Origin of the sequence: Streptomyces sp. NPDC048825, assembly GCF_043198355.1 — a bacterium.
GTDB classification, from domain to species: Bacteria; Actinomycetota; Actinomycetes; order Streptomycetales; family Streptomycetaceae; genus Streptomyces; species Streptomyces xiangluensis.
Genome location: NZ_JBICUR010000016.1, coordinates 1 through 57671, shown reverse-complemented (window position 1 = coordinate 57671; position 57671 = coordinate 1). Strand labels below are relative to the sequence as shown.

The following is a 57671-nucleotide window of genomic DNA, read 5'->3' as shown; positions in this document are numbered from 1 at the left end:
GCGCGCTGGCGGCCCTCGTACGGCGCCGGCTGCTGGGCCCGGCGCTGCGGGACGCGGGGCTGACGCTGCCCGCGGCCCGCCCGGTCCGCGCGCACCCGGCCGTTCCGGTGGCGCTCGCAGCCGTACTGCTGACCTGTATCGGCTGGGGGCTGGCGCGCGATCCGTACGCTGTGGACACGACCGTCCGCCTCCAGGCGCCGTCCTGGGCGTACCCGCTCGGCACGGACGGTCTCGGCCGTGACGTGCTGGCCCGGCTCGGGCACGGCGCGGCGTCGACGGTCGGCACCGCGGCAGCGGTCTGCCTGGCCGGCCTGGTCCTCGCGCTCGCCCTGGGCTTCGTGCCGTCCGTGGCGTCCGGTGCCGCGGACATCGCCAACGCCCTGCCGCCGGTCATCGTCGGCATCCTGGTCGCCGCGGTCTCGGGACCCGGCACAGGGGGCGCGGCGCTCGCGGTGGCCATGATCTCTTGGCCGGCGCTCTCGGCCCACGCGGCGGCACTGGTCCAGGAGGTGCGCGCCTCGACGTTCCTGCACGCCCAACGGGCCATCGGCGCAACGCCGTGGTGGATTCTCACGCGTCACGTGCTGCCCTCCGTGACGGCCCCGGTCGCCCGCCACGCCCTCCTGCGCCTGCCGGGCATCGCCTTGGCCCTGGCCTCCCTCGGCTTCCTCGGCCTCGGCGCCCAGCCGCCCGCTCCGGAGTGGGGGCTGCTGCTGGACGAGTCCCGCGCGTATGTGGAACGGGCGCCGTGGGCGGCGCTGGCTCCGGCGGTCGCACTGGCGGTGATGGCGGGGCTGGCGGTGTCTTTGGCGGCATACGCCGAGAGGGGTGCGAGGGGAGCGGGGGCCGCGGCTCGGGTCCGTTCGGCTTCGGGGCGGGGCCGGTTCGCTGTCGCCTTCGCTTCGCTCCGTTCGCCCAAGGCGCCGCCCGATTCGCCCAAGCTGTCTCTCGAGGAGTCCGCCCGATGAGCACACTGACTACCGAAGTCCTCGCATCCGTACAGGACTTGCGCATCTCCTTCGGTGCCGTCGAAGCGGTACGGGGCCTCTCCTTCGACGTACACGAGGGCGAAGTCCTTGCCGTGGTGGGCGAGTCGGGCGCGGGCAAGTCGCTGACGGCACGGGCGCTGCTGGGCATGCCGCCGCGTGGGGCGACGGTGACGGGGAGCGTACGACTGGGCGCGGACGAACTCGTCGACGCGCCTCGCTCCGTACGCTCCGGCCTCTGGGGCCGCCGCATCGCCCTCGTCCCCCAGGACGCGCTCTCGGCCCTCTCCCCCGTACACCAGGTGGCCGACCAACTCGCCGCCGCCGTACGGTCCGTGGACGGTGTCTCCCGCAAGGAGGCGCGGGCCCGTGCGGTGGCCGCGCTGGAGGAGGTGGGCATCGCACCGGACAAGGCACGGGCGTACCCGCACGAGTTCTCCGGCGGCATGCGCCAACGGGCGGTCATCGCCATGGCGATGCTCCACCAGCCGGACCTGGTCATCGCCGACGAACCGACAACGGCACAGGACCCGGAGACGCAGAAACAGGTGCTCGACCTGCTGGCTCGCCGCACAGGGGCCGCGGGCGCCGCGCTGGTCCTGGTCACGCATGACCTCGCGGCTGTACGGGAGCACGCCGATCGGATGTTGGTGATGTACGCGGGGCGGTTGGTGGAAGCGGGGCCGGTGGACGAGGTGTTCGGGCAGCCTCGGGCTCCTTATACGGCGGGCTTGCTGGCGTCGGTGCCGGTGCCGGTGCCGGTGGACGATGGGATGCTGGAGACGTCGGCTCAGGGGGCGCCCCGTCAGGGGCGCGGGGCTCTGACATCTGCGGCTACGCCGCGTGGGCGCGACGAGCCGAAGACGACCCGCAGCTTGTCGACTGCCATACCCGCGGAGCGAAAGCGGCGGCTCCCAGCCATCGTCGGAGCACCACCCAACCCCACCGACCTCCCCCCCGGCTGCGCCTTCCAACCTCGCTGCCCCTTGGCGGACGCCACCCGCTGCCGTACGGAGCAACCCGAACCCGAAACCCGGGACGCCCGCACCGTCGCCTGCCATCGCTGGCGCGAACTGCCCGACAACCCCGCCGAGTTGTTCCTGGAGTCGGTGTGAGCGATGTGAGACACGTCAGCCCCCTCCTGGACGTACGCGACCTCGTAGTCCGCCACGGCACCCGCACCACCGTGGACCATGTCTCCTTCGACATCGCCCACGGCGAAACGCTGGGCCTCATCGGCCCCTCGGGCTGCGGCAAGTCGTCCACCGCCATGGCCGTACTGCAACTGCGCCGCCCCGACAGCGGCGAAGTCTGGTTCGACGGACAGGAGTTGACCGCACTGGACGAGCGGCGGCTGCGGCCGCTCAGGCAGGCGATGCAACCCGTGTTCCAGGACCCGTACGGATCGCTCAGCCCTCGCCACCGGATCCGCGACGCCGTCGCGGAACCCCTGCGCGTACAAGGGAGTTGGGACCGCACCACAGGCCCCGCCCGCGTCACCGAGCTGCTGGAGCAGGTCGGCCTGGACCCGGCGCACGGCGACCGCCGCCCGCACGAGCTGTCCGGCGGACAGTGCCAACGCGCCGGTATCGCCCGCGCGTTGGCCTGTGAGCCCAAGCTCCTGATCCTCGACGAACCGGTCTCCGCCCTCGACCCGTCACTGCGCGCCGGAATCCTGAACCTCCTGGCCGAGCTGCAGGAACGCCTGGGCCTGGGCTACCTGTTCATCTGCCACGACATGGCGCTCGTACGCCACTTCTGCGACCGCGTCGCGGAGATGCGGGACGGCCGCATCAGCCCTTCGTAGCCCTGGCCGCCCCGGCGATGACCTGGCGCAGCCCCTCGGCGAGCTGCTCCGCGCCGGGCGCGGTCTTCGGGTCGAACGTCCACTGCGCGATCAGACCCGTCATCAGGGTCACGTAGAACATGCCGAGGGTGTCCGCGGTCTCGTCGGTGACGTCCTCCTCGCGCCCGCCCATCAGCATCGGAACGAGCCCGCGCGCGGCCTCCCGCTGCGCCAGTGCCAGATGATCGCGCACCTCGGGCATCTGGTCGCCCATGGCCAGGGCCTCCATGCTGAGGTGCCAGATCGAACCCGGATCCCGCATGGTGCCGATGATGTTCGACCACACCCCCTGGAAGCGTTCGAGGGAGCCGGGCTCGGTGTCGCTCAGGGCCCTCCCGTCCCCCTCGAAGGCGTCGCCCATCCCCTCGACCAGCGACACGTACGCCTGCGCCAGCAGCGCGTCCTTCGAGCCGTAGTGATAGCCGATCGAGGCCAGGTTGGTCCCCGACTCCTTGACGATGTCGCGCGCGGTCGTACGCGCGAACCCCTTCGCCAGCAGGCAGCGCTTGGCGCCTTCGAGCAGATCCTCACGGTGTCCCATGCGGCCACTCTACTCCGATTCATACGTCCGTCCTATACGATCGACTTACACAAACGTTCTAGACACGCGTTTAAGACGGTCGTACATTGCTCGGCATGACGAATCCGACGAGCACGACCACCGATCCCGCGCCCCTTGCCGGCCGCCGTGAATGGTTCGCGACCGGTGTCCTGATGCTGCCGCTGCTCCTGGTCTCGATGGACGTCTCCGTCCTCTACTTCGCGATCCCGGACATCAGCGCCGACCTGGAGCCGTCCGGCACGCAGCAACTGTGGATCTTCGACATGTACGCCTTCGTGCTCGCCGGACTGCTGATGACGATGGGCTCGCTGGGCGACCACATCGGCCGCCGCAGGCTGCTCCTGTTCGGCGCGGCGGCCTTCGGTGCGGCCTCGCTGGTGGCGGCGTACGCGAACAGCGCCGAGATGCTGATCGCGGCCCGCGCGGTGCTCGGCATCGGCGGGGCGACGCTGATGCCCTCGACGCTGGCGCTCATCCGCACGATGTTCACGGACCAGGCCCAGCGCGCCAAGGCGATCGGCCTGTGGTCGGGCGTCATGACGGCCGGCGTCGCGCTCGGCTCGGTGATGAGCGGTTTCCTTGTCCAGCACTTCTGGTGGGGCTCTGTCTTCCTGGTGAACCTGCCCGCGATGGTCCTGCTGCTGATCCTCGGCCCGATCCTGCTCCCCGAGTCGAAGAACCCGGCGCCGGGCGGATTCGACCTGCTGAGCGTGCCGCTGTCCATGGCCGCTGTCCTGCCGGTGATCTACGGCCTCAAGGAGATCTCCTCCGAGGGCTGGAACGTCCGCTACGCCATGTCGGTGACCGTCGGCCTGCTCTTCGCCGCGCTCTTCGTCCATCGCCAGCGCACCACTGCCTCGCCGATGATCTCGCCCGAGCTGTTCCGCGGCCGTGGCTTCGCCCCCGCCGTCTCGCTGAACCTGCTCTCCATGTTCGCGATGATGGGCTCGGCGTACTTCACCACGCAGTACCTCCAGTCGGTCCTCGGCAAGAGCTCCATGGAGGCCGCGCTGTGGGGGCTGCTGCCCAGCACGCTGGTGGGGATCGCCGCGCCGGTGGCCGCGCAGCGGGGTGCAAACCGGGCGCACGTCGTCGCCGGGGGCTTCGTGGTCGCCGCCTGCGGTTACGGGATGCTCACCGTCGCCGGCACGGACTCGTTGTGGCTGGTGCTGGGCGGTGCCGCGGTCATCGCCTCCGGGATCGTCGTCGTGATGTCCCAGATGATGGACCTGGCGCTGGGCACCGTACCGGTCGAGAAGGCCGGCACGGCCTCCTCGGTCCTGGAGACCGGCGCGGAGTTCGGCGGCGCACTGGGCATGGCGGTCCTCGGCTCCATAGGCACCGCGGTGTACCGCGACGGGATCCCGGCCTCGGCTCCGGGCCCGGCCCACGAGACGCTCGGCGGCGCCCTGGCCGTGGCCGGTCAGATGCCCGGCCGGGCGGGCGAAGCCCTGGCGACGGCGGCCCGCGAGGCCTTCACCAACGGCATGCAGGCGGCGGCGATCGCCGCGACGGTGCTTCTGCTGGGGGCGGCGGTCCTGGCGTCGGCGACACTGCGGCGGGTGCGGGTACGCGAGGTGAAGGCCACGGAGTGCGCGTGCGAGTCCGACTCCGAGAAGGCCCTCGCCTGAGCGCGGCCTTCCCCCATATGGAAAGGGTCCGAGCCACCTGCGCGGTGGCTCGGACCCTTACGTGAACGAAGCGTCAGACCAGGTTGACCGACCGAGCCGACGTCGCGCCGATTTCCTCGGCCAGCTCATTGAGCACGTTCTGCGGAACCGTGTCGTCCACCGTCAGGATCGCCAGTGCCTCGCCACCCAGGTCCGTACGAGCGACCTGCATGCCCGCGATGTTGATGCCGGCCTCGCCGAGGATGCGGCCGAGGGTGCCGACGACGCCCGGGCGGTCGACGTACTTGAAGACGACCATGTGGTCGGCGAGGGCGAGATCCACGTCGTACTCACCCACGGCGACGATCTTCTGGTGGTGCTTCGGTCCGGCCAGCGTGCCGGAGACCGACACCTCCTCGCCGTTGCCGAGCGTGCCGCGCACGGTCACCACATTGCGGTGGTCCGGCGACTCCGAGCTGGTGGTCAGCCGCACCTCGACGCCCCGCTCCTGCGCGAACAGCGGAGCGTTGACATACGACACGGTCTCGTCGACGACATCCTCGAACACGCCCTTCAGAGCGGAGAGTTCGAGCACCTTGACGTCGTGCTGGGTGATCTCGCCGTACACCTCGACGTCGAGGCGGGCCGCTACCTCGCCCGCGAGCGCGGTGAAGATGCGGCCGAGGTTCTCGGCGAGCGGCAGACCCGGCTTGACGTCCTCGGCGATGACGCCGCCCTGGACGTTCACAGCGTCCGGGACGAGCTCGCCGGCGAGGGCGAGGCGCACCGACCTGGCGACGGCGATACCGGCCTTCTCCTGCGCCTCGTCCGTGGAGGCACCGAGGTGCGGGGTGCAGACGACCTGGTCCAGCTCGAAGAGCGGGGAGTCCGTGCAGGGCTCCTTCGCGTACACATCGAGGCCCGCGCCCGCGACGCGGCCCTCCTTGAGCGCCGAGTACAGCGCCTCCTCGTCGACGATCCCGCCACGCGCGGCGTTCACGATCCGCACCGACGGCTTGACCTTGTGCAGCGCGTCGTGGCCGATGAGGCCGAGGGTCTCGGGGGTCTTCGGCAGGTGCACGGTGATGAAGTCCGAGACCTCGAGCAGCTCGTCGAGGGACAGGACCTTCACGCCCATCTGCGCGGCCCGCGCGGGCTGCACATACGGGTCGTACGCCACGACCTTCATGCCGAAGGCCGACATGCGCTGTGCGACGAGCGCGCCGATGCGGCCGAGGCCGACGACACCGAGGGTCTTCTCGGCGAGCTCGACGCCCGTGTACTTGGAGCGCTTCCACTCGCCGTTCTTGAGCGCCGTGTTGGCCTGCGGAATGTGGCGCGCGGTGGCCAGGAGCAGGCCGCAGGCGAGCTCGGCGGCGGTGACGATGTTGGAGGTCGGTGCGTTGACGACCATCACGCCGGCCTTGGTGGCGGACGAGACGTCGACGTTGTCCAGGCCGACGCCGGCTCGTGCGACGACCTTGAGCTTGCCGGCGGCCGCGATGGCCTCGGCGTCGACCTTGGTGGCGGAGCGGATCAGGATCGCGTCGACCTCGGCGATGGCCGGGAGCAGTTCGGCTCGGTCCGCTCCGTTGCAGTGCCGGATCTCGAAGTCCGGGCCCAGGGCGTCGACAGTCGCGGGCGACAGCTCTTCAGCGATGAGTACGACCGGTTTGCCGTTGGCAGCAGTGCTCACGTGAGTCCTCACAAGTCCAATGCGGACGGCCGTCCCGACGGCCGCAAGCGGTGGAGGGGGTTGCCGCGTGGAAGACGCACGACGCTGTGGCCCGACGCGTATGTAATGCAGCAGTCTAGTGCCGCGTGGGAGGTCATCCTGCGCCTCCGCGGAAGGATCACTCATCCGTGGCTGCAGGCCGTGGACGAGTGGTTACCGGGGGTTCGGCAAAGGGGCCGCAGCGGATCGCTGCGGCCCCGTGCCTACGGCTTACGCCTCTTCGTCATTGACCCAGCTCATGAGCTTACGCAGCTCCTTGCCCGTGGTCTCCAGCAGCGACTCGGCGTCCTGCTTCTTGTACTCGTTGTACTTCTTCAGACCGCCGTGGTATTCGGCCATCCACTCGCGGGCGAACGAACCGTCCTGGATCTCGGCGAGGACCTTCTTCATCTCGGCCTTGGTGGCGTCCGTGATGATCCGCGGGCCGGTGACGTAGTCGCCCCACTCGGCGGTCTCGGAGATCGACCAGCGCATCTTGTCCAGGCCGCCCTCGTACATGAGGTCCACGATCAGCTTCAGCTCGTGCAGGCACTCGAAGTACGCGATCTCCGGCTGGTAGCCGGCCTCGGTCAGCGTCTCGAAACCGGCCTTGACCAGCGCGGCCGTACCACCGCACAGGACGACCTGCTCACCGAACAGGTCGGTCTCGGTCTCCTCGGTGAACGTCGTCTTGATGACACCGGCGCGGGTGCCGCCGATGCCCTTGGCGTACGAGAGAGCCAGCGCGAAGGCGTTGCCCGTCGCGTCCTGCTCGACGGCCGCGATACACGGAACTCCGCGGCCCTCCTCGTACTGACGGCGCACGAGGTGGCCCGGCCCCTTGGGGGCGACCATGCACACGTCGACGTTCGCCGGGGGCTTGATGAAGTCGAAGCGGATGTTCAGGCCGTGACCGAAGAACAGCGCGTCGCCGTCCTTGAGGTTGTCCTTGATGGACTCCTCGTAGACCTGCGCCTGGATCGGGTCCGGCACCAGGATCATGATGACGTCGGCTTCGGCGGCGGCCTCCGACGGCGTCACCACGCGCAGCCCCTGCTCCTCGGCCTTCGCCTTGGACTTGGAGCCCTCGTGCAGACCGACGCGGACGTCGACACCCGAGTCGCGCAGCGACAGCGCGTGGGCGTGGCCCTGGCTGCCGTAGCCGATGACCGCGACCTTGCGGCCCTGGATGATGGACAGGTCGGCGTCAGCGTCGTAGAACAGCTCGGCCACTTTGGGTTCTCTCCTCGGGAGTGCAGGTGTTGCGTCCCACCGTATGACGGTGAGGGGAAGGGAAGTTTCGCGGTCTCGGAATACGGGCGGCCCGCTCCCCTTTTCGGAGCTCGACCGCCCGTATCAGGACTTACGCAGAACGGTCCAGCGCGCGCAGCGACCGGTCCGTGATCGAACGTGCGCCGCGGCCGATCGCGATCGTGCCGGACTGGACGAGTTCCTTGATACCGAAGGGTTCCAGCATCTTGAGCATGGCGGACAGCTTGTCGCTGGAGCCGGTGGCCTCGATGGTGACGGCCTCCGGGGAGACGTCGACCGTCTTGGCGCGGAACAGCTGGACGATCTCGACGATCTGTGAGCGGGTCTCGTTGTCGGCGCGGACCTTCACCAGAACGAGTTCCCGCTGAACGGCCGAGCCCGCCTCGAGTTCGACGATCTTCAGGACGTTGACGAGCTTGTTGAGCTGCTTGGTGACCTGTTCGAGCGGAAGGTCCTCGACATTCACCACGATGGTGATGCGGGAGATGTCGGGGTGCTCGGTGACACCGACGGCGAGCGAGTCGATGTTGAAGCCGCGGCGGGAGAACAGGGCGGTGATCCGGGCGAGGACACCGGGCTTGTTCTCGACCAGGACGGAGAGCGTGTGCTTGGACATTTCTCGGTGGTCTCTCTCGCTCAGTCGTCTTCGTTGTCGCCGAAGTCGGGGCGGACGTCCCGGGCGGCCATGATCGTGTCGTTCGAGGTGCCGGCGGCGACCATCGGCCAGACCATCGCGTCCTCGTGGACGATGAAGTCGACGACGACGGGGCGGTCGTTGATGGAGTTCGCCTCTTCGATGACCTTGTCCAGGTCGTCCGGGGACTCGCAGCGGATGGCGTGGCAGCCCATGGCCTCCGACAGCTTCACGAAGTCGGGGACCCGGGTGCCGGCGCTCGGCTGCCTGCCGTCCGCCTCCGGGCCGCTGTGCAGCACGGTGTTGGAGTAGCGCTGGTTGTAGAAGAGGGTCTGCCACTGGCGGACCATCCCGAGGGCGCCGTTGTTGATGATGGCGACCTTGATCGGGATGTTGTTCAGGGCGCAGGTGGTGAGCTCCTGATTTGTCATCTGGAAGCAGCCGTCGCCGTCGACCGCCCAGACCGTACGGTCCGGCTGCCCCGCCTTGGCTCCCATGGCGGCCGGGACCGCGTAGCCCATGGTTCCGGCGCCGCCGGAATTGAGCCAGGTCGCGGGCTTCTCGTACTGGATGAAGTGCGCGGCCCACATCTGGTGCTGGCCGACACCCGCCGTGAAGATCGTGCCGTCCGGGGCGAGCTGCCCGATGCGCTCGATGACGTGTTGCGGCGAGAGCGAGCCGTCGTCGGGCTGGTCGTAGCCGAGCGGGTAGTTGTCGCGCCAGCGGCTGAGGTCCTTCCACCAGGCGCTGTAGTCGCCGGTGTTGCCCTCGCTGTGCTCCTTCTGCACAGCCTGGACCAGGTCGGCGATGACCTCGCGGGCATCCCCGACGATCGGCACGTCGGCGGCGCGGTTCTTGCCGATCTCGGCCGGGTCGATATCGGCGTGGACGATCTTGGCGTACGGGGCGAAGCTGTCCAGCTTGCCGGTGACGCGGTCGTCGAAGCGGGCTCCGAGGGCGACGATCAGGTCGGCCTTCTGCAGCGCGGTGACGGCGGTGACCGAACCGTGCATGCCCGGCATTCCCACGTGCAGCGGGTGGCTGTCGGGGAATGCGCCGAGCGCCATCAGGGTGGTGGTGACGGGCGCTTCGGTGAGTTCTGCGAGGACCTTCAGCTCGGCGGTCGCGCCGGCCTTGATGACGCCGCCGCCGACGTACAGGACGGGCCGCTTGGCGGCGGTGATCAGCTTGGCTGCCTCGCGGATCTGCTTGGCGTGCGGCTTGGTCACCGGGCGGTAGCCGGGCAGGTCCATGGTCGGCGGCCATGTGAAGGTGGTCTTCGCCTGGAGGATGTCCTTGGGGATGTCGACCAGGACCGGTCCCGGGCGGCCGGTGGAAGCGATGTGGAACGCCTGCGCGATCGCCTGGGGGATGTCCTCCGCCTTGGTGACAAGGAAGCTGTGCTTGGTGATCGGCATGGTGATGCCGACGATGTCCGCCTCCTGGAAGGCGTCCGTACCGATCGCCTTGGACACGACCTGCCCGGTGATCGCGACCAGCGGCACGGAGTCCATGTGCGCGTCCGCGATCGGGGTGACCAGGTTGGTGGCGCCCGGCCCGGACGTTGCCATGCACACCCCGACCTTGCCGGTGGCCTGCGCGTAACCGGTGGCCGCGTGGCCGGCGCCCTGCTCGTGGCGGACCAGCACGTGACGCACCAGTTTGGAGTCCATCATCGGGTCGTACGCCGGCAGGATGGTGCCGCCGGGGATGCCGAATACCGTGTCGGCCCCAACCTCCTCGAGAGAACGGATGAGGGACTGCGCACCCGTGACGTGCTCGGGCGCGGACGGCTGCCCTGAGGAACGGGGCCGCGGCTGCGGATGGTGGGCCCCGGTGGCCTGCTCGGTCATCGGCATTCTCTTCTCGATGCTGAGGGTTTTTGCGAGGTTTGTGCGAAGTTCGACTGGTGCTGGTGCAACAAAAAACCCCTCGTGCCGTGAGGCAAGCGAGGGGAGCGCGTCGGGTGCGGTCGCTGGGAGTTCCGGTTCATCGATCCGGTCGTTCCCAGCTCAGCCGACGCGCTTTCCAAGTACGAGAATTCGGGTGCGCATGGCACAGACCCTCTCCCCAGCACACTGTGCCTGTCAAGTGGGTGGGACGGGAGTCTCATTATGTGAGCGCAGAGCCGTCCCTGTGGCGTACACCCCCGAAGGGCCGCCCACCGCATACGCACCGGAGCCTCCACCTGCGTAAACACCGCCCACCGAGCCGCTGACGAGGACCGGCTCGGCCGGGCGGCCGGGCAGGGGGTAGCGGCCGGAGGCCAGCGCGCGGCGCAGCCGGACCTCGTCGAGCGGTTCGGAGAACGCCATGCCCTGGCCGTGGGTGCAGCCCATGTCGCGCAGGGCGGCGACCTGCTCGGGCCGGTCCACACCGTCGGCCACCGATTGCAGCCCGAGATCACCGGCGATACGGATCAGCCCACTGGTGATCTTGTGCAGCCGGGCCGACTCGACGACGCCCTCGACCAGAGAGCGGTCGAGCTTCAGTACGTCGACCGGGAGGCGCCGTAGCGCGGTGATCGTCGCGTAGCCGCTGCCGAAGCCGTCCAGGGCGATCCGGACGCCGAGACGCCTGAGCGCGCTCAGGCGGCGCTCCAACTCGTCCAGGGAGTCCTGGGGATCCGTTTCGGCCAGTTCGATGACCAAGGCACCGGAGGCCACGCCGTGCCGGGTCAGCAGGGCCTCGATGGAACTGAGGGGCATCGAACGGTCGAGGAGCCGGCGGGCGCCCATCCGGACGGCGACGGGCACGGCGAGCCCGGTGGCACCGCGCTCGGCGGCCTGCTCGATGGCCTCCTCCAGCATCCAGCGGCCGAGCTCGGCGGTGCGGTCGCTGTCCTCGGAGACGCGCAGGAAGTCGGCGGGCGTGAGCAGCGCGCCCTGCGCCGAGCGCCAGCGCGCCTGCGCGACGACCCTCTCGATCCGGCCGGTGTCGAGACAGACCACGGGCTGGTGCAGCAGCGCGAACTCGCCGTCGTGCAGGGCGGCCCGCAGCCGGGTCGCGAGTTCCGCCTTCCGTACGACGTCCTGCTGCATCTGTGGCGCGTACAGCTCGACGCGGCCCTTGCCCGCGGCCTTGGCGCGGTACATCGCCAGGTCGGCGTTACGCAGCAACTCGCCCGCACCCAGGCCTGGTTCGGCGAAGGCGACGCCGATGGAGGCGGCCACCCGGACATCGTTGCCGTCGATGGAGTACGGCTGCGAGAGGGTGACGCGGAGCCGGTCGGCGAGCTCGAAAATGTGGCGCTCGCGCGCGGTGCGGTCGCGGGTGCCGTCGCCGACGATGAGGGCCGCGAACTCGTCGCCGCCGAGCCGGGCGGCGGTGTCCCCCTGCCGTACGGCGTCCTGGAGTCTGCGGGCGGCCTGGACGAGCAGCTCGTCGCCGGCCTGGTGCCCGATCGTGTCGTTGACGGCCTTGAATCCGTCGAGGTCGATGAAGAGCACGGCGGTGCCGCGGTCGGAGGAGCGGCGGCCGGAGAGCGCCTGCTGGACGCGCCGGGTGAACAGGGCTCGGTTGGGCAGGTCGGTGAGTGGGTCGTGCTCGGCGTTGTGCTGCAACTGGGCCTGGAGGCGCACCCGTTCGGTCACGTCACGGCTGTTGAAGATGAGGCCGCCGTTGTGCCGGTTGACGGTCGACTCGACGTTGAGCCAGCCGCCGTCGCCGGACCGGAAGCGGCATTCGATGCGCGTAGTGGGTTCCTCAAGTGGGCTGGCAGCGAGGAAGCGGCGCACCTCGTGCACTACGCAGCCCAAGTCCTCCGGGTGGATGAAGGAGGCGAGTTCGGTCCCTTCGAGTTCCTCCGCGGGCCGTCCGTAGACTCCGGCGGCGGCCGGGCTGACGTAGTGGAGCATGCCGTTCGGCGTGGCGATCATGATGACGTCGCTGGAGCCCTGCACCAGGGAGCGGAAGTGGTTCTCCTTCTGGGCCAGTTCCTGGGTGAGGGTGATGTTGTCGAGCAGCATGATGCCCTGGCGCACGACAAGGGCGAGTACGACCGTGCCGCCGGTGATGAGCACCACGCGGTCGACGCTTCTGCCGTTGAGCACGTTGTAGAGGATGCCCAACGTGCAGACGGCCGCGGCCAGATAGGGCGTGAGTGCCGCGAGCGAACCGGCGATGGGCCGGCCCGCCGGATGCCGACTGGGACCTTCTTCCTGGAGGGGCACCTGGGCCGGTTGTTCCGACAGGGGTGCCGCTTGTCCCGGTCGGGGCCGTGGCACGTAGCCGAACACCACGCGCGTGTGCCCCTCTTCTTCCGTTTCCGTCTGTCCTTGTCGGTGCCCCACCCAGGGGGCGTAGGCGAGCAGCAGCGAACCGGCGAACCAGCCGGCGTCGAGCAACTGGCCCGAGCGGTAGTCGTTGTGCAGCAGTGGTGAGGTGAACAGCGCGTCGCACATCACCGTCAGGGCGAGGGCACCTATGGCGGTGTTCACCGCGGACCTGTGGACGGACGATCGCCTGAAGTGCAGCGCCAGGACCATGCTGATCAGGGCGATGTCCAGTAGGGGGTACGCCAGCGACAGCGCGGTGTGCGCGACGCTCGGTCCCCCGGCCTTGGCCGCCTGGGCGAGCGCGAGGCTCCAGGAGAGCGTGAGCAGCGAGCCGCCTATCAGCCAGGCGTCCAGGGCGAGGCAGATCCAGCCGGACTTGGTCACGGGCCGTTTGGCGAACACCAGCAGTCCCACGATGGCCGGTGGGGCGAAGCACAGGAAGAACAGGTCGGCGTAGCTGGGGCTGGGTATCGGGCGGGACAGGACGACCTCGTACCAGCCCCAGACGAAGTTGCCCGCCGCTGTCATCGCGGAGGAGAGGGCGAAAAGCAGCCAGGCGGGGCGAAAGCGGCTGCGGCCGGGCCGGGCGCCGAGGAAGCAGGAGACGGCCGCGATGGCCGCTGCCGCGCTCAACCCGAAGTCACCCATGATCAACGCGAGCGTCTGCGAGCCCCAGCTGAAGGCGCAGCCGATGGTGTATCCCGCGCACACCAGGACCAGCACCACTTGCGGGACCAGGCTCGTGCCGCCGTCGGTCAGCGGGCGGCGGGCCAGCAGCGCCCCCTGGGAGCTCACTGTGTCCCTCCGGTCCGCGCCGCCCCCGAGTCCCTCTGGTCCCGGCTTGCCGGATGTGCGTGCCGCCTGCGGCCGCTGGGCCTGCGGTGGTGCGGGTGGCTGTGGCCGCTTCTGTGTGGTGCGTGCGAGGTTCGTCGTCGGCGGCCCCGCCGCGTCGGATCGTTGGTCCATAGGCCGTACATCGCCCGTCGCCCCCCTCACAGTCCACTGTCTCGTCCCCGGCGCCGTTCGGTGCCCGGCGCATCCCCTGTCCGGACGATACACCAGTCTCGTCACTCAGGGACATAGGCCCTCTACTCTCCGTGACGACCAGTGGTGATACGTGAACCGACCGCAGTCAGAGGACTGCGGAGGGTGGTCGCAGAGGCTACGCGCCCGTCGTAAGGACCACGTTCCGCATAGGCTGCCGGTTCACAAAACGATGGAACTGGTCCACCAGGAGCCGCTTGGCACGCGGATAGAACGCGGATGTCGGGCCCCCCACATGCGGACTGATCAGGACTCCCGGCGCATGCCACAACGGGTGCCCCTTGGGCAGCGGTTCGGGGTCGGTGACGTCGAGAGCCGCTCGGATCCGGCCACCTTCCAGCTCGGCGAGCAGCGCCTTCGTGTCGACGACACCGCCGCGGGCGACGTTCACCAGCAGTGCGCCGTCCTTCATCCGCGCCAGGAAGTCGGCGCCCGCCAGGCCCTTGGTCTGCTCGGTGAGCGGTGTGATGAGCACGACGACATCGGCGTCCGGGAGGAGTTCGGGCAATGCGGTGATCGGATGCACAGGGCCGCGCTCCGTCTCACGTGCGGAGCGCGCGACGCGCGCCACCCGCGCGACCTCGAAGGGCGCGAGCCGGTCCTCGATCGCGGCGCCGACCGAGCCGTAGCCGACGATCAGAACGGACGTGTCGGCGAGCGCAGGCCGGAATCCCGACCGCCACTCCTCGCGCTCCTGCCCGCGTACGAAGTCGGGGATGCCCCGCAGCGAGGAGAGGATCAGCGTCAGCGTGAGCTCGGCCGTACTGGCGTCGTGCACCCCGCGCGCATTGCACAACTGCACGCCCTCGGGGAGCAGTCCGAGACCCGGCTGGACGTGGTCGATGCCGGCCGACATCGTCTGCACGACCCGTACGGACGTCATTTCGGCCATCGGCCGTACCGAGACCTCGCTGCTCTTCATGTAGGGCACGACATAGAGCGCGCAGTTCGCGGGATCGGCGGGAAAGTCCTGCTCACCGTCCCAGAATCGGTAATCGAGGCCTTCGGGGAGGCCATCGATGTCGGCTGGGTCGAAAGGAAGCCACACTTCGGAAGTCATGCTCAGGAGGCTAGGCGAAGGATTGTCAGACCCAGAGGTTAGTTTGGGGGTCGCGAAAGGGAGGGCACAGCCAGGTGGAGCGCAGGACGATCGGGGCTGCGGCACTCGAGGTGGGGGCTGTCGGGCTCGGGTGCATGCCGATGAGCTGGGCGTACTCGGCTTCGCGGCAGCGGGGCGATGAGTCGCTGCGGACCCTGCACACGGCCCTCGACCAGGGCTCGAGCCTCCTGGACACCGCCGACATGTACGGGCCGTTCACCAATGAGCTGCTGGTGGGCCGGGTGCTCAAGGAGCGGCGACCGGAGGCGTTCGTCTCCACCAAGTGCGGGCTGCTGGTCGGTGAGCAGCACATTGTCGCCAACGGCCGTCCCGGGTATGTGAAACGGGCCTGCGACGCCTCGCTGCGGCGGCTGCAGACGGACGTCATCGACCTCTACCAGCTGCATCGCGCCGACCCCGAGGTGCCGGTCGAAGAGACCTGGGGCGCGATGGCGGAGCTCGTGACGGCGGGAAAGGTACGGGCGCTCGGGCTGTGCGCTGTGGGCGCCCGCTCCGGCCGCCGCACGGGGGCACACCTGCACGACGGAACGATCCGGCAGCTGGAGCGGGTGCAGCAGGTCTTCCCCGTGAGCGCGGTGGAGGCCGAACTGTCGGTGTGGTCGCCGGAGGCATTGGACGGGCTGCTGCCGTGGTGCGAGGCGCGCGGCATCGGTTTCCTGGCCGCCATGCCCCTCGGCAACGGCTTTCTGACCGGCACGCTCACGCCCGGTGAGGGCTTCGAACCCGATGACGTACGCGCCCGGCATCCCCGCTTCACGGCCGAGATGATGGCCGCGAACCAGCCGATCGTGGCCGGTCTGCGCCGTATCGCGCGGCGGCACGGGAAGGAGATCGGTGAGGAGGTCACTCCTGCGCAGGTGGCACTCGCCTGGGTGCTCGCGCAGGGGCGGCATGTGGTGCCGGTGCCGGGGGCCAAGCGGGAGCGCTGGGCGGCCGAGAACGCGGGGGCGGCCGGGCTGCGCCTGTCGGCGCGGGATCTGGCGGAGGTGGCGGAGCTGCCTGCGGCCCGGGGGTCGTGGGACTGAGCGGGACGCACGAGAGGCTCACAGCACGAGAGGCTCACAGCACGACGGGCCCACATCACGACAGCTCACAGCTTGATGAGCGAGGGTTGTTCGGGACTGCGTAAGGGTCTCGCCGTAATGCCCGTCCGGATCTCGTCGCACTTCGCGTCCGGAGATCGGGAACCTGTGAGGCGGTTGCGGTGTATGAACAGTAGAACCTGCCGCGTCGAAGGGATCCAGATCGTGCAACGTCGAGCTGTGACGGCCGTGTTGGCCGCTGCCGCCCTCCTGCTGACGGCCGGCTGTTCTTCCGGCGACGGGGACGGGTCGGACAGCGGGGCGAACGCCTCCCCGAGTCGTACGGAATCGGGGTCCTCCCCCGGCGGGCAGGCGACCGAGGGGGCGCCACCCGCGAAGGGCTCCGTGAAGGTCGTGCGGACCGTCGCCGAGGGTCTGAACACACCGTGGGGCCTCGCGCCACTGCCCGAAGGCGACCTGCTGGTGTCCTCGCGGGACGAGGGGACGATCACCCGGGTCGACACGGAGAGCGGCAAGAAGACCGAGGTGGGCTCGGTACCGGGCGTCGCTGCCGCCGGCGAGGGCGGCCTGATGGGCCTCGCGCTCTCACCGGAGTACGCCTCGGACCACATGGTCTACGCATACTTCACCTCGGCGTCGGACAACCGCATCGTGCGCATGCTGTACGACGAGAAGAAGCCGGCCGGTGAGCAGCTGGGCGCACCCGACACGGTGTTCAGGGGCATCCCGAAGGGCACGAATCACAACGGCGGGCGGATCGCTTTCGGCCCGGACAAGATGCTCTACGCCGGCACGGGCGAGCGGTACGAAGCCGAGCTGGCCCAGGACAGGAATTCCACGGGCGGCAAGATCCTCCGCCTGACCCCGGACGGCGAGCCCGCGCCGGGCAACCCCTTCGACTCCCCCGTCTACTCCTATGGCCACCGCAATGTGCAGGGTCTGGCCTGGGACTCCGAACGGCGCTTGTGGGCCTCCGAGTTCGGCCAGAACACCTGGGACGAGCTGAACTACATCGAGCCGGGCGACAACTACGGCTGGCCGGACGCCGAGGGCGAGTCCGACGACTCCCAGTTCCACGACCCGATCGCCCAGTGGGACGTAGCCGAGGCCTCCCCCAGTGGCATCGCCTACGCGGAGGGCTCCATCTGGATGGCGGGCCTGCGCGGCCAGCGCCTGTGGCGCATCCCCCTGAACGGCACGGAGAGGGCAGCCGACCCCCAGGCCTTCCTGGAGGGCGAACACGGCCGCCTGCGCACGGTCGTCTCGGCGGGCGAGAACAAGCTGTGGCTGGTCACCAGCGAAACGGACGGCCGGGGGTCCCCGGACGACGGGGACGACAAGATCCTTGAGCTGGAAGTGACGTAGGAGGCACCGGACGGGGTTCAGTCCGCGTCGGGGTCCGGTTCCGCGGGCGTCTGGGCAGGCAGGCGTACGACGACCTTGCCGGACGTGAGGTCTATCGGCCCACGCCCCGGGTCGCTGTCCCCGGCGTCCTCTCGGGTCATCTCCAGACGGTTGCGCTCGTCCTGGGTGTGCTTGCGGCCGGGTGCGAACAGTTGCTCGAGCATGTTGAACACGGCGCCTCCCTGGGCCCGGGGTCCTCTACAGCGTAAGCCTCACCCTGCCGCTTCAGCAGCGGGTGTCTCGGACGGGAACAGCCGTAGCCGGTGGGCCAGTGCCGCGGCCTCGCCGCGGCCGGATACGTTCAGCTTCGCGAGGATGTTGGAGACGTGGACGCTGGCCGTCTTGGGGGAGATGAAGAGTTCCTCGGCTATCCGGCGGTTGCTGCGGCCGGCGGCGACCAGGCGCAGGACGTCGCGCTCGCGGCTTGTGAGGCCGAGCGCCTCGGCCGGGTCGGCGGGGGTGAGGGCCGGCCGCTCCGGGGCCCGAGGGGTGCGCGTCAGGGTGAGGCGGGCGCGTTGGGCGAGCAGGGCGATGGACTCGGTGAGCGGGCGGGCGCGGAGGTGGCCGGCGACGGCTCCGGCCAGGCGCAGGAGCTCGGTGGCGCGGTCGCGGGCGTCGTCGTCGCCCGGGCCGGAGGCCAGCAGGGACTCGGCTAGGCGGTGGCGGACGCGGGCCAACTCGTAGGGACGCTCCAGGGGTTCGAATTCGGTGACCGCCTCCGACCAGTGTTGTGGGGTGTCCCGGCCCTCGGCGCGCAGGAGTTCGGCGCGCACCCACTTCTCGTGGGCGAGCCAGACAGGAGCTCCCGTGGTGAGGTTCTTGACGGCCTTGAAGATGCTTTCGAGGACCTCGGCGCGGCCCGGTTCGGCGGCCGGCAGCCCGCGCGCGTCGGCCTCGGCGGTCGCGGCGGCGAGCAGCACGGGCCAGGCGTAGCGGTGCGTGCCGGGCCGGAATCCCGCGTCCAGGACCCGTGCCAGCTCGGCGCGGGCGTCGAGGAGGCGGCCTTCGGCGGCGGCGACGCCGAGGGCAACCCCGGCCAGTGGCAGGGTGCGCTGGGGCATGGCGTCGTGCGTGCCGTAGTGGCCGTGGGCCTCGGTCAGACGACGGGCGGCCTCGGCCACGTCTCCCCGGGCGAGCTCGATGACGGCGAGGAGCAGACAGGCGCCGCCGTGCGGCTTGGCGCTCGGGCGGACTTGCTGCGCGTTCGTCGCGGCCTCGACGGCTTCGTCCCAGCGGCCCAGGGAGCAGAGCGAATGGGAGAGGTTCTCCCACACCCAGGACTCCGACTCCAGCAGACCCATTTTCCGGGTGAGTTCAACGCCCTCTCTGAGGATCTCGATGGCCTCCCGCGAGCGGCCGATGCCCTCCAGGTGGGACGGCAGGTTCACATGGCTGCGGCCCACGACGGCGGCAATGCCGAGTTCGACGACCCGGTCCCTGACCGCGTACACCTCGGTGAGTCCCACCTCGATGTCGCCCGCCTCGACCATGAGACCGCCCAGGGTGAGGCGCGCGTTCAGCTCGATGTCGCGGGCGCCCACCATCTGCGCGTACTCCACGGCGCGCTCGGCGTCCGTCAGGGCGTCGGGTCCCGGTGTATGGAGCATGGACCAGTTGGCGACCGTCGCCAGGACCTCGGCGTGCACCTTCGAGGGCGGCAGGCCTCGTACCAGCTCCTGGGCGGTGGCGAGTTCCTTCCAGCCGTCGCCGCGGGCCAGTGCCTGCACCAGCCGGGAACGCTGGACCCAGAACCAGGCGGCGCGCAGGGGCTCGTCGTCGCCCTCCAGGAGATGCAGGGCCCGCTTGGTGATCTTCAGAGCGCGCTCGCGCTCCCCGCAGTACCGGCCCGCGACGGCCGCCTCGGCCATCAGGTCGAGATAGGTCAGCGGCTTGGTGGCCGGGTCGCAGCCGCACGGAGGAGCCGGGGCGCAGCCGCAGGGAGGATAGGCCTCGGTGTAGTCGACGGGGCGCAGCTCGGACCGTACGGCGTCGGGGACGGAGTCCCACAGCTCCATCGCCCGCTCCAGGAGCCGCAGTTGCTCCGAGTAGGCGTGCCGGCGGCGGGCCGCCACGGAGGCGTCGAGAACGGCTGGCAGGGCCTTGGCCGCGTCGTGCGCGTGATACCAGTAGCTGGCCAGGCGCGCGGCGCGCTCATCGGCCGGTACGAGCGCCGGGTCGGCCTCCAGTGCTTCGGCGTACCGCCGGTTGAGGCGGGAGCGCTCGCCGGGCAGGAGGTCGTCGGCGACGGCCTCGCGCACCAGGGAGTGGCGGAAGCGGTAGCCGTCCCCCTCCGGTGTCGCGAGCAGGAGGTTGGCTCCCACCGCGGCCCGCAGCGCCTCGATGAGATCGTCCTCGGAGAGCTGCGCCACGGCGGCGAGCAGCGCGTACTCGACGGTGGAGCCGCCTTCCGCGACGATCCGGGCCACCCGCTGGGAACTCTCGGGCAGGCTCTCGACCCGGACCAGGAGCAGGTCCCGGAGGGAGTCGGTGAGGCCGGTGCGGCAGCCCTCGTGCGCTGCCACGGCGAGTTCCTCGACGAAGAACGCGTTCCCGTCGGAGCGTTCGAAGATCTCGTCGACCAGGGTCGGGGCAGGCTCGGAGGCGAGGATTCCGGCGATCTGGCGGCCGACTTCGGCGCGGCTGAAGCGGCCGAGTTCGATACGGCGGACCGTGCGCAGCCGGTCCAGCTCGGCCAGCAGCGGGCGCAGCGGATGGCGGCGGTGGACGTCGTCGGCGCGATAGGTGGCGACGACGACGAGCCGGCCGCTGCGCAGCGTCCGGAAGAGGTAGGCGAGGAGGTGGCGGGTCGAGGCGTCGGCCCAGTGCAGGTCCTCCAGGAGGACGACCACCGTGCGCTCGGCGGCGACGCGCTCCAGGAGGCGGACGGTGAGCTCGAAGAGGCGGGCCATGCCCTCCTCGTCATGCCGCCCACGCGAGGTGTCGCCCAGCTCGGGCAGCAGCCGGGCCAGCTCCTCCTCCTGCCCGGCCGCCGCGGCGGACAGCTCGTCGGGAAGCCGGCGGCGCAGGGCGCGCAGGGCGGTGGAGAACGGGGCGAAGGGCAGCCCGTCGGCGCCGATCTCGACGCAGCCGCCGAGTGCCACGACAGCGCCGGCACGGTCGGCCGCGCCGGCGAACTCCTCGATGAACCGTGTCTTTCCGACGCCCGCCTCACCGCCGACCAGCAACGCCTGTGGCTCGCCCGCGGCAGCGCGGGCGAGCGCGTTGTTCAGCACGTCCAGCTCGTCGGCACGACCGACGAAAACCGGACTGACGGACCTGGTCTCCACAACGCCGAGCATCGCACAGGGGTCTGACAACGCGGCAGCGATTATCGGCGCCCCGCCCGTCCCCGACTGGCCTGCCCGGCGCGGCGGCAGCCCCGCACGGCGCAGTGCCGGGAGTCCCCCCGGACTCCCGGCACTGCTGGCACTTCCGGCGCTCTTGGCCCCTTCCCCGGCCGGCATCACGCCGCGCGTGCGAAGCGGTGGCGGCGTGGGTGCGGGCGGCGGTTCACCTGCCCTTCGGTGTCGTCCTTCGCTGAGCGGCGGGCGGCACGGCGGGCGCGGATGACCTCGCGCGCCAGCCGGTAGTTGTCGGCCTCGCGGATCATCTCGGCGGAACGGATCTGCTGGAGCTCGTACGCGAACATCTCGTACCCCTCGTGAAGAAGTCGGTTTCTGGCTTCGCTCTGTGCGATGCCTCAACCTTCGTCTCCAAGGGGGGTGCGTCACATCGGGAGAGTTCCGCATCTTGCGCACGGGAGGGGCCTTAGGTCTGCCGTAAGAAGCTCGCGGCGGACCTAAGGCCCCTCAGGACGTGCGGTTTTCCAGACTGCTTCCCAGTAGGCGGTTCAGCTGCCGGCGGGCACGGAGAGCAGGATGTCGGAGTACTTGAGGGCGGCCAGCAGCAGACCGATGACGCCGAGCGAGGCGCCCGCCCAGGCGACCGACTTGATCCACGGGGCCTGTACGCGGTCGGGGTTCCCGAACGCGGGCCGCACGAGCACGACGACGCCGACGATCAGTGCGGCCAGCGCGAAGAACCCGGCGACCAGCGCGTTGGCGTTCCAGGAGTCGCCGTACAACTCCTTGAGCTGGGTGCCCACGCTCGATTGCTGCGCCGTCTCCAGCTGCCCGTACAGCGAGTCGCGGGCCTGTGCCACGGTGCCGACCCAGCTGCCCGTCAGCGAAACGATGCCGAGTCCGGCGGACACGACGGCGGCGGCACCCTGGCCCACACCGGAGCCGCCGGCGCTCGCATCGGAGCGGTCATCTGAGTCCGGGTACGCCTGCTCGTCGTCCTCGTACGCCTCGGCGTCGGCCTGGTCCGCGGCCGTGTCGCCGTCCTTCGTGAGCTGCACGTCCTCCTCGTCGCGCTTTGCCTCGGTGCCGGTGTCGGTGCCGGCCTCGTCAACTGTCTTGGATCCCATGCACCGCACCGTACGGACGCTGTCTGAGAAGTGTCTTAATGATCGTCGCGAGCTGCACGCGCGCGTCCGTCACGCCACTCCGGCGCGAGCACGGACCACACTTCGAGGTCCTGGCGCACGCCCCTGTAGGGGTAGCTCTCCCGGAGCACACCGTCGCGGCTCATGCCCAGCCGCCGCGCCACGTTGATGCTCGGTTCGTTGGCGGTCGACGCCTGCCACTCCACACGGTGGATGCCGCGCTCGTCGACGGCCCAGTCGATGAGGATCCCCATGGCGCGGGTGACGAGCCCGCGTCCCGCGCCGGCCGGCTCCAGCCAGCACCCGACCTCGCAGGTGCCCCGCTCGGCGTCGAAGTGCAGGAACAGCACACCGCCGACGAGCTTCCCGTCCAGCCACAGCCCGTGCAGGCTGCCGGTGTCGGCGGCGCGCTTGTCGGCGTACGACTGGAGGAGTTCGCGCGCGGAGTCGGCATCCGTGGCGTTCGCCCCGAAGGGGATGTGCTGCCCGATGAACTCACGTCCCCGGTCCAGGTGCGCCAGGAACTCCTCGGCGTGCCAGGGCTCCAGGGGTCGCAGTTCGGCGCCGTCCTCACCCAGGGATATCGCGTACATCCTGCTGCCGCTCCTTCACGAGTACGTCCATCAGCGCGCCGTCGCGCGCAGCCGGAATCGTCGCATGGGAGGGGCCGGCAGGGCTGGAGTCGGGCGGTTCGATGCTGATGCGTGGCAGACGGCGGTCGAGCCAGCGTGGCAGCCACCAGTTGGCGCCGCCGAGCATGTGCATCAGGGCGGGCACCAGGAGCGTACGCAGTACGAAGGCGTCGAGCGCGACCGCGGCGGCGAGCGCGATGCCGAACATCGCGATGACGCGGTCGCCGCTGAGCACGAAGGCGAGGAAGACCGAGATCATGATCACGGCAGCGGAGTTGATCACCCGGCTGGTCTCGGCGAGGCCGACGCGGACGGCCCGCCGGTTGTCGCCGGTCTCCAGCCATTCCTCGTACATCCGGCTGACCAGGAAGACCTGGTAGTCCATGGAGAGCCCGAAGAGCACGGACACCATGATCACTGGCAGGAATGGTTCGATCGGGCCCGCGCTGCCGAGGCCCAGCAGCTCACTCCCCCAGCCCCACTGGAAGATCGCGACGACGACGCCGAAGGCGGCGGCGACGGCCGCGACATTCATCGCGGCGGCCTTCAGGGGTATGCCGATGGAGCGGAAGGCGAGCAGGAGCAGGAGGCAGCCGAGCCCGATCACGACGCCCACGAACAGCGGCAGCTTGCCGATGATGACCTCGGCGAAGTCGTCGTAACCGGCGGTGACACCGCCGACGTGCACGTCCAGCGAGGCGTCCGACTCGGCCCGCGGAAGCACGTCGGTGCGCAGCCGGTCGACGAGGTCGCTGGTCTCCTGGGACTGCGGCGAGGACTCCGGCACGACGGTGAGGTACGCGGTGTCGCCGCCCGTGTCGTACGTCACCGGGGTCACCGAGGCGACACCCTCGGTCGACCGGAGTGTGGTGTCGAGGTTGTCGAGGGCGAGCCGGTCCTGGGCGCCGTCGACCTCGGTGACGAGGGTCAGCGGGCCGTTGACGCCGGGGCCGAAGCCGTCGGCCAGGAGGTCGTACGCCTGGCGGGTGGTGGCGGTCTCCGGGTTGTTGCCCTGGTCCGAGGTGCCGAGGTGCAGGCCGAGCGTGGGCAGCGCCAGCACGGTCATGACGGCGAGGGCGACGACTCCGAGCAGCTTGGGGTGCCGCTCGACGAAGGCGGACCAGCGGGCGGCGAGCCCGGTGGGAATCTCCGGCGCGGGACCGTGCTCGTCCAGGTGGCGGCGCTCGCGGCGGCTGAGGGCGCGCATGCCGATGAAGGAGAGCAGCGAGGGCAGCAGGGTCACGGAGGCCGCGACGGTGAGGATCACGGTCAGAGAGGCGGCGATCGCGACGCCGTTGAGGAAGCTGAGCCGCAGGATGAGCATGCCGAGCAGGGCTATGCACACCGTTGCGCCCGCGAAGACGACGGCGCGTCCGGTGGTGGCCACGGCGCTCCGCGCGGCCTCCTCGACCGGCAGCCCGCGCTTCAGTCCGCGTCGGTGTCTGGTGACGATGAACAGCGCGTAGTCGATGCCGACGCCGAGGCCGATCAGCATGCCGAGCATCGGCGCGAAATCGGCGACGGTCATGAAGTGGCCGAGCAGCACGATCCCGGCGTACGCCGTGCCGACGCTCACCAGGGCCGTGGCGATCGGCAGCATGGAGGCGGCGAGCGACCCGAAGGCGAGGAAGAGCACCACGGCGGCGACGATCACGCCGACGACTTCGGCGACATGGCCGCCCGACGACTCGGTGAGCCCGATGGCGTTACCGCCCAGCTCGACCTGGAGGCCGTCCGTCTCCGCGTCCTTGGCAGTGTCCACGACGGCCTGGACTTCGGCCTGGTCGACGTCCTTGGACTGCTCGTCGAAGGTGACCGTGGCGTAGGCGGTACGCCCGTCGTCGCTGATCCGACCGGCGCCCTGGCTGTCGTACGGGTCGGTCACGGAGGCCACGCCGGGCAGGCCCTCGATCTTGTCGAGGGTGACCGTCATCGTCTGCTCGACATTGGCGGCCCGTACGAAACCCCTGTCGGAACCGGTGTGCCAGACGATCGTGTCGCTGTCCCCGCCGAGGTCCGGGAAGCTCTTCTGCAGCAGCTGGGCGGCGCGGCCGGATTCCGTGCCTGGCACCTTGTAGTCGTTCGAGTACGCGGATCCGGCGACCGCTGCGACGACGGTCGTACCGCCGAGCGCGAGGATCCAGAGCAGAACGACCAGAAGGCGGTGCCTGACACACCAGCGCGCGAGTGCTGCCACGAACGAGCTCCCAGTGGGGTGGGGATTGTGGATCTTTACCGGGAACCGCCGAGCAAAGAACACATGAGCAATACGTGGACAACTCTTGCAGGCGGTAGAGATCGTTAGCCGTTTTCGTGGACTTACTCACAGAAATGCGAGGGACTTCACAGCACGCTTATTTGAATCCTCCCCTCCCTGAAGGGGAGGGGATTCCTGGCTCAGGCCGCCTCCTGGAGCAGCGCTCCAGGAGGTCTTCCGCCATCGGCACCAGCCGGGTTGAGACCAGCCCGGACGAGCATCACGCGTGCGGAGTTCTTGTCCCGTGGAGACGCGGTTCCGCACGCGGTGCAGGTGTAGGTGCGCTCACCCAGCGGCAGGCGATGCTTGGCTCTCGCATCGCACTGCGCGCAGTCCATCGTGGTGTGCGCGGGATGGACCAGGTGCACGGCCCTGCCGTGCTTGCGGCCCATCTCGATCAGAGCCTGCTTGGTGGCGCCGATGGCGGCGTCCGCGGCCTTGCGGGCCATGGTGGTCCTGGCCAGGAACTTCGGACAGAAGTCCTCCACCGCGAGGGCGTCGTGGTCGCGGACCACCTTCTTGGCCCACTTGCGGCCGGTGTCCTCCCGCTGCCTGGCGACCTTCTTGTGCGCCTTCGCCCGCAGCTTCTTCGCCGCGCGGTAGCCCTTCGAGGCAGCCTGCCCCTGCTTCGGCTTGCGGCGGGCCATCATCCGGTCGTACCGGGTCAGCTTCTGCTGCGCCTTCCTGCCGTGCTCGGCGTGCGGCAGGTCGTGCGCGTCGGACGTGGTGGTCGCGGTCTCCCTCACACCCCAGTCGACACCGAGTGCGCGGCCGGTCTTGGGCAACGGCTGCACCTCGGCGGGGACGACGAACGAGCAGTACCAGTGCCCGAGGCTGTCCTGGTATACGCGCACCGAGGACGGCTCTGCGGGCAGGTCCCGCGACCACACCACGGTCAATACGATGCCGCCAGCCAGGTGCAGCCGGCCGTCCTTGAGACGGAAGCCGCGCCGGGTGTAGTTCAGGGTCGGCAGCGCCTCGCGCTTGGTCTTCCACGTCGGCATCCCCGCCCGACGGTGCTGCGCAACCCCCTCGCGGATGTCCTTGTGCGCCTTGGCCCTGGACTTGCCGAAATCCCGGATGACCTGCTGCTGGGGAACCGACGAGCCCTCACGCAGCCACGGCGTACAGGCGCGGGCCTCGGTCAGCATCCTGTCGAGCTGCGCCGGGCCGCAGGTGGCCTTCTGGCCGGTGGACTTGTTGTGCAGGTGTACGGCCCTGGACTTGGCGACGCATTCGTTCCACACCCAGCGGCATCGGTCCCACTCCGCCGCCAGGGCGGTGCGGGCGGTCAACGACACGCGCAGCCGGTAGGTGTAGCGGTCCTGCCCGCCCTCCGCAGCCGCCGTCACCTGCGCCATCTCGCCCCCCTCACGGCCCCTGGCCGGGCCACCGTGCCGTCCCGAACCTCTCCGAAGGACCATATGTACGACGCCAGCACACACGCACCCCGATCCCCCGGCCACCACCCCGACCAGCGATCACAGGCACACGTGTTCGCTTCACCCTCGGCGATGCCGACAGCGGTACGGGCGCTCCGCGCCCTGAACCGGGAGCGGCGACGCTCAGCGTCGCGACACCCGGATGCGATTCCCCCTCGGCGTGAACACCGGGGCCTCCTCGCAAGAAACAGGTGAAGTCGCCGTGGGCAGCACGGCGTTGAGCATCATCCTGCAGATCGCCGCGTCCATCGGCACGGCGCTGACGGCTACGGACGGGTTCCGTACGACGCTACTGTGCGGGGTTGATGGCGCTGGCGCTTCCTATGGCGGTTCGGTTGCCGCATTTGAGCCCGTCTGGGGGCACCTCCCAGCGGTAGCTGGGGGAGATTGAGGACGAGGCCGCCAGGCCGATACGGGGGGCTGGGGGCGGAGTCCCCAGGGCGGCACACACGAGGGGCGGTGCGCCTGAACCCAGGTGCACCGCCCCTCAAGCGACAGAGCGAGCGCTAGCCCTCGACGCCCAGCTTCTCAAGGATCAGTTCCTTGACTCGGGCCGCGTCGGCCTGCCCCCGCGTGGCCTTCATGACCGCGCCCACGAGGGCGCCCGCCGCGGCCACCTTGCCACCGCGGATCTTGTCCGCGATGGCCGCGTTGCCCGCGATGGCCTCGTCGACGGCGGCTGTGAGGGCGCCCTCGTCCGAGACGACCTTCAGGCCGCGCTTGTCGACGACCTCGTCCGGGGTGCCTTCGCCCGCGAGAACGCCTTCGATGACCTGACGGGCCAGCTTGTCGTTGAGGGAGCCCTCCTTGACCAGCGAGGTCACCCGGGCCACCTGCTCGGGCGTGATCGGCAGTTCGTCGATCGGACGCCCCGACTCGTTGGCGTTCCGGGCCAGTTCGCCCATCCACCACTTGCGCGCCGAGACCGAGTCGGCACCCGCCTCGATCGTGGCGGCGATCAGATCGACCGCGCCCGCGTTCAGGATCGACTGCATGTCGTGCTCGGAGATCCCCCACTCCTCACGCAGCCGGTTGCGGCGTACCCGCGGCAGTTCGGGCAGGCCCGCCCGCAGCTCCTCGACCCACTCGCGGGTCGGAGCGACGGGGACGAGGTCCGGCTCGGGGAAGTAGCGGTAGTCCTCCGCCTCTTCCTTCACGCGCCCGGAGGTCGTGGAGCCCGTGTCCTCGTGGAAGTGGCGGGTCTCCTGGACGATCGTGCCACCGCTGCCCAGGACGGCGGCGTGCCGCTGGATCTCGTACCGGCAGGCCCGCTCCACCGACCGCAGCGAGTTGACGTTCTTCGTCTCGGAGCGCGTACCGAACTTCTCGGTGCCGTTGGGGCGCAGCGAGAGGTTCACGTCGCAGCGCATCTGGCCCATCTCCATGCGGGCCTCGGAGACACGAAGTGCCTTGATGAGCTCGCGCAGTTCGGCCACGTACGCCTTGGCGACCTCGGGAGCGCGCTCCCCCGCTCCCTCGATCGGCTTGGTGACGATCTCGATGAGCGGGATGCCGGCGCGGTTGTAGTCGAGGAGGGAGTGCGAGGCGCCGTGGATACGGCCCGTGGCGCCGCCCACGTGGGTGGACTTGCCGGTGTCCTCCTCCATGTGGGCGCGCTCGATCTCCACGCGGAAGATCTCGCCGTCCTCCAGCTGGACGTCCAGATAGCCGTTGAAGGCGATCGGCTCGTCGTACTGGGAGGTCTGGAAGTTCTTCGGCATGTCCGGATAGAAGTAGTTCTTCCGGGCGAAACGGCACCATTCGGCGATCTCGCAGTTCAGCGCGAGACCGATCTTGATCGCGGACTCGACACCGGTCGCGTTCATGACCGGGAGCGAGCCGGGCATGCCGAGGCAGACGGGGCACGTCTGCGAGTTCGGCTCGGCGCCCAGCTCGGTCGAACAGCCGCAGAACATCTTGGTCTTGGTGCCGAGTTCGACATGGACCTCAAGGCCCATGACGGGGTCGTACGACGCCAGCGCGTCCTCGTACGACACCAGGTCGGTCGTGGTGGTCACGGTGAAACTTCCCTCTCAGCCCAGCAGGACGTCGTCGTCGCCCAGCCGCTTCAGCTCGCGGTAGAGCAGTGCGAGACCGGTGACGACGCCGGCGGCGGTCACCACGGCGTCGACGAGCCGCAGCGTGTCGTTCTCGACGCGGGCCTTCTTGATCTGCTTGGCGACACCGATCGCGCCGAACGCGGTCGTGGCGATGGACAGGTACGTGCCGGACTTCGACTTCTTGAAGCCCTTGGCCTTCGACAGTGCCTTGCTCACAGCGACGGAGCCTCCTCGATCAACGGGTGTCCCCACCTTTCCACGAAGGCGGCCTCGACCGCGGCGCCCACCTTGTAGAGGCGGTCGTCCTGCATCGCGGGGGCGATGATCTGCAGACCGACCGGGAGGTTGTCCTCCGGCGCAAGACCGCAGGGCAGCGACATGGCGGCGTTGCCGGCCAGGTTGGTCGGGATGGTGCACAGGTCCGCGAGGTACATCGCCATCGGGTCGTCGGCGCGCTCACCGATCGGGAAGGCGGTGGTTGGCGTCGTCGGCGAGACGATCACGTCGACCTGCTCGAAGGCCTTCTCGAAGTCGCGGGTGATGAGCGTACGGACCTTCTGGGCGCTGCCGTAGTACGCGTCGTAGTAGCCGCTCGACAGGGCGTACGTGCCGAGCATGATGCGGCGCTTGACCTCGTCCCCGAACCCCGCCTCACGGGTGAGGGAGGTGACGTCCTCGGCGGAGCGGCCGCCGTCGTCGCCGGTGCGCAGGCCGTAGCGCAGACCGTCGAAGCGGGCGAGGTTGGAGGAGCACTCGGACGGCGCGATGAGGTAGTACGCGGACAGCGCCAGGTCGAAGGACGGGCAGTCCAGCTCGACGATCTCGGCGCCCAGCTCCTTGAGGAGCGCGACCGACTCCTCGAAGCGCTGGACGACACCCGCCTGGTAGCCCTCGCCGCTGAACTGCCTCACGACGCCTACGCGCATGCCGGTGACGCTGCCGTTGCGGGCGGCTTCGACGACGGGCGGTACGGGCGCGTCGATGGAGGTCGAGTCGAGGGGGTCGTGACCGGCGATGACCTCGTGGAGGAGGGCCGCGTCCAGGACCGTACGGGCGCAGGGGCCGCCCTGGTCGAGGGAGGACGAGAACGCCACCATGCCGTACCGGGAAACGCCGCCGTACGTCGGCTTCACGCCGACCGTGCCGGTGACGGCGGCGGGCTGGCGGATGGAGCCGCCGGTGTCGGTGCCGATGGCGAGAGGGGCCTGGAAGGAGGCGAGGGCGGCGGAGGACCCACCGCCGGAGCCGCCGGGGATACGCGTCAGGTCCCACGGGTTGCCGGTCGGCCCGAACGCGCTGTTCTCGGTGCTGGACCCCATGGCGAACTCGTCCATGTTGGTCTTGCCGAGGATGACGACGTCGGCAGCCTTCAGCCGCTGGGTGACGGTCGCGTCGTACGGCGGGATCCAGCCCTCGAGGATCTTCGAACCGACCGTGGTCGGGATCCCCTCGGTGGTGAAGATGTCCTTGAGCGCGAGCGGCACGCCCGCGAGGGGACCGAGTTTCTCGCCCCTGGCCCGCTTGTCGTCGACGGCACGGGCCTGGGCGAGCGCGCCCTCCCGGTCGATGTGCAGGAAGGCGTGCACCTTCTCGTCGACGGCCTCGATACGGGCGAGGTGCGCCTCGGTGACCTGCACGGCCGTCAGTTCGCCGGCGGCGATCTTCTGGGCGATCTCGGCGGCTGTGAGCTTGATGATGGTGACGTTGCTGTCCGTCATGTCGGGTTACTCCTCCCCCAGGATCTGCGGCACCTTGAAACGCTGCTGCTCCTGGGCCGGGGCGCCGGACAGCGCCTGCTCGGGGGTGAGCGACGGACGGACCTCGTCCGCGCGCATGACGTTCGTCAGCGGCAGCGGGTGGGAGGTCGGCGGTACGTCTTGGTCGGCGACCTCGCTGACGCGGGCGACCGCGCCGATGATGTCGTCGAGCTGACCGGCGAAGTGATCGAGCTCTTCGCCCTTCAGCTCCAGACGCGCCAGCCGTGCGAGGTGGGCGACCTCCTCGCGCGTGATGCCAGGCATGCAGCGATCCTCAGGGGTGAGTGTGTGTGCTTTGCGCCAATCCTATGGCGCCGGTGCGGGTGGCTGCGCCCGGGTTTCCTTTCTGCTCCCGCCCTCTGGGGTGCTGTGCCCCTAAACGACCCGCCCCGGATCATCCGCCGCAGCCGCGGGCAGCGCGGCCCGAGGCCGCTGCCACCCCCTGGACCCGCGGGCCCGAAGCCACGCGGTGGTCTCCTCCGCGGGCATCGCCGCGGCGACCAGCCACCCCTGAACCGCGTCGCATCCGAGATCCCGGAGCCGCTCCCACGTCTCGTCGTCCTCCACCCCTTCGGCAACGACGAGAAGCCCCAGCGAATGAGCGAGATCGACAGTGCAGCGGACGATCTCGGCATCCTCCGTGTCGACGGCCAGCCGAGCCACGAAGGACCGGTCGATCTTCAGCTCGCTCACGGGCAGCCGACGCAGGTGCACCAACGAGGAGTACCCGGTCCCGAAGTCGTCGAGCGACATCTTCACGCCGTGCCCGGTCAGCGCGGCCAGCGTGGCCGCGGCCCGGTGCGGGTCCTCGAGCAGCACATGCTCGGTGATCTCCAGCTGCAAGGCCCCCGCCGGGACTCCATGCCGCGCCAGCCGTGCGGCGACCGACCCCGCGAACCCCGGCGTATGCACATCCCGCGGCGACACATTCACGGCCACCGGCACATAAAGCCCCTGGGCCCGCCACCGGGCCACCTGCCCGAGCGCCGTCTCCAGCACATACTCCGTGAGATGCGGCATCAGCCCGGACGACTCGGCGATCGCTATGAACTCGTCCGGCGGCACCTTCCCCCGCTCGGGATGCACCCACCGTACGAGCGCCTCGAGCCCGGCCACCTGTCCGTCGAAGCGGACCTTCGGCTGGTAGTGCAACTCGACGTCCCCGGAATCCAGAGCCCGGCGCAGGTCCCCCAACAGCCCCAGGCGGTCAGGGGTGTTGGAGTCCCGCTTGGACTCGTACACCTCCACTCCCGTACGGTCCCGCTTCGCCTGGTACATCGCGACATCCGCCCGCCGCAGCAGCCCCTCCGCGTCCAGCGCGTGGTCGGGGAAGACGGCGAGCCCGGCACTGGCCTCCAGCACGAGCGTCAGCCCGTCGAGGTCCAGCGGCGAACCGAGCGCGGCGACGAGGTTACGAGCCACCCGCGTCGCGGACGTCGTCGAGTCGGCTACGGGCAGCAGTACGGCGAACTCGTCACCACCGAGCCGCGCGGCCTCCGCCCCGCGCGGCAACGCCAGCCGCAACCGATCCGCGATCTGCAACAGCAGCCGGTCCCCCGCAAGATGTCCCAGCGTGTCATTCACGGACCGGAAACGATCCAGGTCGATCAGCATCAGTGCGGAACGCGCACCGATCCGCTCGGCGTCCTCAAGCGCCGTCCAGGTGCGTTCGAGGAGCCACTGACGGTTGGGCAGCCCGGTGAGCGGGTCGCGCAGTTGTTCCTCGGCCCGGGCGCGGGCTATCCACAGACTGAAGTCGAGCGCGATGAGCGGGATCGAGAAGAGCGGCAGCAGTACGGGAACGGACATCGCGACGACGCAGATCAGCGGGGCGATGCCGAGCAGCGCCACGGCCACGAGCCCGTGTCTGACCAGGGCCGTACGGGCGACGGTCGGCACTCCGGCACGGGGCGCATGGAGGTACCAGAGGAGCGCGCGCGTCACAGCGAGATACGCGACTGCCACCAACACCACCTCGGGCGCGGTGTAGACGGTCCAGCTCTCCGGGTTCCAGGGCTCCTCCACGGACGGGACCCGGCCGAACACGGCCAGCACCAGCGCACCGCCGCCGATGCCCAGAATGTCCACCGCGCCTTGCAGCACGCCCTGCCGCCAGCGGTGCCGGCGCGCTATGCCGACGAGCACGACGACGATGAGGCTGACCATTCCCGCGGGCACCCAGCCGTACAGCAGCAGGACGGCGAGTGTGAGGGCCGCGCCGGAGCCCGTGCCGCCCCACCAGCGGGCGCGGCCGAGCGCCACCAGATGGCCGACGATGATGCCGACGAGCACGGCAAGCGACCAGCCGACGGAACCGGACGGAAAGAGCGCCTGGTACCCGGTGAATCCCCGGAAGAAGCCCGCGCCCAGCACGAACCCGGCCGCCGCGACGACCGCCGTGGGCAGTGTGGGCCAGTACGTCTGCCTCTCGGGTTCATGGCCGGGCAGCCCGTGCCCGGCGCCGGTGCTTTCATGGCTGGGCATTCCCAGCCCGGAACCGGTGCTCTGCCGGCCCGGCATCCCAAGCCCGGGGCGGGCGCCGCGGATCCCGAGCCCGGAGCCGTCGCTCATCTGGCCCTGCCCGTGCCCCTGTCCGCGCGTGTCCGTGCCCGGCGCGTGCCCGTCCACCACATTGCGCTGCCCGCCCACGGCTCGCTGTCCGGCGGCACCCAGGGACGCCCCCCATCTCCGTATGCCGGTCACCCAGCGTGGGCGCAGCCGTGAGTCCGGGGCGGCGCTCTCGGTCGGTTCCATTACCCGTCCCTCTCACAGCCGGCGGTGCCCACGCCACGCGGCCCGATGCCCGACACTCACTCAACGGCACCGCGTCTGAAAACTCTTCCCCCGCTCTTGACGAGCGGGAGATGCCCCAACCGCAGCCGGGCACGGCAGGCGCACATCTCAACAGTAGGCCGCAGAAGGCTTCTACGGGCACCGGTCGTCTACGGTTGCCCGAATGCGACCAGGCCACCCGCATGCATCTGGTATGCGCCGAACGGGTGGCCTTCAATCCCTACTCCTCGATCGGAAGCGCGACTTCAGCGGCTACTTCCGGCCCTTGTTCGAGCAGAACGGCAAAGCCGTCCTCGTTCAGAACAGGCACTTTGAGCTGCATAGCCTTGTCGTACTTCGATCCAGGATTGTCACCTACGACCACGAAAGACGTCTTCTTCGAAACCGATCCGGTCACTTTCGCGCCCCGGATCTGGAGTTCCTCTTTCGCGCCGTCCCGTGTGTGGTGTTCGAGCGTTCCGGTGACGACGACGGTGAGTCCTTCGAGCGGGCGCGGTCCTTCGTCCTCGCCCGAACTCTCTTCCGCCATCCGAACTCCGGCCGCCCGCCACTTGCGCAGGATTTCCTGGTGCCAGTCCACCGCGAACCACTCTTTCAGGGAGGCCGCGATGATCGGGCCGACTCCCTCGGTGGCGGCCAGCTCCTCCTCGGTGGCCTGCTCGATTCTGTCGATCGAGCGGAGCTCGCGCGCCAGTGCCTCGGCCGCGACCGGACCGACATGACGGATCGACAGCCCCGTGAGCACCCGGGCGAGCGGGCGGCTTTTGGCGGCGGCGATGTTCTCCAGCATGGCAAGCGCGTTTTTCTTGGGCTCGCCCTGCTGGTTGGCGAAGACCGTGGCGATCTTCTCCTCGCCGGTCTTCGGGTCCCGCTTCGGCAAGCCACTGTCCTGGTCGAGGACGTACGCCTTGATGGGCAGCAACTGCTCGATGGTGAGATCGAAGAGGTCACCCTCGTCCTTGAGAGGCGGCTCGGCCGGCTCCAGAGGCTTGGTCAGCGCGGCGGCGGCGACGTAGCCGAAGTTCTCGATGTCCAGCGCCTTGCGTCCCGCCAGGTAGAAGAGGCGCTCGCGCAACTGGGCCGGGCACGTACGTGCGTTGGGGCAGCGCAGGTCGACGTCGCCCTCCTTCATCGGCCGCAGCGGCGTACCGCACTCGGGGCACTCGGCGGGCATCACGAACTCCCGCTCGCTGCCGTCGCGCAGATCGGCGACCGGGCCGAGGATCTCCGGGATGACGTCACCGGCCTTGCGCAGCACCACCGTGTCGCCGATGAGGACGCCCTTGGCCTTGACCACGTCCTGGTTGTGCAGTGTCGCGAACTCGACCTCGGAGCCCGCCACGGTGACCGGCTCCACCTGCGCATACGGCGTGACGCGACCCGTCCGGCCCACGCCCACACGGATGTTGACCAGCTTGGTGTTGACCTCCTCCGGCGCGTACTTCCACGCGATCGCCCAGCGCGGGGCGCGCGAAGTCGAGCCGAGGCGGCCCTGGAGTGGGATCTCGTCGAGCTTCACGACGACGCCGTCGATCTCGTGCTGCACGGAGTGACGGTTTTCTCCGTAGTACGCGATGAACTCCCGTACGCCGTCGAGGTCGTCGACCACCTTGCTGTACGGGGTCGTCGGCAGGCCCCATTCGCGCAGCAGGCCGTAGGCCTCTGAGAGCCGGTCGAGTCCGTCGAAGCCCTCTCTCGCGCCGATGCCGTGCACCACCATGTGCAGCGGGCGGGTGGCGCTGACGCGGGGGTCCTTCTGGCGCAGTGAACCCGCCGCGGCGTTGCGCGGGTTGGCGAAAGGCTTGTCTCCGGCCTCCACCAGGCGGGCGTTGAGCTCCTGGAACTTCTCCATCGGGAAGTAGACCTCGCCGCGGATCTCCACGAGGGCGGGGATGCGGTCACCCCTCAGGCGGTCGGGGATCTCGGCGATCGTCCGCACATTCGGTGTGATGTCCTCCCCCGTGCGGCCGTCGCCGCGGGTCGCCGCGCGTGTGAGGCGGCCGTGCTCATAAGTGAGGTTGACCGCGAGGCCGTCGACCTTCAGCTCGCACAGGAAGTGGTGGTCGGAGGTGCCGACCTCCTTCGCGACGCGGTCGGCCCAGGCCGCCAGCTCGGCGTCGTCGAAGGCGTTGTCCAGCGACAGCATGCGCTCGCGGTGCTGAACCGCCGTGAAGTCCGTCTCGTACGCCCCCGCGACCTTCTGGGTCGGGGAGTCGGGGGTGCGCAGCTCGGGATACTCGTCCTCGAGGGCCTCCAGGGTGCGCAGAAGCCGGTCGAATTCCGCGTCGCTGACGACCGGCGCGTCCTTCACGTAGTACCGGAAGCGGTGCTCCTCGATCTGCTCCGCGAATTGCGCGTGCTTCTCCCGTGCCTCAGCGGGCACGGGCCCCGCAGTCGAGCCAGTCTGTGCGTCCTTGTCGCCGGCCACCGTGTCGTCCTCCCGTTACTCTGGGTTGTCCGCGAGGGATCTCGCCGCCTGGACGCAGTGGGCGAGCGCCCGGCGTGCGTACTCGGGCGAAGCACCCGCGAGTCCGCACGTCGGAGTGACCGTGACCGACTCCGCGAGAAGCCCCGGATTCAGCCCCAGCCTGCGCCACAGCGTCCTGACACCCATGACGCTACCGGCAGGGTCTGACAATGGGCCGTCCGTGCCCGGCACGATGCCCGCGAACAGCTTCGTGCCCCCTTCCACTGCTTCCCCGATCACGTCGTCGTCACGCTCGGTGAGGAGCCCGAAGTCGAAGGAGATCGCTGCGGCTCCCGCCCGCCGCAGCAGGGCGAACGGGACGTCGGGGGCGCAGGTGTGCACGACGACGGGCCCGCCGTCGTGCACGCCGGCGACGTCCCGCAGCGTGCCCTCGGCGACCTGGCGGTCCACGGCCCGGTGGGTGCGGTAGCCGCTCGCGGTCTTCACCTGACCGCGCAGGACGGCGACGAGCGAGGGCTCGTCGAGTTGCAGCACGATCTCGGCGCCGGGCACCCGCCGCCGTACGTCGTCGAGGTGGGCGCGCAGCCCCTCGGCGAGCGATCCGGCGAGATCCCGGCACGCACCGGCGTCGGACAACGCCGCCTGGCCGTTCTTCAGCTCCAGCGCCGACGCGAGCGTCCAGGGCCCCACCGCCTGCACCTTCAGCGGCCCCTCGTACCCCTGCGTGAATTCCTCGAGCGCGTCGAGGTCCTGACGGAGCCAGGCCCTGGCCCGCCGGGTGTCCCGCCCCGGCCGGTCACCGATCCGCCATCCGCTGGGCTCCACGCGCGCGTACAGCTCGACCAGCATCCCGGCCGTCCGCCCGATCATGTCGGCCCCGGGCCCCCGGGCAGGCAGCTCCGCCAGATACGGCATCCCCGTCTCCGGCCCCTCAAAGGTGCCGGTCACGGTCCTGGCGGCCTCCCGGGCGTCCTCGCCCGGCATCGACCCGACCCCGGTCGCAGGACCAGGCCTCAACTTGCGTCGGCTGGGGGTGCGGGGGGCGTCCCCCGGGAAAATGGTGTCGCTCACACCGGCAGCGTACGTAATCGTGATGGCGCGGTCAGCGCCCCGGCCGCACCGTCAGGTCGTTGACCTCCGCGTCCCGGGGCAGGTCCAGGGCCATCAGGATCGTCGTCGCCACCGATTCGGGGTCGATCCACTTCGAGGGGTCGTACTCCTTGCCCTCCTGCTGGTGGACCTTGGCCTGCATGGGGCCGGCGGTACGGCCCGGGTAGACCGAGGTGACGCGGACGCCGTTCGCGTGCTCCTCGTGGCGCAGGGAGTCGGCGAGGGCCTTCAGGCCGTGCTTGGAGGCGGCGTACGCGGACCATTCGCGGCCGGCGTTGAGGCCGGAGCCGGAGTTGACGAAGATCACATGTCCCTGGGCGACACGGAGTTGGGGCAGGAAGTGCCGGGTCAGCTCGGCCGGCGCGATCAGGTTGACGTTCAGCTGGTGGCGCCAGGTCTTGGGGGTCAGCTCGCCGACCGGGCCGAGGTCGATGACGCCCGCGATGTGCATGAGCGAGTCGATCCGGTCGGGCAACGTCTGGTGCGAGAACGCCCAGGACAGCCGGTCCGGGTCCGCGAGGTCGCCGACCAGGGTCTTCGCTCCCGGGAACTCGGCGGCCAGCTCCTTGGCGCGGCCCGCGTCGCGCGCGTGCAGCACGAGCTCGTCCCCGCGCGCGTGAAGACGGCGGGCGACGGCCGCGCCGATGCCGGAACCGGCCCCGGTGATCACATGTGTAGCCATGTCCGCCATGCTCGCATCACTGCTTGCCGAGCGACTCCTCCAGGTACGCCAGCGCTCCCACCGGCTCCTCCGCGAAGAACACCAGGTCGGTCAGCGGCACCGGCAGAAAGCCCTCGTCCTCCATGCGCCGGAACTGCTCCTTGAGGCCGTCGTAGAAGCCCGCCGTGTTGAGCAGCACCACCGGCTTGGTGGTGTGGCCGTGCTTCTTCAGCTCCAGGATGTCGGTCGCTTCATCCAGCGTGCCGGTCCCGCCGACCATGATCACCACGGCGTCGGCCTTCTCCAGAAGCAGCGCCTTCCGCTCGGCGAGGTCCCGCGCGACGACCATCTCGTCGGCGTCCGGCCGCGCCTTGGCCACCAGGAACTCCACGGAGACACCGAGCAGCCGCCCACCCGCCTCCTGAACCCCGTCGGCGACGACCTTCATGAGCCCGACATCGGAACCGCCCCACACCAGCGTGTGCCCGCCCTTGCCAAGCAGTTCGGCGAACTCGCGGGCGGGGCGCGTGTAGCGCTCGTCGAGGTCGGCGGCCGAGAGGAAGACGCAGATGTTCATGGACTCACCGTACGGGCCGCCTCTGACATCGCGCTCACGCGGAGCTTCGACTGACGGTGCGGCAGCTTCTCCCAGTCGTCCATGAACTGGGCCGAGAGGCCGTGTTTCGCGGCCAGTTCGACGAGCGTGTCGGTGCGGTAGTAGAAGTCCTCGTGCAGCACCTGGTGTTCTCTGCCCTCGGTCCGGTCGAAGGTGAAGTCGAAGAACCCGCCGGGCGCCAGTACCCGGCCCACGTGGGCGAGGCACTGCTCGATGACGTCCGACGGCGAATGCGAGAACACACTGTGCGCGTGCACCACGTCGAAGGACGCGTCGGGCAGGAAGGCGAAGGTCAGATCATCCGTGAGCGTCAGATGGGGCAGCTTGGCCTGGAGGCCTTCCCGTACGACGGTGTCCTGGGCCGCGATCAGGATGTCCGGCGAGATGTCGATCCCGTAGTAGTGGCCGCTCTCCAGGTAGTCGATGAACAGCCGCCCGGCGCGGAGGTTCCCGCAGCCGATCTCCAGCATCCTGTGCTGCGGCTTCAGCCCGTGCCGCACCAGGTAGTCGAACTGCATCCGCCCGATCTGTGCCCACCGGTCGCGTGACGGATTGTGGCCCACCGCCGCCTCCGTGCTGCGCGCGGCGTCGGAGGCCATCACAGCCCGGTAGTACGCGATGTGATCGCGGTACTTGAGACGCAGCCAGGCATCACGCGCGGCCCGGCGGGCGTACGGGGGCACCTTGTCGGGGTGCCTCAGCGCGTAAGTCACTTGATGCGCAAGGCTCTTGCGGTAGCGGGTCAGTCGCGTGGATCCCATAGGGACTCCCGATCGGGACGATGTCAGGGAAGAATCCGCCAGCAGCGTGCGCTGCACCCGGTGAGACCGCAATCCGAGGAGCAGGAACGTGACCGCAGGCCACCGCATCACCATCGAAAAGGGCACCGAGCACGTACGCGTAGTGCACGACGGGCAGGTACTCGCGGAGAGCACACGCCCGCTGCTGCTGCGCGAAACAGGCTTGCCCGTACGCTACTACCTGCCCATTGAGGACGTACGCACCGAATTGCTGACACCCTCGGACACTCACACCCACTGCCCGTTCAAGGGTGACGCGTCCTACTGGTCGCTGCCCGGCGCCCCCGACCTCGTCTGGACCTACCCGGACCCGAAGCCGGAGGTCGCGGAGATCAAGGACCACGTGTGCTTCTACGAAGTAGAAGTCATCTGACCGACTAGGCCACCGCAGTCGTCACCCGCACCGTAGTCGCGATCGTCGCCGAGCCCACCACTCGCGTGCCGTCGTACAGGACGATCGCCTGGCCGGGGGCGACGCCGCGGACGGGCTCGGTGAAGGTGACCTCCAGCGAGTCGTCGACGAGTTCGGCCGTGACCGTCGTCTCGCCTCCGTGGGCGCGGAGCTGGGCCGTGTAGGTGCCGGGGCCGGTGGGGGCCGCCCCGCACCAGCGGGGCTTGATGGCCGTCAGGGCAGAGACCTCCAAAGACGCCGCGGGGCCGACCGTCACCGTGTTGTTCACCGGCGAGATGTCGAGGACGTAGCGCGGCTTGCCGTCGGGGGCGGGTGTGCCGATGCGGAGCCCCTTGCGCTGGCCGATCGTGAAGCCGTACGCGCCCTCGTGGGTGCCCACCTTGTCACCCGACTCGTCGACGATGTCGCCCTCCGACTTGCCCAGCCGGTTCGCCAGGAAGCCCTGGGTGTCGCCGTCGGCGATGAAGCAGATGTCGTGCGAGTCCGGCTTCTTGGCGACGGCCAGTCCCCGGCGCTCGGCCTCCGCGCGGATCTCGTCCTTCGTCGTGACCGTGTCGCCGAGCGGGAAGAGGGCGTGCGCCAGCTGGCGGTCGTCGAGGACTCCCAGGACGTACGACTGGTCCTTGGCCATGTCGGAGGCGCGGTGCAGCTCGCGCGTGCCGTCGTCGTTCACGATCACCTTGGCGTAGTGGCCGGTGCAGACGGCGTCGAAGCCGAGGGCGAGGGCCTTGTCGAGCAGGGCCGCGAACTTGATCTTCTCGTTGCAGCGCAGGCAGGGGTTCGGGGTGCGTCCGGCCTCGTACTCGGCGACGAAGTCCTCGACCACGTCCTCGCGGAAACGCTCGGCGAGGTCCCATACGTAGAAGGGGATGCCGATCACATCCGCGGCTCGGCGGGCGTCGCGCGAGTCCTCGATGGTGCAACAGCCGCGCGCGCCCGTGCGGAACGACTGCGGGTTCGCCGAGAGGGCGAGGTGGACACCGGTCAAGTCGTGCCCGGCTTGTGCGGCGCGGGCGGCGGCGACGGCGGAGTCCACACCGCCGGACATGGCGGCCAGTACGCGGAGGGGGCGGGGGCGCTGCGAGATCTGAGTCATAACCCTTCCAGGGTAAGGGGCCGCGGGAACCGGAGCCCGCGAGTATCCGTTTGAGATCACATGGGCGAGACGAACAGCCATAGGACCCACAGGGCAGGGGATGCGGACCGGCGCATCGGGCGCCGAGCGCTGCTGATCGGCGGCACGGCAGCCGCCGCGGGCACCGCCGCGCTCGCGTGGGACGACATGTCCCGCATGTGGTGGCGCATGCCCGGCATGGAGAAGCCGCGCAAGCTGGGCGAGGTCGACTTCGCGGGCGCCGGCTGGGTGGCGGCCTCGTCGGCGAACCTGCGGACGGCGGACCGTCCCGAGGACTACGGCATAGACCGGGTGATCATCCACGTCACCCAGGGCAGCTTCGACAGCGCGGTGAAGGTCTTCCAGGACCCCGGGCACGGCGCCGCGACCCACTACATCGTCCGCAAGGACGGCTACGTCGCCCAGATGATCCGCGAGCTGGACGTGGCCTTCCACGCCGGCAACCGCGACTACAACGAACGCAGCATCGGCATAGAGCACGAAGGCTTCGTGGACAAGCCGGAGGACTTCACGGACGCGATGTACGAGGCCTCGGCCCGCGTCACGGCACGAGTCTGCGCGCGCTACAAGATCCCGATCGACCGCAAGCACATCATCGGCCACGTCGAAGTGCCGGGCACGGACCACACGGATCCAGGTCCGGGCTGGGACTGGGACCGGTACATACCGCTCGTACGACAGGCTCGTACGGCCAAGGCGTAGCTACGGCGCTGCTGGGCCTCAGCTGAGCCCAGCCGTCCGCGCCCTCTCCACCGCCGGGCCGATCGCCTTGGCCACCGCTTCGACGTCCGCCTCCGTGGACGTGTGGCCGAGGGAGAAGCGGAGGGTGCCGCGGGCCAGGTCGGGGTCGGTGCCCGTGGCAAGGAGGACATGGCTGGGCTGGGCCACGCCCGCCGTGCACGCCGAACCCGTGGAGCACTCGATGCCCTGCGCGTCCAGGAGCAGCAGCAGCGAGTCGCCCTCACAACCGGGGAACGTGAAGTGGGCGTTCGCGGGCAGTCGCCCCTCGCCGGCCGGGTCGCCGCCGAGGATGGCCTCGGGGACGGCCTTGCGTACGGCGTCGATCAGGTCGTCCCGCAGGGCGCCGATCTCGCGGGCGAACCACTCGCGCTGCTCTGCGGCGGTCCGGCCGGCGACGGCGAACGCGGCGACGGCGGGCACGTCCAGGGTCCCGGAGCGGACGTGGCGCTCCTGGCCGCCGCCGTGCAGGACGGGTACGGGGCTGTACTCGCGGCCGAGGAGCAGAGCCCCGATGCCGTACGGGCCGCCGATCTTGTGGCCGGAGACGGACATCGCGGCGAGCCCGGAGGCGCCGAAGTCGACGGGGAGCTGGCCGAAGGCCTGGACGGCGTCGGCGTGCAGGGGGATGTCGAACTCGGCGGCGACATCGGCCAGTTCGCGGACCGGCAGCACCGTGCCGATCTCGTTGTTCGCCCACATGATCGTGGCGAGGGCCACATCGTCGGGGTTGCGGGCGATGGCCTCGCGCAGGGCTTCGGGGTGGACGCGGCCGTACGGGTCGACCGGGAGGTACTCGACCGTGGCGCCCTCGTGTTCGCCGAGCCAGTGCACGGCGTCGAGGACGGCGTGGTGCTCCACAGGGCTGGCGAGGACCCGGGTGCGGGACGGGTCGACGTCGCGGCGGGACCAGTACAGGCCCTTCACGGCGAGGTTGTCGGCCTCGGTGCCGCCGGAGGTGAAGACCACCTCGCTGGGGCGTGCGCCGAGGGCTGCCGCCAGGGTTTCGCGGGCTTCCTCGACGGTTCGCCGCGCGCGGCGGCCGGCTGCGTGCAGGGAGGAGGCGTTGCCGGTTGCGCTCAGCTGGGCGGTCATTGCCTCGACCGCCTCCGGGAGCATGGGGGTGGTCGCGGCGTGGTCGAGGTATGCCATGGTGGGCCCAATTCTAGAGCCCGCTGTGGTGTGGCTCCGTTGGGCCGGTCCGTCAGCTGCCGAGGCTCCACGACAACGTGTTGTCCGCCGACATGAAGGCCGCCAGGACCAGGAGGTCGGCGACGCCGAGGCCCAGGCCCAGATAGGCGCGGCCGGGGCGGGTGGTGTTGCGGTAAAGAGCCACCGAGGCCAGGGCTATGGCAATGGGGCCCAGGAAGATGTTGAAGACCAGGAGGCCCACAAGGCCGAGGATGAAGGACGCCACGGCCATGCCGTCGGCGTCACGACGGACGGCGTTACGGCGCTGGGGCGCGGCGGTGGTCAGCTGCATGAGTCTGCTCCCAACAGGCGTAGGGACGTGGTCAGTTGGTGTTCTCGTGGCGGCGTGAGTGACGCTCGCGGGCCGCGAACACGGCCAGCCAGACGCCGATGACCGCGGCGGCGACGAGGGTGAAGGAGAGCGGCGCGTGGGCCACGGTGCCCAGGACGACGCCCAGCAGCAGGAGTGCCGCGACGAGGAACAGCATGAGATGCCTCTCGTGGTGTCGTGGGTCGTAATCGTTGATCAGTGAACGCTTGTAGCTACAGTTGTTCACTGACTTCCCAGTCTAGCGCGTTCATGACTTTTCAAATCACAGAGAACAGTTGTTAACTGCATGGCATGAGTCACACCCTCGGCGTCCGGCAGGCCCGGAAACAGAAGACGAGGCAGGCGTTCCTGGACGCCGCGCTGGGTCTGCTGGAGGAGCAGAGCCTCAGCAGTCTGGGCCTGCGCGAGGTCACCAGGGCCGTGGGCGTCGCCCCGACCGCCTTCTACCGGCACTTCCCCTCGACGGCGGATCTCGGTGTGGCCCTGGTCGAGGAGGCGCTGGGCAGCCTGCACGCCGTGATCGCCGGCACGGTGTCCGCAGCCGGCGACGGCGACGAACGTATCGAGCGCGCCGTCGAGCTGATCGCCCGTCACGTACGCGAGTACCCGGCACACATCCGCTTTATCGCCCGTGAACGGAATGGCGGAGTCCAGAAGGTCCGGGCCGCGATAGCGGAGCAACTCGCCCGGTTCACCGACGAGGTGAGGACCGCACTGGCCGAGCACCCGGAGTCGGCCGGCTGGAACGACGACGACCTCTTGATGCTCGCGGGTCTGTACGTCGACCAGATGCTGATGACCGCCTCCAACCTCCTGGACGCGTCCCCCGAGGAGCAGGGTCAGGTCATCCGGGTGGCGACCCGCCGTATGCGCCTGATCGCCGTCGGCCGCCGTCACTGGCTGGGGTGAACTCCCGTGCAGGGACGCTCACGAAGAATGCATACGAAGGGCGCGTACGAAGCCGTCGTACGCGCCCTTCAGTCGCCTGATCGCCCTGCACTGAACAGGGTCAGAGCCTGACCCGCGCGAGCTGTCGCGACTGCGCCACCAGCCTGTCCGCGCTGTCCCAGACCTCGGCGTCCTCTTCCAGGAAACCGCCGGCGAGGTTGCGCGTGGTGATCGAGATCCGTAGCGGACCCGGCGCCGGACGGCAGCGTATGTGCACGGTCAGCTCGACGGTCGGGACCCAGCCGGACAGGCCCAGTTCGAAGGCGGTCGGCGGCAGCGCGTCGACCGCGAGGAGCAGCGAGAAGGGGTCGGCGTCCCGGCCGTCGGCGAGCCCGAACCAGGCCCGCATCTCCCCCTTGCCGGACGGCGAGCCGAGGGCCCAGCCCAGGGTGGAGGGGTCGAGCTTGAGCATCAGCCGGTCGGTGATGGCGGAGCTGCCGGGGACGGGAGCGGGCGCATCGGCGGGGCCGAAGCACTGGTCCAGCGGCGGAATCGCCGGCGGCTTCGCCGACGTCCGTACGTCGTCGGGGAGTTCGTCCAAGTCGCCGTAGGAGGCGAGAACGCGGATGCGCTCGACCTCCCGGCCTTGGTCGTCGTACTGGAAGAGGGACGCCTGTCCCGTCGACAGAGTGCGGCCGGTGCGTACGAGGTCCGTGCGGACGACCGCCGGACCCGGCTCGGATGCGGTCAGGTAGTGCGCGGAGATGGTGAACGGGTCGCCGTGCGGAAGGGTGTCCGCGAGTGCGCGGCCCAGAACGGCCAGCAGATAACCGCCGTTGACGGCGTTGATGATCGTCCATCCGGCGGACAGGTCGATGTCGTAGACGCCGGGTGCGCGGCGCGTGACCGCGGTGTCGCGGTCGAACTCGCTGTCGCCGATCGTTGCCTGTACGAGAGCTGCTTCTGACATGCCTGAACGGTACAACAAGAAATTACTAAGCAGTAGCTTTTGAGGTTTCGGCCACGTGACATCTCCCCGCTGACACGGAAACGGAAACGGGAGAGCGCGTGTGCGCTCTCCCGTTTCCGTGTGCGTGGGCTACTACTTGGCGTCCTTGGACGCCTCGCCCGATTCCTCCACCCGAGCCTTCTGAGCCGCGTCCGCAGCCACCACCGCGTCCGGCACCAGCTCCACCGCCTCCTTCGCCGCCGACAGCAGCACCGTGTCCTGCGGCGCCTGGTCCTCCGCGTTCTCCGGGTGGTGGCAGGCGACCTGCTGACCGGGCTTCAGCTCAAGGAGCGGCGGCTCCTTGGTGGTGCAGATCTCCGTGGCCTTCCAGCACCGGGTGTGGAAGCGGCAGCCGCTCGGCGGGGAGATCGGCGAGGGCACATCGCCCTTGAGCAGGATGCGCTCGCTCTTGGCGGCCCGGCGCCGGGGGTCCGGGATGGGCACGGCCGACATCAGCGCCTTGGTGTACGGGTGCATCGGCGCCTTGTAGAGCGAGTCGCGGTCCGCGAGCTCGACGATCTTGCCGAGGTACATCACCGCGATACGGTCCGAGACATGGCGTACGACGGACAGGTCGTGCGCGATGATCACGTACGTCAGGCCCAGCTCCTGCTGGAGGTCGTCCAGCAGGTTCACGACCTGCGCCTGGATGGACACGTCCAGCGCGGAGACCGGCTCGTCCGCCACGACCAGCTTCGGGTTGAGCGCGAGCGCGCGGGCGATGCCGATGCGCTGGCGCTGGCCGCCGGAGAACTCGTGCGGATAGCGGTTGTAGTGCTCGGGGTTGAGGCCGACCACCGACAGCAGCCGCTGGACCTCCTTCTTGATGCCGCCCTCGGGCGTGACGCCCTGGAGCTTGAAGGGGGCCCCGACGATGGTGCCGATCGTGTGGCGCGGGTTCAGCGACGAGTACGGGTCCTGGAAGATCATCTGGACGTCACGGCGCATCGGGCGCATACCGCCGACCCCGAGGTGCGTGATGTCCCTGCCCTCGAACTCCACGGTGCCGGCGGTCGGTTCGAGCAGCCTGGTGATCAGCCGGCCCATCGTCGACTTGCCGCAGCCCGATTCGCCGACGACGCCGAGCGTCTCGCCGGACTTGACCTCGAAGTCGATGCCGTCGACCGCCCGCACCGCGCCGACCTGCCGCTGGAGCAGGCCCTTGCGGATCGGGAAGTGCTTCTGGAGCCCGGTCACCTTCAGCAGGGTCTCGCCGGGGGCGGCGTCCTTGGTGAGGGTCGCGCCCGGGGCCGTCTTCGGGCCCGCGCCGTCGCTCTCTGCGGGTTTGGTCACTGCCGCGTCCTCGGGTTTCTCACTCACAGCTTGGGCGCAATCTCTTCGGTCCAGATACGCTCCCGCTGCTCCTGCGTCATATGGCAGGCGGCCCAGTGGTGGCTGCCGACCTCGGCCAGCTCGGGGCGGACCGTGCGGGTGACGTTGTCCTTGGGGACGTCCGCGTACGGGCAGCGCGGGTTGAAGGCGCAGCCCGACGGGATGTTGATCAGCGAGGGCGGGGAGCCCTTGACCGGGATGAGCCGCTCCTGCTGGTCGCGGTCCAGGCGCGGCATCGAGCCCAACAGGCCCCAGGTGTAGGGGTGCCGGGGCTCGTAGAAGACCTTCTCGGCCGGGCCGCGCTCGACGCAGCGGCCGCCGTACATCACCAGGATGTCGTCGGAGAGCTCGGCGACGACGCCCAGGTCGTGGGTGATGACGATGACCGCGGAGCCGAACTCCTTCTGCAGATCCCGGATCAGGTCGAGGATCTGCGCCTGGACGGTCACGTCCAGGGCGGTCGTCGGCTCGTCCGCGATGAGCAGTTCGGGGTTGTTGACCAGCGACATCGCGATCATTGCGCGCTGGCGCATACCGCCGGAGAACTCGTGCGGGTAGCCGTCGACGCGCTTGTCCGGCTGCGGGATGCCCACGCGGTCGAGCATCTCGATCGCGCGCCGCCGCGCGGTCTTCTTGTCGACGTCGTGGTGTATGCGGTACGCCTCCACGATCTGGTGGCCGATCGTGTAGTACGGGTGCAGCGCCGACAGCGGGTCCTGGAAGATCATCGCCATCTCGCGGCCACGCAGTTTGCGTACGTGGTCGGGGTCGGCGGTGAGCAGTTCCGTGCCGTCCAGCCAGATCTCGCCGGAGATCTGCGCCTTGCGCTTGCCGTACTGGCCGGTGGTGTGCAGGCCCATGATGCCGAGCGAGGTCACCGACTTGCCCGAGCCGGACTCGCCCACGATGCCGAGGGTCTTGCCCTTCTCCAGCGTGAAGCTGAGCCCGTCGACGGACTTGACCAGTCCGTCGTCGGTCGGGAAGTGCACCTTCAGGTCGCGGACTTCGAGGAAGGCGGTCGGGGCGGGCGAGTCCTTCACGGGCTCGCCCAGCGCCGCCCCGCTCTTGCTGAGTTCGGTCATGCGAGCCTCACTCGGGGGTCGATCACGGCGTACAGAATGTCCACGACGAGGTTGGCGACGATCACCGCGAGCGAGGTGATCAGCGTGACGCCCAGGATCACCGGGAGGTCCTTGTCGCTGATCGCCTTGAGGACCGCCTGTCCGAGGCCGGGAAGACTGAAGGTGGTCTCGGTGAGGATCGCGCCGCCGATCAGGGCGCCGAGGTCCATGCCGAGCATGGTGAGGATCGGCGTCATGGTGGAACGCATGGCGTGCTTGCCTATGACGACAGGCTCGCGCAGGCCCTTGGCGCGGGCGGTGCGGATGTAGTCCTCGCCCATGACCTCCAGCATCGTGGCTCTGGTGATCCGGGCGTACATCGCCGCGTAGAGGAAGGCGAGCGTGATCCAGGGCAGGATCATGCCGCCGAGCCAGCCGGTGAAGCTTTCCTCGATGGGGACGTACTGGGCGTCGAGCCAGCCGAGTCCATAGCTGAAGATCGCCAGCGACAGCAGGCCGGTGAAGTAGATGGGCAGCGAGACACCGGCGAGAGCGACGACCATCGCGCCGCGGTCCCACAGGGAGCCGCGCTTGAGCGCGGAGAGCACGCCCGCCGCGACACCGAACAGCAGCCACAGCACGGCGGCACCGAGCGCGAGGGCCAGGGTCACCGGGAAGCGGTCGGTGAGCACCGGCCAGATGGCCTGCTCGTTGCGGAAGGAGTAGCCGAAGCAGGGGGCCGCGCACTCCGTGACGTCGCCGCCCGCCGCGTACGTGCGACCCATGAAGAGGCCTTTGAAGAACTCCCAGACCTGGACGAGGATCGGCTCGCCGAGGCCGAGCTTCTGGCGCACGTCCTCGATGGCCTGTGGGTCGGCCTGCTTGCCCACGAACATCGTGGCCGGGTCCACGCCCGCCCAGCGGGGGACGAGGAAGAAGATGCAGAAGACCACCAGGATGATGACCACCAGCATCACTGCGGCGGCGAAGAGCCGCCTGGTGAGGTAAGCGAGCACTGCTCTCGGCCCGGCGGCGGACCGTGGGCCACCGGAGGTCTTCCGGTGGCCCACGGATCACGCCGCGCCGGCCTTCACCTGCCTTTCGTGCCGTATGGCGGGTGCGCCGGTCGGATTTACTTCTTCAGACCCAGGTTCACGAAGTCGTACTGACCGCTGTAGTTGTCGGTCGTGTAGACGTTCGCCAGGTTGTTGCCGCGCCAGTTGATGAACTTCTCGAAGACGAAGGGCAGGTAGTAGCCGCCCTCCATGACCTTGTGGTTGATCTCCGTGGAGAGCTGCTCCTTCTTCGCGTCGTCCAACTCCGTGACGTAGTCGGCGAAGAGACCGTCGATCGTCTTGTCCTTGATCAGGGCGTAGTTGTTGTTGCCGCTCTCAAGGATGTACTTGCTGTTCCACAGGGGCAGCCCGAAGCCCTGGACAGTCGGGAAGTCCGGGCCCCAGCCCATGATGATGATGCCGTAGCCCTTCTTCACCACGTTCGAGGGGCTGCCGATGATGCCGCTGGTCTGCGCACCGTCGTACTGGTCGATCTCGGCGTCGATGCCAACCTTCTTCAGCGACGCCTGCAGGGACTCGGCGGTGGCCACCTCGACCGGCTTGTTGTTGCGGACCGCGATGGTGGTCTTGAAGCCGTTCGGCTGGCCGCAGGCCTTCAGCGCCTCCTTGGCCTTGGCGACGTTGCCCTTCTTGTCCGCGCCCGCCATGTCGTACGGGTCGTACTTCTGACCCTCGGCACCCGGGACGGACGGCGGCAGCATGTTGGTGCCGATGTCACCGCCGGCCACCGGGCCGCCCCGCGCGGTCTGCAGCGACTCGTGGTCGGCGCCGTAGAGCACGGCCTTGCGGCAGTCCACGTTGTCGAACGGCTTCACGCTCTGCGGGAAGACCGCGTAGCGGACGTAGCCGGAGACCGGGTTGTCCAGGTTGCCCTTGTGCTCCTTCAGGGCAGTGGTGCGGCCCTGCGGGGACATGCCGGTCTGGTTGATGTCCAGATCGTAGTCACCGTTGATCAGGCGCTGGTCCATGTCATTGGCGTTGGTGAACAGCGTCAGCGAGATCTTGTCCGGGTACGCCTTGCGGATCGGGTCCGAGGCCTGCTTCCAGTTCTCGTTGCGGACCAGGACCAGCTTCTTGTTCGGCGTGTACGACTGGAACTTGTACGGGCCGGACGAGAACGGCTTCAGGCCGTACTTGGACTTGGTGTCCTTGTCCTGACGGACCGGCGAGGCGAAGGCCATGGCGAGCATGTCCTCGAAGTCCGAGTTGGCCGCGGGCAGCTTGAAGACGATGGTCTTGTCGTCCGGGGTCTCGATCGCCTTCAGACCCAGCTTGTCCGCGGACGTGTCCTTGTAGGGGCCCGGGTACTCGCCCTTGGGGTCGAGGACGTCCTTCAGGTAGACGGGACCGCCGGACAGCACGTCCTGCGCCCACTGGCGCTCGATGCCGTACTTGACGTCCTTGGAGGTGATCGGCTTGCCGTCCTCCCAGGTCACCCCGTCACGCAGCGTGTACGTGTACGTCTTGCCGTCGTCGGTGATCTTCGCCGTGCTGGTGGCGAGGTCCGGGGTGACCTCGGCGCCCTTCGCTCCGGGCTCCGTCTTGCCGGTCACCAGCGTGCGGCTGTAGTACCGCATGAAGTTCCAGGCGAAGCCGTAGTAGCCACGCGTGGTGTCCCACGAGTCGGCGTCCTGGACGCCGGCGAACTTCAGCTCGCCGCCCTTCTTGACCTCGGAGGCCTGGGCGACCTTGTTGTTGGCGGCATTGAAGCCGGCCGCGCCGCCTTCCCCGCCTTCGTCGGTGCCGCCGCCGCCGCACGCCGCCGTGGCAAGCAGCGCGGCGACCACGCCGGCGGCGGCCACGGCCTGCTTACGCCGCCCTGTGGTGCGTTGGGTAGTCACTCGGATCCTCCGTGTGTGTAGCGGCCCGCCGACAGATGACGGGCCCTGGGGGTACGGCAGTTCAGCGGGAACCCTTCGGATCCAGCGCATCGCGCACGCCGTCGCCGAAGAGATTGAAGGCAAGCACGGTGATGAAGATCGCTACACCCGGGATCACCATGTACATGGGGTCCGAGTCGTAGTAGTCGATCGCGCTCGAGAGCATCTGCCCCCAGGAGGCTGTGGGCGGCTTGACGCCCACGCCCAGGAAGCTGAGTGCCGCTTCGGTGAGGATGTTGGTCGGGATCATCATCGTCGTGTACACGATGATGGGCGCGACGAGGTTGGGCAGCAGCTCCTTGAACAGGATGTACAGCCGCCCGGCCCCGAGGCTGCGGGCGGCCTCGACGTACTCGCGCTCCCGCAGCGAGAGCGTCTGGCCGCGCACCACACGTCCGACATAGGGCCAGCCGAAGAAGCCGATCACCAGGATCATCACGAACATGCGCACGCCCGTGCCGGTGAGGCCCAGCATCTGGTTCGGCATGACCGAGACCAGCGCGATGATGAAGAGCAGCTGCGGGAAGGCCAGCAGACCGTCCATCACACGGCTGATGACCGCGTCCAGCCAGCCGCCGAAGTAACCGGCGAGAACTCCCAGAACCGTGCCGAGCACGACCGCGACGAGGGCGGACAGGAAGCCGACCAGGAGCGAGATACGGGCGCCGTAGACGATGCGGGCGAACACGTCACGCCCGTTGACCGGTTCGACGCCGAAGGGGTGGTCCGCGCTGATGCCGCCCCAGGAGCCCTTGGGGGTTGAGAAGAGAGGGTCGATCAGGTCCTCGTGGTGCGTCTCCGGGTCCTGCCCGACCAGGTTGGTGATCACCGGTGCGAGCAGTGCGATCGCGATCAGTGCGAGCACGATGACGCCGCCCGTGAGGGCCAGCTTGTCGCGCTTGAGGCGCTCCCAGGCGATCCGGCCGAGGGAACGCCCCTGTACCGCCTTGCCCTCGGCGGAGCCGGCGAGCACCGCCTCCTCGGCAGCACTCGGGGCCGCTTCCGCGGTCGGCTCGTGCAATGGTGCCGTCATCGTGGCAGCGACCCCTCTCAACCGGCTGTAGCCGGCCCCCACATGCCGCTTGTAAGCGGCGTGATCAGTCCGTCGTACACAGGGGCGAACACCCCCGAAGCCGGAGTCTTCAACGGTTCAGCGATCTGTTGCCAGACCTGGCGGTGAATGGATGCCTAAACGTGATGCTGTCTGGGACGTTCCGTTATCCGAACGGTACGTAACGAGGTGCGGACGCGGGACAGTTGATACCCAAGAGTCACACGCCACATTTACTCGCGTAGATCGGGACAATAAACCCGAACCAGATCCGAAGTCGAATCGAGGTCGAACGAAAGGCGAACGGAAGGGATCCGGCGAGGTGAGCCCGGGTCAGCCGGGCCGGGCGGAGTCCGACGGAGCGTCAGTACGAGCGTGTCAGTACGAGTCCGGGTAGCCGTATCCGCCCGCCACCGGAGCCTGCGCGGGGGCCGCGTGGGCCTCGCGGTCGTAGAACGGGCGCGTCATGGCCCGCATCCACATGGCCACCGGGTCGTACTCGTCGGACATCGCGACGGTCGACACCGGCAGCCCCTCCGGCACGACACCGATCGACTGCTGCATCATCGCCCGTACCGAGTCCACGGCGGGCGGACTCGTGTCGTACACATCGAGCCCGATGGCCAGATACGGAGCGCCCAGCGCGGGCTGCACCCAGGCGCGGCGCAGCGAGCGCACGGCGGCGGTGCGATGCGCGTTCTGCGCCAGGAGGGCGTAGAACTGCGGGAGTTCGATGCTCGGCTCGGCCATCCGGAGCGGGCCGGCAGGCTGCCGCTCCAGGCCGGTGGCGATGCGGCGCAGGTCGAGCCAGGGGACGCCGACGCCGCCGCCGGGCGCGTGCGGGTTCAGCCACAGGCCGTAGTGGTCGGGGTAGAGGGTGCGGGCCACGTCGAGGCCGTCGACGACTTCGTACGAACGGTTCCAGCCGCTGGCCGAGAGTTCCTGGGCGGAGGTGACGCAGGGCGCGTAGCTGAAGCCCTCCACCTCCATGTTCCCGTACTGGGCGTCCGGTGAGCCGGCCTGGCCGTGCCAGAGCAGCATCCAGATCTGGCCCGCCGAGGGGGCCGCGAGCGCCCGCAGGAGCGCCTCGTAGGCGTCGTAACGCCCGGGCGTGACCTGGCGCAGCATGTGCTCGACCTGCCCGGCCGCGATGCCGCTGGCGCTCACCTGTACCGCCCCTTCGAGAAGTTGACTCGGATATGAAACCAGCTTATGCGCTGCGCTGGCGGAACCGATTGGAGCTCGGGGCTCGATGTCGTTTTTGGCGGGTGCGTCGGAGCCGGTCGCGCCCCGCGGCGGAGCCGCATATGTCACAGCCCCGCGCCCCTTGCAGAGCGCCCCCTTCGGGGCGCGCTACAGCGAAGCTTGGTAGAAGGGGCGGACCCTTTCTCGTAGCCAGGTCGTCACCGGGTCATGGGCTGCTTCCAGGAAGACCAGGTTGACTGGCCAGGGGGCTGGGGCTCGGGTCAGGGCTCTGCCCAGGGCGTCCAGGGGGCGGGTTCGGGCTTCGGGGTCCCAGGAAGTCAGTTCTACGCCTACGAAGAGGACCGGGGCGGCCGTTTCGATGGCTGCCAGGCAGCGGCGGGCGGTTCGTACGGCGCCGGTGGCTTCGAACTCGGTCGAGGCGGCCGTCAGGAAGTCCACCGGGTCCTGCTGCCAGTCGGGCTCGAACAGGCGGACCCGGCCGCCGCTCGCGGGGCCGTCCAGCTCGGTGCGGCCGGAGCGGCACAGCTCGGCGACGGCGGGCGGGGGCAGCGGGATGCCTACCGTGCCCTCCGGGTTCACCGCGATGCCCACGTGCGGCGGCAGTCCGCGCGCGAACTCGACGGCGGGCGCGATCGTGTACGCCATGTGGTCGCCGGCGATCTGCCGGAACTGCTGCGCCGAGCTGAAGACCGGGACGTACGCCTGTCCGCCGAGCTCCATCGCGGGCAGGTCCAGCGGGCCGCTGTGCGGGCCGCCGCCGTTCGGCAGTGGCACCCAGAGGAAGCTGCGTCCGAGGACCTCCACGATCCGGGCAGCCGCCGAGGGCCCCGCCGGAGCGCCGAGGGACGCGGCGAGCACCTCCTCCAACTCGTTGCCGGGCCAGCCGACGTGTGGATGGGGGTGCGCCTGTGCCGGGAAGTCCATCTGCCTCTACCACCTGCTCGAAAACCACTGCCGGAACCAGTGCCGGATAGGCCGGATACCACCGCCGGGGCAGCGACCGCTGCGACTGAAAACCCTAGCGCCCGGCTGGCGTGAGCCGTTTCAGTCGCCGCAGCCGATCCCGCTCAGTCGCCGAAGTCGATCCGCCGCAGCACGTCCGCCGCGGACCGGTCGATGAGGACGGCCGAACCGCAGCCTTCCGGCAGGTCACCCTTCTCGACGGAGCGCAGCAGCCGGGCGACCGCGGCGCGGTGCCGGGCGAAGGCGTACCGCGAGACCCCGCGGCCGCGCTCGCGCTGGCCGTCCAGGGCCGTGTCCGGCGGGACGTCGAGCAGCAGCAGATGCAGCGTGCCGCCGCGGCGCCTGGCCTCGCGCGCGATCCAGTTGCGCACCCAGGCCTGGGTGCCGCAGTCGTGCACGACGACGCCCTCGCCGGAGCGCAGGGCGCGGCGCAGGCCCGCGTAGTGCGCGGCCCGTACGAGGGGGCGGTAGACCGCGTACGGCAGAAACCGGGACAGGCGGTGGTCCCAGCGGTCGCGGGTGTCCTGTGAGTCGATGCGCACGCCCGTCACGGCGCGGCGCATCAGGGTCGACTTGCCGCTGCCCGGCAGGCCCGTGACCACGACGAAATCGGCCGCGCCGAAGCGCAGGCCGTGCGGACTGTGTCCCGCACGCTCCCGCAGATCACGGACGACGGGCGCCGGGAGCCGGCCGCACGCCTCCCTGGCCGGGACAGCCGGGACAGCGGGCTGCTTGGGCAGTGCGACGGCGGCACCCGTCGCGTACGCCGTGGTCCTGTTCACGCTGTTCGTCCTCCCCATGGGGTCGGGAGACCCATCCCCGTCGAGTGTAAAGAGAAGGTAATGCGTGCACCCTGTCGTTTTCGTTCTTGCCATGCCACAGGCCCGTCACAGATCTCTGTGAATGACGTGAACGCCTCTGAGCCCCTGTGGAAGTCCCCCCTGCCGTGCCGCACCGATGCGTGCGATGATGTGCGCGCCAACTGCATACAGGCCGCTTGAATCCGCGCGGGAGAGTTCCGGGCACGTGTACACGAAGGTGTACGACTGTCCGGGCGCCGAAGGAGCAAGTCCCTCCCTTGAATCTCTCAGGCCCCGTTACCGCGCGGGCGAGGCACATCTGAAAAGCGGGCCGTCCCCTGGTAGCCAGGGGGTCGGCTCCACCCACGGTGCAAGCCATTGACCGTACAGGTCACGGCGAACCTCTCAGGTTCCGATGACAGATGGGGAGGAACGACCTCGCCGTCATGCCTTGGGAGCCCTGTCCGATGAGCAGCACCACTCCACGCCGTACCGCACTCGATGCACTCCATCGTTCGCTCGGCGCCACGATGACCGACTTCGCCGGCTGGGACATGCCCCTGCGGTACGGCTCCGAGCGCGACGAGCACCTCGCCGTGCGTACGAAGGCGGGTCTCTTCGACCTCTCCCACATGGGCGAGATCACGGTCACCGGACCGGAGGCCTCCGCGCTGCTCGACTACGCGCTGGTCGGGAACCTCGGGAGCGTCAAGGTCGGCCGCGCCCGCTACACCATGATCTGCCGTGAGGACGGCGGCATCCTCGACGACCTGATCGTGTACCGGCTCGGAGAGACGGAGGCCGGGTCTTCTCACTACATGGTCGTCGCGAATGCGAGTAATGCGCAGATCGTCCTGGACGCACTGGCCGAGCGCGCCGCCGGTTTTGACGCCGACGTCCGCGACGACCGCGACGCGTACGCGCTGCTCGCCGTCCAGGGCCCCGAGTCCCCCGGCATTCTGAAGTCGCTCACCGAAGCGGACCTGGACGGACTGAAGTACTACGCGGGCCTGCCCGGCACGGTCGCCGGCGTCCCGGCCCTGATCGCGCGCACCGGCTACACCGGCGAGGACGGCTTCGAGCTCTTCGTCGCCCCGGCCGACGCGGAGAAGCTGTGGCAGGCGCTGACCGAGGCGGGTTCCTCCGTGGGCCTCGTCCCCTGCGGCCTGTCCTGCCGGGACACGCTGCGTCTGGAGGCGGGCATGCCGTTGTACGGGCACGAACTGTCGACCTCGCTCACACCCTTCGACGCGGGGCTCGGGCGGGTCGTGAAGTTCGAGAAGGAGGGCGACTTCGTGGGGCGCGAGGCGCTCACCGAAGCCGCCTCCAGGGCTCAGGAGAACCCGCCACGCGTCCTCGTCGGACTGATCGCCGAGGGCCGCCGAGTCCCGCGCGCCGGGTACGCGGTCGTCACCGACGGCAAGGTCATCGGCGAGGTCACCTCCGGCGCGCCCTCGCCGACCCTCGGCAAGCCGATCGCGATGGCGTACGTCGACGCCGCCCACTCCGCGCCCGGCACACCCGGTGTCGGCGTGGACATCCGGGGCAGCCACGAGCCGTACGAGGTCGTGGCGTTGCCGTTCTACAAGCGCCAGAAGTAGTCCCGCCGACGGTTCGGCAGCGCGCCGACGTGACGTACGTTCCCGTGTGCCGTCTCGTATCTGCCGCCGGTATCCGCGGTCTCGTCACGCATGACACCCCGTTCATCACCAGTCCCCCGCGTACAGGAGAATTCAAGCCATGAGCAACCCCCAGCAGCTGCGCTACAGCAAGGAGCACGAGTGGCTGTCGGTCGCCGAGGACGGCGTCTCGACGGTCGGCATCACCGAGTTCGCGGCCAACGCGCTCGGCGACGTCGTCTACGTCCAGCTCCCCGAGGTCGGCGACACGGTGACCGCGGGCGAGACCTGCGGCGAGCTGGAGTCGACGAAGTCGGTCAGCGATCTGTACTCGCCGGTCACCGGTGAGGTCACCGAGATCAACCAGGACGTCGTGGACGACCCGGCGTTGGTGAACACCGCGCCCTTCGAGGGCGGTTGGCTGTTCAAGGTACGGATCGCGGAGGAGCCGAAGGACCTGCTCTCCGCCGCCGAGTACACCGAATTCTCCGGCTCCGACTCCGCCTCCTGAAGGACTCCTGACTGATGTCGCTTCTGAACCAGCCCCTGCACGAACTCGACCCGGACGTCGCCGCCGCCGTCGACGCCGAGCTGAACCGTCAGCAGTCCACCCTGGAGATGATCGCCTCGGAGAACTTCGCTCCGGTCGCGGTCATGGAGGCCCAGGGCTCGGTCCTCACCAACAAGTACGCCGAGGGCTACCCGGGCCGCCGCTACTACGGCGGCTGCGAGCACGTCGACGTCGTCGAGCGGATCGCCATCGAGCGGATCAAGGAGCTCTTCGGCGCCGAGCACGCCAACGTCCAGCCGCACTCGGGTGCCCAGGCCAACGCCGCAGCGATGTTCGCCCTGCTCAAGCCCGGCGACACGATCATGGGCCTGAACCTCGCGCACGGCGGGCACCTGACCCACGGCATGAAGATCAACTTCTCCGGCAAGCTCTACAACGTCGTCGCTTACCACGTGGACGACGCGACCGGCCAGGTCGACATGGCCGAGGTCGAGAAGCTGGCCAAGGAGTCCAGGCCGAAGCTGATCGTGGCCGGCTGGTCGGCGTATCCGCGGCAGCTGGACTTCGCCGCCTTCCGCCGCATCGCCGACGAGGTCGGCGCGTACCTGATGGTCGACATGGCGCACTTCGCGGGCCTGGTCGCGGCGGGCCTGCACCCGAACCCCGTCCCGCACGCGCATGTCGTCACGACCACCACCCACAAGACGCTGGGCGGTCCGCGCGGTGGGGTGATCCTGTCCACGGCCGATCTCGCGAAGAAGATCAACTCGGCTGTCTTCCCCGGTCAGCAGGGCGGTCCCCTGGAGCATGTGATCGCCGCGAAGGCCGTCTCCTTCAAGGTCGCGGCCTCGGAGGAGTTCAAGGAGCGCCAGCGGCGCACGCTGGAGGGCGCGCGGATCCTGGCCGAGCGCCTGATGCGGGACGACGTCACCTCGGCCGGCGTCTCGGTGCTGTCCGGCGGCACGGACGTACACCTCGTCCTTGTCGACCTGCGCCACTCCGAGCTGGACGGGCAGCAGGCCGAGGACCGCCTCCACGAGGTCGGCATCACGGTCAACCGCAACGCCGTCCCGAACGACCCGCGCCCGCCGATGGTGACGTCGGGGCTCAGGATCGGTACGCCCGCCCTCGCCACCCGTGGTTTCACGGCCGAGGACTTCGCCGAGGTCGCGGACATCATCGCCGAGGCGCTGAAGCCCGCCTACGATGCCGAGTCGCTGAAGGCCAGGGTGTCCGCGCTGGCCGACAAGCACCCGCTGTACGCGGGCCTGAAGTAGGTCCGTACTCCGTACGACTTGTTCGGGCGCTTTCTTCGGGGCACCGCGCACACTGAGACGTACGTGCGCGGTGTCCGCCCATGTACCACCTGTTGTTGAGGAGTCACCGTGGCCATCTCGGTCTTCGACCTTTTCTCGATCGGCATCGGCCCGTCCAGCTCCCACACGGTCGGCCCGATGCGCGCGGCACGGATGTTCGCCCGCCGCCTGAACAACGAGGGCCTGCTGGCCCCGACGGCCTCGATACGCGCCGAGTTGTACGGCTCCCTCGGTGCGACCGGCCACGGCCACGGAACCCCGAAGGCGGTGCTGCTCGGCCTGGAGGGCGCCTCCCCGCGGACCGTGGACGTCGAGACGGCGGACGAGCGCGTGGACGCGATCCGCTCCGGGAAGTCCCTGAGGCTGCTCGGCGAGCGGGAGATCCCCTTCTCCTTCGACGACGACCTGATCCTGCACCGCCGCAAGACGCTGCCGTACCACGCGAACGGCATGACGCTCTGGGCGTACGACGCGTCCGGCGCCGAACTCCTGACGAAGACGTACTACTCGGTCGGCGGCGGCTTCGTCGTCGACGAGGACGCGGTCGGCGCGGACCGCATCAAGCTCGACGACACGGTCCTGAAGTACCCCTTCCGCACGGGCGACGAACTGCTGCGCCTGACCCGGGAAACCGGCC

The 57671-nt window shown here is 69.5% G+C and carries 50 protein-coding genes and 1 riboswitch (1 of these 51 running past the window's edge); of the genes, 13 read left to right on the top strand and 37 right to left on the bottom strand.

What is annotated here, in order from left to right:
• The 3 genes in view from ACGFNK_RS32760 to ACGFNK_RS32750 are tightly spaced (each overlapping or abutting the next) and all read left to right on the top strand, a layout consistent with a single transcriptional unit that may run on beyond the window.
• Nucleotides 1-968: the 3' portion of an ABC transporter permease subunit gene (locus tag ACGFNK_RS32760; protein WP_393421704.1), read on the top strand. It extends 895 nt beyond the left edge of the window; 968 of the gene's 1863 nt are visible here — the last part of the coding sequence; its start codon lies beyond the left edge, outside the window; its stop codon occupies nt 966-968.
• On the top strand, nt 965-2101 hold the full coding sequence (locus tag ACGFNK_RS32755; RefSeq protein ID WP_393421702.1) for an ABC transporter ATP-binding protein: 1137 nt from the start codon (nt 965-967) through the stop codon (nt 2099-2101). The genes ACGFNK_RS32760 and ACGFNK_RS32755 overlap by 4 nt, the downstream gene beginning before the upstream one ends.
• The gene (locus ACGFNK_RS32750; RefSeq protein ID WP_393421700.1) at nt 2098-2793 is read left to right on the top strand and encodes an ABC transporter ATP-binding protein; all 696 of its coding nucleotides are present in this window, start codon (nt 2098-2100) and stop codon (nt 2791-2793) included. Before ACGFNK_RS32755 ends, ACGFNK_RS32750 begins: the two co-directional genes overlap by 4 nt.
• On the opposite strand, the gene ACGFNK_RS32745 is transcribed toward ACGFNK_RS32750, so the two are convergent.
• Complete coding sequence (locus ACGFNK_RS32745) at nt 2780-3373, bottom strand: TetR/AcrR family transcriptional regulator (RefSeq protein WP_393421698.1); 594 nt, start codon at nt 3371-3373, stop codon at nt 2780-2782. The two genes, ACGFNK_RS32750 and ACGFNK_RS32745, sit on opposite strands and share 14 nt — an antisense overlap.
• A gap of 95 nt (nt 3374-3468) precedes the next feature.
• Here ACGFNK_RS32745 and ACGFNK_RS32740 point away from each other — a divergent pair, with 95 nt between their 5' ends.
• Nucleotides 3469-5025 carry an MFS transporter gene (locus ACGFNK_RS32740; RefSeq protein WP_393421696.1) on the top strand — a complete coding sequence of 519 codons (1557 nt, stop codon included), beginning with the start codon at nt 3469-3471 and terminating at the stop codon, nt 5023-5025.
• A 73-nt stretch (nt 5026-5098) separates the two neighbouring features.
• Here the strand turns inward: ACGFNK_RS32740 and serA are convergent, their stop codons facing one another.
• The 6 genes from serA to ACGFNK_RS32710 all read right to left on the bottom strand — a co-directional run bounded on the left by serA (nt 5099) and on the right by ACGFNK_RS32710 (nt 15005).
• A complete protein-coding gene (gene serA, locus ACGFNK_RS32735) occupies nt 5099-6700 on the bottom strand; it encodes a phosphoglycerate dehydrogenase (RefSeq protein ID WP_393421694.1) in 1602 nt (533 codons plus the stop codon).
• A 249-nt stretch (nt 6701-6949) separates the two neighbouring features.
• Nucleotides 6950-7951 carry a ketol-acid reductoisomerase gene (gene ilvC / locus ACGFNK_RS32730; protein WP_386356671.1) on the bottom strand — a complete coding sequence of 334 codons (1002 nt, stop codon included), beginning with the start codon at nt 7949-7951 and terminating at the stop codon, nt 6950-6952.
• Nucleotides 7952-8081: 130 nt separating this feature from the next.
• Nucleotides 8082-8606, bottom strand: a complete 525-nt coding sequence (ilvN, locus tag ACGFNK_RS32725) for an acetolactate synthase small subunit (protein ID WP_344392540.1) — start codon at nt 8604-8606, stop codon at nt 8082-8084.
• A 20-nt stretch (nt 8607-8626) separates the two neighbouring features.
• Entirely contained in the window at nt 8627-10477 is a 1851-nt protein-coding gene (locus ACGFNK_RS32720) for an acetolactate synthase large subunit (RefSeq protein ID WP_386356668.1), read from the bottom strand.
• Nucleotides 10478-10711: 234 nt separating this feature from the next.
• The gene (locus tag ACGFNK_RS32715; RefSeq protein ID WP_393421691.1) at nt 10712-13867 is read right to left on the bottom strand and encodes a putative bifunctional diguanylate cyclase/phosphodiesterase; all 3156 of its coding nucleotides are present in this window, start codon (nt 13865-13867) and stop codon (nt 10712-10714) included.
• A gap of 196 nt (nt 13868-14063) precedes the next feature.
• Nucleotides 14064-15005, bottom strand: coding sequence for a 2-hydroxyacid dehydrogenase (locus tag ACGFNK_RS32710; protein ID WP_393421689.1), 942 nt, complete (start codon nt 15003-15005; stop codon nt 14064-14066).
• Between the two features lie 74 nt (nt 15006-15079).
• On the opposite strand from ACGFNK_RS32710, the gene ACGFNK_RS32705 reads away from it, so the two are divergent.
• Entirely contained in the window at nt 15080-16090 is a 1011-nt protein-coding gene (locus ACGFNK_RS32705; protein ID WP_393421687.1) for an aldo/keto reductase, read from the top strand.
• A gap of 183 nt (nt 16091-16273) precedes the next feature.
• A complete protein-coding gene (locus ACGFNK_RS32700) occupies nt 16274-17473 on the top strand; it encodes a PQQ-dependent sugar dehydrogenase (protein ID WP_393421685.1) in 1200 nt (399 codons plus the stop codon).
• 17 nt (nt 17474-17490) lie between these two features.
• Here ACGFNK_RS32700 and ACGFNK_RS32695 read toward each other — a convergent pair whose 3' ends face one another.
• From ACGFNK_RS32695 to ACGFNK_RS32615, 17 genes are all read right to left on the bottom strand, one after another.
• The gene (locus ACGFNK_RS32695; protein ID WP_388683266.1) at nt 17491-17685 is read right to left on the bottom strand and encodes a DUF6191 domain-containing protein; all 195 of its coding nucleotides are present in this window, start codon (nt 17683-17685) and stop codon (nt 17491-17493) included.
• Between the two features lie 39 nt (nt 17686-17724).
• Nucleotides 17725-20811, bottom strand: a complete 3087-nt coding sequence (locus ACGFNK_RS32690; RefSeq protein ID WP_393421683.1) for an AAA family ATPase — start codon at nt 20809-20811, stop codon at nt 17725-17727.
• 164 nt (nt 20812-20975) lie between these two features.
• Nucleotides 20976-21161 carry a hypothetical protein gene (locus ACGFNK_RS32685; protein ID WP_393421681.1) on the bottom strand — a complete coding sequence of 62 codons (186 nt, stop codon included), beginning with the start codon at nt 21159-21161 and terminating at the stop codon, nt 20976-20978.
• A gap of 201 nt (nt 21162-21362) precedes the next feature.
• Nucleotides 21363-21941, bottom strand: coding sequence for a hypothetical protein (locus ACGFNK_RS32680; RefSeq protein WP_393421679.1), 579 nt, complete (start codon nt 21939-21941; stop codon nt 21363-21365).
• Nucleotides 21942-21976: 35 nt separating this feature from the next.
• Nucleotides 21977-22552: a GNAT family N-acetyltransferase gene (locus ACGFNK_RS32675; RefSeq protein WP_393421677.1), complete on the bottom strand. Its 576-nt coding sequence runs from the start codon at nt 22550-22552 to the stop codon at nt 21977-21979.
• The gene (locus ACGFNK_RS32670; protein WP_393421675.1) at nt 22530-24788 is read right to left on the bottom strand and encodes an MMPL family transporter; all 2259 of its coding nucleotides are present in this window, start codon (nt 24786-24788) and stop codon (nt 22530-22532) included. The genes ACGFNK_RS32675 and ACGFNK_RS32670 overlap by 23 nt, the downstream gene beginning before the upstream one ends.
• A 200-nt stretch (nt 24789-24988) precedes the next feature.
• Nucleotides 24989-26209, bottom strand: coding sequence for an RNA-guided endonuclease InsQ/TnpB family protein (locus ACGFNK_RS32665; RefSeq protein ID WP_393421673.1), 1221 nt, complete (start codon nt 26207-26209; stop codon nt 24989-24991).
• 587 nt (nt 26210-26796) lie between these two features.
• Nucleotides 26797-28308 (bottom strand): Asp-tRNA(Asn)/Glu-tRNA(Gln) amidotransferase subunit GatB, encoded by a 1512-nt coding sequence (gatB, locus tag ACGFNK_RS32660; RefSeq protein ID WP_393421671.1) that lies wholly within the window; start codon nt 28306-28308, stop codon nt 26797-26799.
• A 15-nt stretch (nt 28309-28323) separates the two neighbouring features.
• Nucleotides 28324-28566: a hypothetical protein gene (locus tag ACGFNK_RS32655; protein ID WP_165256369.1), complete on the bottom strand. Its 243-nt coding sequence runs from the start codon at nt 28564-28566 to the stop codon at nt 28324-28326.
• Nucleotides 28563-30068: an Asp-tRNA(Asn)/Glu-tRNA(Gln) amidotransferase subunit GatA gene (gene gatA / locus ACGFNK_RS32650; protein ID WP_393421669.1), complete on the bottom strand. Its 1506-nt coding sequence runs from the start codon at nt 30066-30068 to the stop codon at nt 28563-28565. Before gatA ends, ACGFNK_RS32655 begins: the two co-directional genes overlap by 4 nt.
• A 6-nt stretch (nt 30069-30074) precedes the next feature.
• On the bottom strand, nt 30075-30371 hold the full coding sequence (gatC, locus tag ACGFNK_RS32645; protein ID WP_165339132.1) for an Asp-tRNA(Asn)/Glu-tRNA(Gln) amidotransferase subunit GatC: 297 nt from the start codon (nt 30369-30371) through the stop codon (nt 30075-30077).
• Nucleotides 30372-30482: 111 nt separating this feature from the next.
• A complete protein-coding gene (locus ACGFNK_RS32640) occupies nt 30483-32861 on the bottom strand; it encodes a putative bifunctional diguanylate cyclase/phosphodiesterase (RefSeq protein ID WP_393421667.1) in 2379 nt (792 codons plus the stop codon).
• A 259-nt stretch (nt 32862-33120) separates the two neighbouring features.
• Nucleotides 33121-35328: an NAD-dependent DNA ligase LigA gene (gene ligA, locus ACGFNK_RS32635; RefSeq protein WP_393421665.1), complete on the bottom strand. Its 2208-nt coding sequence runs from the start codon at nt 35326-35328 to the stop codon at nt 33121-33123.
• Between the two features lie 15 nt (nt 35329-35343).
• Complete coding sequence (locus ACGFNK_RS32630) at nt 35344-36345, bottom strand: methionine synthase (protein ID WP_393421947.1); 1002 nt, start codon at nt 36343-36345, stop codon at nt 35344-35346.
• Between the two features lie 85 nt (nt 36346-36430).
• On the bottom strand, nt 36431-37129 hold the full coding sequence (locus ACGFNK_RS32625; protein WP_393421663.1) for an SDR family oxidoreductase: 699 nt from the start codon (nt 37127-37129) through the stop codon (nt 36431-36433).
• A 7-nt stretch (nt 37130-37136) separates the two neighbouring features.
• Complete coding sequence (locus ACGFNK_RS32620; protein ID WP_393421661.1) at nt 37137-37676, bottom strand: TIGR00730 family Rossman fold protein; 540 nt, start codon at nt 37674-37676, stop codon at nt 37137-37139.
• A complete protein-coding gene (locus ACGFNK_RS32615; RefSeq protein ID WP_393421659.1) occupies nt 37673-38476 on the bottom strand; it encodes a class I SAM-dependent methyltransferase in 804 nt (267 codons plus the stop codon). The genes ACGFNK_RS32620 and ACGFNK_RS32615 overlap by 4 nt, the downstream gene beginning before the upstream one ends.
• 88 nt (nt 38477-38564) lie before the next feature.
• On the opposite strand from ACGFNK_RS32615, the gene ACGFNK_RS32610 reads away from it, so the two are divergent.
• Nucleotides 38565-38888, top strand: a complete 324-nt coding sequence (locus ACGFNK_RS32610; RefSeq protein WP_386357103.1) for a DUF427 domain-containing protein — start codon at nt 38565-38567, stop codon at nt 38886-38888.
• A 4-nt stretch (nt 38889-38892) separates the two neighbouring features.
• On the opposite strand, the gene mnmA is transcribed toward ACGFNK_RS32610, so the two are convergent.
• Complete coding sequence (gene mnmA, locus ACGFNK_RS32605; RefSeq protein ID WP_393421657.1) at nt 38893-40023, bottom strand: tRNA 2-thiouridine(34) synthase MnmA; 1131 nt, start codon at nt 40021-40023, stop codon at nt 38893-38895.
• Between the two features lie 60 nt (nt 40024-40083).
• Between mnmA and ACGFNK_RS32600 the strand changes: the two genes are divergently transcribed.
• Nucleotides 40084-40764 carry an N-acetylmuramoyl-L-alanine amidase gene (locus ACGFNK_RS32600; protein WP_393421655.1) on the top strand — a complete coding sequence of 227 codons (681 nt, stop codon included), beginning with the start codon at nt 40084-40086 and terminating at the stop codon, nt 40762-40764.
• 18 nt (nt 40765-40782) lie between these two features.
• Here the strand turns inward: ACGFNK_RS32600 and ACGFNK_RS32595 are convergent, their stop codons facing one another.
• Genes ACGFNK_RS32595 through ACGFNK_RS32585 form a run of 3 tightly spaced genes read right to left on the bottom strand, consistent with a single transcriptional unit; the run spans nt 40783 to nt 42548 of the window.
• Nucleotides 40783-41952, bottom strand: a complete 1170-nt coding sequence (locus ACGFNK_RS32595; protein WP_393421653.1) for a cysteine desulfurase family protein — start codon at nt 41950-41952, stop codon at nt 40783-40785.
• Nucleotides 41953-42004: 52 nt separating this feature from the next.
• The gene (locus ACGFNK_RS32590; RefSeq protein WP_393421651.1) at nt 42005-42283 is read right to left on the bottom strand and encodes a DUF4190 domain-containing protein; all 279 of its coding nucleotides are present in this window, start codon (nt 42281-42283) and stop codon (nt 42005-42007) included.
• Between the two features lie 31 nt (nt 42284-42314).
• Entirely contained in the window at nt 42315-42548 is a 234-nt protein-coding gene (locus tag ACGFNK_RS32585; RefSeq protein WP_393421967.1) for a hypothetical protein, read from the bottom strand.
• Between the two features lie 65 nt (nt 42549-42613).
• Here ACGFNK_RS32585 and ACGFNK_RS32580 point away from each other — a divergent pair, with 65 nt between their 5' ends.
• Nucleotides 42614-43231, top strand: a complete 618-nt coding sequence (locus tag ACGFNK_RS32580; RefSeq protein ID WP_393421649.1) for a TetR family transcriptional regulator — start codon at nt 42614-42616, stop codon at nt 43229-43231.
• Between the two features lie 100 nt (nt 43232-43331).
• On the opposite strand, the gene ACGFNK_RS32575 is transcribed toward ACGFNK_RS32580, so the two are convergent.
• The 9 genes from ACGFNK_RS32575 to ACGFNK_RS32535 all read right to left on the bottom strand — a co-directional run bounded on the left by ACGFNK_RS32575 (nt 43332) and on the right by ACGFNK_RS32535 (nt 53588).
• Nucleotides 43332-44180: a thioesterase family protein gene (locus ACGFNK_RS32575; RefSeq protein ID WP_393421647.1), complete on the bottom strand. Its 849-nt coding sequence runs from the start codon at nt 44178-44180 to the stop codon at nt 43332-43334.
• A gap of 132 nt (nt 44181-44312) precedes the next feature.
• Complete coding sequence (locus ACGFNK_RS32570; protein WP_393421645.1) at nt 44313-45512, bottom strand: ABC transporter ATP-binding protein; 1200 nt, start codon at nt 45510-45512, stop codon at nt 44313-44315.
• A gap of 23 nt (nt 45513-45535) precedes the next feature.
• Nucleotides 45536-46633 carry an ABC transporter ATP-binding protein gene (locus ACGFNK_RS32565; RefSeq protein WP_386357129.1) on the bottom strand — a complete coding sequence of 366 codons (1098 nt, stop codon included), beginning with the start codon at nt 46631-46633 and terminating at the stop codon, nt 45536-45538.
• Nucleotides 46630-47628: an ABC transporter permease gene (locus ACGFNK_RS32560; RefSeq protein ID WP_386357131.1), complete on the bottom strand. Its 999-nt coding sequence runs from the start codon at nt 47626-47628 to the stop codon at nt 46630-46632. Before ACGFNK_RS32560 ends, ACGFNK_RS32565 begins: the two co-directional genes overlap by 4 nt.
• A gap of 116 nt (nt 47629-47744) precedes the next feature.
• Nucleotides 47745-49529, bottom strand: coding sequence for an ABC transporter substrate-binding protein (locus ACGFNK_RS32555; RefSeq protein ID WP_393421643.1), 1785 nt, complete (start codon nt 49527-49529; stop codon nt 47745-47747).
• Between the two features lie 61 nt (nt 49530-49590).
• Nucleotides 49591-50601 (bottom strand): ABC transporter permease, encoded by a 1011-nt coding sequence (locus ACGFNK_RS32550; protein WP_393421641.1) that lies wholly within the window; start codon nt 50599-50601, stop codon nt 49591-49593.
• Between the two features lie 396 nt (nt 50602-50997).
• Nucleotides 50998-51786: an enhanced serine sensitivity protein SseB C-terminal domain-containing protein gene (locus tag ACGFNK_RS32545; protein WP_393421639.1), complete on the bottom strand. Its 789-nt coding sequence runs from the start codon at nt 51784-51786 to the stop codon at nt 50998-51000.
• 186 nt (nt 51787-51972) lie between these two features.
• The gene (locus ACGFNK_RS32540) at nt 51973-52749 is read right to left on the bottom strand and encodes an enhanced serine sensitivity protein SseB (RefSeq protein WP_393421637.1); all 777 of its coding nucleotides are present in this window, start codon (nt 52747-52749) and stop codon (nt 51973-51975) included.
• 143 nt (nt 52750-52892) lie between these two features.
• Nucleotides 52893-53588 carry an AAA family ATPase gene (locus ACGFNK_RS32535; RefSeq protein WP_393421635.1) on the bottom strand — a complete coding sequence of 232 codons (696 nt, stop codon included), beginning with the start codon at nt 53586-53588 and terminating at the stop codon, nt 52893-52895.
• Nucleotides 53589-53786: 198 nt separating this feature from the next.
• Nucleotides 53787-53901: riboswitch (glycine riboswitch) on the top strand.
• Nucleotides 53902-54055: 154 nt separating this feature from the next.
• Between ACGFNK_RS32535 and gcvT the strand changes: the two genes are divergently transcribed.
• The 4 genes from gcvT to ACGFNK_RS32515 all read left to right on the top strand — a co-directional run.
• Nucleotides 54056-55189, top strand: coding sequence for a glycine cleavage system aminomethyltransferase GcvT (gcvT, locus tag ACGFNK_RS32530; RefSeq protein WP_393421633.1), 1134 nt, complete (start codon nt 54056-54058; stop codon nt 55187-55189).
• A gap of 139 nt (nt 55190-55328) precedes the next feature.
• A complete protein-coding gene (gene gcvH, locus ACGFNK_RS32525) occupies nt 55329-55718 on the top strand; it encodes a glycine cleavage system protein GcvH (RefSeq protein ID WP_386349670.1) in 390 nt (129 codons plus the stop codon).
• Between the two features lie 14 nt (nt 55719-55732).
• Complete coding sequence (glyA, locus tag ACGFNK_RS32520) at nt 55733-56995, top strand: serine hydroxymethyltransferase (protein ID WP_393421631.1); 1263 nt, start codon at nt 55733-55735, stop codon at nt 56993-56995.
• A 108-nt stretch (nt 56996-57103) separates the two neighbouring features.
• Nucleotides 57104-57671 (top strand): serine dehydratase beta chain (locus ACGFNK_RS32515; protein ID WP_393421629.1); only part of this gene is annotated, 568 nt, incomplete at its 3' end.

Bases quoted from the DNA above. Each gene is read 5' to 3' on its own strand.
- ACGFNK_RS32755 (WP_393421702.1), top strand. From the start codon at position 965: ATGAGCACACTGACTACCGAAGTCCTCGCATCCGTACAGGACTTGCGC.
- ACGFNK_RS32745 (WP_393421698.1), bottom strand. From the start codon at position 3,373: ATGGGACACCGTGAGGATCTGCTCGAAGGCGCCAAGCGCTGCCTGCTG.
- ACGFNK_RS32740 (WP_393421696.1), top strand. From the start codon at position 3,469: ATGACGAATCCGACGAGCACGACCACCGATCCCGCGCCCCTTGCCGGC.
- ilvN (WP_344392540.1), bottom strand. From the start codon at position 8,606: ATGTCCAAGCACACGCTCTCCGTCCTGGTCGAGAACAAGCCCGGTGTC.
- ACGFNK_RS32720 (WP_386356668.1), bottom strand. From the start codon at position 10,477: ATGACCGAGCAGGCCACCGGGGCCCACCATCCGCAGCCGCGGCCCCGT.
- ACGFNK_RS32715 (WP_393421691.1), bottom strand. From the start codon at position 13,867: ATGGACCAACGATCCGACGCGGCGGGGCCGCCGACGACGAACCTCGCA.
- ACGFNK_RS32710 (WP_393421689.1), bottom strand. From the start codon at position 15,005: ATGACTTCCGAAGTGTGGCTTCCTTTCGACCCAGCCGACATCGATGGC.
- ACGFNK_RS32700 (WP_393421685.1), top strand. From the start codon at position 16,274: ATGAACAGTAGAACCTGCCGCGTCGAAGGGATCCAGATCGTGCAACGT.
- ACGFNK_RS32690 (WP_393421683.1), bottom strand. From the start codon at position 20,811: ATGCTCGGCGTTGTGGAGACCAGGTCCGTCAGTCCGGTTTTCGTCGGT.
- ACGFNK_RS32685 (WP_393421681.1), bottom strand. From the start codon at position 21,161: ATGTTCGCGTACGAGCTCCAGCAGATCCGTTCCGCCGAGATGATCCGC.
- ACGFNK_RS32680 (WP_393421679.1), bottom strand. From the start codon at position 21,941: ATGGGATCCAAGACAGTTGACGAGGCCGGCACCGACACCGGCACCGAG.
- ACGFNK_RS32675 (WP_393421677.1), bottom strand. From the start codon at position 22,552: ATGTACGCGATATCCCTGGGTGAGGACGGCGCCGAACTGCGACCCCTG.
- ACGFNK_RS32665 (WP_393421673.1), bottom strand. From the start codon at position 26,209: ATGGCGCAGGTGACGGCGGCTGCGGAGGGCGGGCAGGACCGCTACACC.
- gatA (WP_393421669.1), bottom strand. From the start codon at position 30,068: ATGACGGACAGCAACGTCACCATCATCAAGCTCACAGCCGCCGAGATC.
- gatC (WP_165339132.1), bottom strand. From the start codon at position 30,371: ATGCCTGGCATCACGCGCGAGGAGGTCGCCCACCTCGCACGGCTGGCG.
- ACGFNK_RS32640 (WP_393421667.1), bottom strand. From the start codon at position 32,861: ATGGAACCGACCGAGAGCGCCGCCCCGGACTCACGGCTGCGCCCACGC.
- ACGFNK_RS32625 (WP_393421663.1), bottom strand. From the start codon at position 37,129: ATGGCGGACATGGCTACACATGTGATCACCGGGGCCGGTTCCGGCATC.
- ACGFNK_RS32620 (WP_393421661.1), bottom strand. From the start codon at position 37,676: ATGAACATCTGCGTCTTCCTCTCGGCCGCCGACCTCGACGAGCGCTAC.
- ACGFNK_RS32615 (WP_393421659.1), bottom strand. From the start codon at position 38,476: ATGGGATCCACGCGACTGACCCGCTACCGCAAGAGCCTTGCGCATCAA.
- mnmA (WP_393421657.1), bottom strand. From the start codon at position 40,023: ATGACTCAGATCTCGCAGCGCCCCCGCCCCCTCCGCGTACTGGCCGCC.
- ACGFNK_RS32600 (WP_393421655.1), top strand. From the start codon at position 40,084: ATGGGCGAGACGAACAGCCATAGGACCCACAGGGCAGGGGATGCGGAC.
- ACGFNK_RS32595 (WP_393421653.1), bottom strand. From the start codon at position 41,952: ATGGCATACCTCGACCACGCCGCGACCACCCCCATGCTCCCGGAGGCG.
- ACGFNK_RS32590 (WP_393421651.1), bottom strand. From the start codon at position 42,283: ATGCAGCTGACCACCGCCGCGCCCCAGCGCCGTAACGCCGTCCGTCGT.
- ACGFNK_RS32580 (WP_393421649.1), top strand. From the start codon at position 42,614: ATGAGTCACACCCTCGGCGTCCGGCAGGCCCGGAAACAGAAGACGAGG.
- ACGFNK_RS32575 (WP_393421647.1), bottom strand. From the start codon at position 44,180: ATGTCAGAAGCAGCTCTCGTACAGGCAACGATCGGCGACAGCGAGTTC.
- ACGFNK_RS32565 (WP_386357129.1), bottom strand. From the start codon at position 46,633: ATGACCGAACTCAGCAAGAGCGGGGCGGCGCTGGGCGAGCCCGTGAAG.
- ACGFNK_RS32550 (WP_393421641.1), bottom strand. From the start codon at position 50,601: ATGACGGCACCATTGCACGAGCCGACCGCGGAAGCGGCCCCGAGTGCT.
- ACGFNK_RS32540 (WP_393421637.1), bottom strand. From the start codon at position 52,749: ATGGACTTCCCGGCACAGGCGCACCCCCATCCACACGTCGGCTGGCCC.
- ACGFNK_RS32535 (WP_393421635.1), bottom strand. From the start codon at position 53,588: ATGGGGAGGACGAACAGCGTGAACAGGACCACGGCGTACGCGACGGGT.
- gcvT (WP_393421633.1), top strand. From the start codon at position 54,056: ATGAGCAGCACCACTCCACGCCGTACCGCACTCGATGCACTCCATCGT.
- gcvH (WP_386349670.1), top strand. From the start codon at position 55,329: ATGAGCAACCCCCAGCAGCTGCGCTACAGCAAGGAGCACGAGTGGCTG.
- glyA (WP_393421631.1), top strand. From the start codon at position 55,733: ATGTCGCTTCTGAACCAGCCCCTGCACGAACTCGACCCGGACGTCGCC.